At 49.4% G+C, this 53,206-nt stretch carries 58 protein-coding genes (1 of these 58 running past the window's edge); 43 read left to right on the forward strand and 15 right to left on the reverse strand.

Annotated elements, in window-relative coordinates:
- On the reverse strand, nucleotides 1-1,228 hold the 5' portion of the coding sequence (cysG, locus tag FHP88_RS06895; protein ID WP_144358299.1) for a siroheme synthase CysG. Its footprint begins 206 nt before the window's first position; 1,228 of the gene's 1,434 nt are visible here — the first part of the coding sequence; its start codon is at nucleotides 1,226-1,228; its stop codon lies off the left edge, out of view.
- Between the two features lie 173 nt (nucleotides 1,229-1,401).
- Between cysG and FHP88_RS06900 the strand changes: the two genes are divergently transcribed.
- From FHP88_RS06900 to dsrE2, 3 genes are all read left to right on the forward strand, one after another.
- Complete coding sequence (locus FHP88_RS06900) at nucleotides 1,402-1,722, forward strand: rhodanese-like domain-containing protein (RefSeq protein ID WP_144358300.1); 321 nt, start codon at nucleotides 1,402-1,404, stop codon at nucleotides 1,720-1,722.
- Nucleotides 1,723-1,870: 148 nt separating this feature from the next.
- Nucleotides 1,871-2,101 carry a sulfurtransferase TusA family protein gene (locus FHP88_RS06905; protein WP_144358301.1) on the forward strand — a complete coding sequence of 77 codons (231 nt, stop codon included), beginning with the start codon at nucleotides 1,871-1,873 and terminating at the stop codon, nucleotides 2,099-2,101.
- Between the two features lie 45 nt (nucleotides 2,102-2,146).
- Entirely contained in the window at nucleotides 2,147-2,626 is a 480-nt protein-coding gene (gene dsrE2, locus FHP88_RS06910) for a sulfur carrier protein DsrE2 (protein ID WP_144358302.1), read from the forward strand.
- 95 nt (nucleotides 2,627-2,721) lie between these two features.
- On the opposite strand, the gene FHP88_RS06915 is transcribed toward dsrE2, so the two are convergent.
- A complete protein-coding gene (locus FHP88_RS06915) occupies nucleotides 2,722-3,957 on the reverse strand; it encodes an OmpP1/FadL family transporter (protein ID WP_144358303.1) in 1,236 nt (411 codons plus the stop codon).
- Nucleotides 3,958-4,277: 320 nt separating this feature from the next.
- Between FHP88_RS06915 and FHP88_RS06920 the strand changes: the two genes are divergently transcribed.
- From FHP88_RS06920 to FHP88_RS06935, 4 genes are all read left to right on the forward strand, one after another.
- A complete protein-coding gene (locus FHP88_RS06920; RefSeq protein WP_144358304.1) occupies nucleotides 4,278-5,177 on the forward strand; it encodes a hypothetical protein in 900 nt (299 codons plus the stop codon).
- Between the two features lie 151 nt (nucleotides 5,178-5,328).
- On the forward strand, nucleotides 5,329-6,243 hold the full coding sequence (locus FHP88_RS06925) for a selenium metabolism-associated LysR family transcriptional regulator (protein ID WP_144358305.1): 915 nt from the start codon (nucleotides 5,329-5,331) through the stop codon (nucleotides 6,241-6,243).
- An 89-nt stretch (nucleotides 6,244-6,332) separates the two neighbouring features.
- Entirely contained in the window at nucleotides 6,333-6,635 is a 303-nt protein-coding gene (locus FHP88_RS06930) for a hypothetical protein (RefSeq protein ID WP_313957286.1), read from the forward strand.
- Between the two features lie 26 nt (nucleotides 6,636-6,661).
- On the forward strand, nucleotides 6,662-7,714 hold the full coding sequence (locus FHP88_RS06935) for an AI-2E family transporter (RefSeq protein ID WP_144358307.1): 1,053 nt from the start codon (nucleotides 6,662-6,664) through the stop codon (nucleotides 7,712-7,714).
- A gap of 26 nt (nucleotides 7,715-7,740) precedes the next feature.
- Here the strand turns inward: FHP88_RS06935 and FHP88_RS06940 are convergent, their stop codons facing one another.
- From FHP88_RS06940 to FHP88_RS06950, 3 genes are all read right to left on the reverse strand, one after another.
- Nucleotides 7,741-7,929 carry a YgaP family membrane protein gene (locus FHP88_RS06940; protein ID WP_144358308.1) on the reverse strand — a complete coding sequence of 63 codons (189 nt, stop codon included), beginning with the start codon at nucleotides 7,927-7,929 and terminating at the stop codon, nucleotides 7,741-7,743.
- A 142-nt stretch (nucleotides 7,930-8,071) separates the two neighbouring features.
- Complete coding sequence (locus tag FHP88_RS06945) at nucleotides 8,072-8,755, reverse strand: Crp/Fnr family transcriptional regulator (RefSeq protein WP_144358309.1); 684 nt, start codon at nucleotides 8,753-8,755, stop codon at nucleotides 8,072-8,074.
- Nucleotides 8,756-8,770: 15 nt separating this feature from the next.
- On the reverse strand, nucleotides 8,771-11,095 hold the full coding sequence (locus FHP88_RS06950) for a response regulator (protein ID WP_144358310.1): 2,325 nt from the start codon (nucleotides 11,093-11,095) through the stop codon (nucleotides 8,771-8,773).
- Nucleotides 11,096-11,374: 279 nt separating this feature from the next.
- On the opposite strand from FHP88_RS06950, the gene FHP88_RS06955 reads away from it, so the two are divergent.
- The 29 genes from FHP88_RS06955 to mobB all read left to right on the forward strand — a co-directional run bounded on the left by FHP88_RS06955 (nucleotide 11,375) and on the right by mobB (nucleotide 37,775).
- Nucleotides 11,375-14,185 carry an ATP-binding protein gene (locus FHP88_RS06955; RefSeq protein WP_144358311.1) on the forward strand — a complete coding sequence of 937 codons (2,811 nt, stop codon included), beginning with the start codon at nucleotides 11,375-11,377 and terminating at the stop codon, nucleotides 14,183-14,185.
- Nucleotides 14,186-14,207: 22 nt separating this feature from the next.
- Entirely contained in the window at nucleotides 14,208-15,500 is a 1,293-nt protein-coding gene (locus tag FHP88_RS06960) for an MFS transporter (RefSeq protein WP_260843193.1), read from the forward strand.
- Nucleotides 15,501-15,502: 2 nt separating this feature from the next.
- Nucleotides 15,503-16,189: a zinc metallopeptidase gene (locus FHP88_RS06965; RefSeq protein ID WP_144358312.1), complete on the forward strand. Its 687-nt coding sequence runs from the start codon at nucleotides 15,503-15,505 to the stop codon at nucleotides 16,187-16,189.
- Nucleotides 16,190-16,391: 202 nt separating this feature from the next.
- Complete coding sequence (locus FHP88_RS06970; RefSeq protein WP_144358313.1) at nucleotides 16,392-16,913, forward strand: flagellar basal body-associated FliL family protein; 522 nt, start codon at nucleotides 16,392-16,394, stop codon at nucleotides 16,911-16,913.
- A gap of 3 nt (nucleotides 16,914-16,916) precedes the next feature.
- Nucleotides 16,917-17,927 carry a flagellar motor switch protein FliM gene (gene fliM / locus FHP88_RS06975; protein WP_144358314.1) on the forward strand — a complete coding sequence of 337 codons (1,011 nt, stop codon included), beginning with the start codon at nucleotides 16,917-16,919 and terminating at the stop codon, nucleotides 17,925-17,927.
- A gap of 29 nt (nucleotides 17,928-17,956) precedes the next feature.
- Nucleotides 17,957-18,391 carry a flagellar motor switch protein FliN gene (gene fliN / locus FHP88_RS06980; protein ID WP_144358315.1) on the forward strand — a complete coding sequence of 145 codons (435 nt, stop codon included), beginning with the start codon at nucleotides 17,957-17,959 and terminating at the stop codon, nucleotides 18,389-18,391.
- A complete protein-coding gene (gene fliO, locus FHP88_RS06985) occupies nucleotides 18,388-18,813 on the forward strand; it encodes a flagellar biosynthetic protein FliO (protein ID WP_144358316.1) in 426 nt (141 codons plus the stop codon). The genes fliN and fliO overlap by 4 nt, the downstream gene beginning before the upstream one ends.
- Nucleotides 18,810-19,559 (forward strand): flagellar type III secretion system pore protein FliP, encoded by a 750-nt coding sequence (fliP, locus tag FHP88_RS06990; RefSeq protein ID WP_144358317.1) that lies wholly within the window; start codon nucleotides 18,810-18,812, stop codon nucleotides 19,557-19,559. Before fliO ends, fliP begins: the two co-directional genes overlap by 4 nt.
- A 12-nt stretch (nucleotides 19,560-19,571) precedes the next feature.
- On the forward strand, nucleotides 19,572-19,841 hold the full coding sequence (gene fliQ, locus FHP88_RS06995) for a flagellar biosynthesis protein FliQ (protein WP_144358318.1): 270 nt from the start codon (nucleotides 19,572-19,574) through the stop codon (nucleotides 19,839-19,841).
- Nucleotides 19,842-19,856: 15 nt separating this feature from the next.
- The gene (gene fliR / locus FHP88_RS07000; RefSeq protein ID WP_144358319.1) at nucleotides 19,857-20,636 is read left to right on the forward strand and encodes a flagellar biosynthetic protein FliR; all 780 of its coding nucleotides are present in this window, start codon (nucleotides 19,857-19,859) and stop codon (nucleotides 20,634-20,636) included.
- Nucleotides 20,637-20,639: 3 nt separating this feature from the next.
- Nucleotides 20,640-21,776, forward strand: a complete 1,137-nt coding sequence (gene flhB / locus FHP88_RS07005; protein WP_144358320.1) for a flagellar biosynthesis protein FlhB — start codon at nucleotides 20,640-20,642, stop codon at nucleotides 21,774-21,776.
- A 20-nt stretch (nucleotides 21,777-21,796) separates the two neighbouring features.
- Entirely contained in the window at nucleotides 21,797-23,899 is a 2,103-nt protein-coding gene (flhA, locus tag FHP88_RS07010; protein WP_144358321.1) for a flagellar biosynthesis protein FlhA, read from the forward strand.
- Nucleotides 23,900-23,988: 89 nt separating this feature from the next.
- Nucleotides 23,989-25,263: a flagellar biosynthesis protein FlhF gene (gene flhF / locus FHP88_RS07015; RefSeq protein WP_144358322.1), complete on the forward strand. Its 1,275-nt coding sequence runs from the start codon at nucleotides 23,989-23,991 to the stop codon at nucleotides 25,261-25,263.
- A 34-nt stretch (nucleotides 25,264-25,297) separates the two neighbouring features.
- Nucleotides 25,298-26,137: a MinD/ParA family protein gene (locus tag FHP88_RS07020; protein WP_335341593.1), complete on the forward strand. Its 840-nt coding sequence runs from the start codon at nucleotides 25,298-25,300 to the stop codon at nucleotides 26,135-26,137.
- A gap of 32 nt (nucleotides 26,138-26,169) precedes the next feature.
- Complete coding sequence (locus FHP88_RS07025; RefSeq protein ID WP_420492993.1) at nucleotides 26,170-26,874, forward strand: RNA polymerase sigma factor FliA; 705 nt, start codon at nucleotides 26,170-26,172, stop codon at nucleotides 26,872-26,874.
- Nucleotides 26,875-26,918: 44 nt separating this feature from the next.
- Nucleotides 26,919-27,305 carry a chemotaxis response regulator CheY gene (gene cheY, locus FHP88_RS07030; protein ID WP_144358325.1) on the forward strand — a complete coding sequence of 129 codons (387 nt, stop codon included), beginning with the start codon at nucleotides 26,919-26,921 and terminating at the stop codon, nucleotides 27,303-27,305.
- A 34-nt stretch (nucleotides 27,306-27,339) separates the two neighbouring features.
- Complete coding sequence (locus FHP88_RS07035) at nucleotides 27,340-28,053, forward strand: protein phosphatase CheZ (RefSeq protein ID WP_144358326.1); 714 nt, start codon at nucleotides 27,340-27,342, stop codon at nucleotides 28,051-28,053.
- A gap of 12 nt (nucleotides 28,054-28,065) precedes the next feature.
- A complete protein-coding gene (locus FHP88_RS07040) occupies nucleotides 28,066-30,270 on the forward strand; it encodes a chemotaxis protein CheA (RefSeq protein WP_144358327.1) in 2,205 nt (734 codons plus the stop codon).
- Nucleotides 30,271-30,354: 84 nt separating this feature from the next.
- Nucleotides 30,355-31,410 carry a protein-glutamate methylesterase/protein-glutamine glutaminase gene (locus tag FHP88_RS07045; protein WP_144358328.1) on the forward strand — a complete coding sequence of 352 codons (1,056 nt, stop codon included), beginning with the start codon at nucleotides 30,355-30,357 and terminating at the stop codon, nucleotides 31,408-31,410.
- A gap of 1 nt (nucleotide 31,411) precedes the next feature.
- The gene (locus FHP88_RS07050; RefSeq protein ID WP_144358329.1) at nucleotides 31,412-32,152 is read left to right on the forward strand and encodes a flagellar motor protein; all 741 of its coding nucleotides are present in this window, start codon (nucleotides 31,412-31,414) and stop codon (nucleotides 32,150-32,152) included.
- On the forward strand, nucleotides 32,152-32,985 hold the full coding sequence (motD, locus tag FHP88_RS07055) for a flagellar motor protein MotD (protein ID WP_144358330.1): 834 nt from the start codon (nucleotides 32,152-32,154) through the stop codon (nucleotides 32,983-32,985). The genes FHP88_RS07050 and motD overlap by 1 nt, the downstream gene beginning before the upstream one ends.
- Nucleotides 32,982-33,782, forward strand: coding sequence for a ParA family protein (locus FHP88_RS07060; RefSeq protein ID WP_144358331.1), 801 nt, complete (start codon nucleotides 32,982-32,984; stop codon nucleotides 33,780-33,782). Before motD ends, FHP88_RS07060 begins: the two co-directional genes overlap by 4 nt.
- The gene (locus tag FHP88_RS07065; protein WP_144358332.1) at nucleotides 33,779-34,516 is read left to right on the forward strand and encodes a chemotaxis protein CheW; all 738 of its coding nucleotides are present in this window, start codon (nucleotides 33,779-33,781) and stop codon (nucleotides 34,514-34,516) included. Before FHP88_RS07060 ends, FHP88_RS07065 begins: the two co-directional genes overlap by 4 nt.
- 73 nt (nucleotides 34,517-34,589) lie before the next feature.
- On the forward strand, nucleotides 34,590-35,072 hold the full coding sequence (locus FHP88_RS07070) for a chemotaxis protein CheW (RefSeq protein ID WP_144358333.1): 483 nt from the start codon (nucleotides 34,590-34,592) through the stop codon (nucleotides 35,070-35,072).
- A 26-nt stretch (nucleotides 35,073-35,098) separates the two neighbouring features.
- Nucleotides 35,099-35,272 carry a hypothetical protein gene (locus FHP88_RS19115; protein WP_186297642.1) on the forward strand — a complete coding sequence of 58 codons (174 nt, stop codon included), beginning with the start codon at nucleotides 35,099-35,101 and terminating at the stop codon, nucleotides 35,270-35,272.
- A 9-nt stretch (nucleotides 35,273-35,281) separates the two neighbouring features.
- Complete coding sequence (locus tag FHP88_RS07075) at nucleotides 35,282-35,662, forward strand: DUF2802 domain-containing protein (protein ID WP_144358334.1); 381 nt, start codon at nucleotides 35,282-35,284, stop codon at nucleotides 35,660-35,662.
- A 238-nt stretch (nucleotides 35,663-35,900) separates the two neighbouring features.
- The gene (locus tag FHP88_RS07080; RefSeq protein WP_144358335.1) at nucleotides 35,901-36,212 is read left to right on the forward strand and encodes a hypothetical protein; all 312 of its coding nucleotides are present in this window, start codon (nucleotides 35,901-35,903) and stop codon (nucleotides 36,210-36,212) included.
- 262 nt (nucleotides 36,213-36,474) lie between these two features.
- A complete protein-coding gene (locus FHP88_RS07085; RefSeq protein WP_144358336.1) occupies nucleotides 36,475-37,233 on the forward strand; it encodes a DUF4197 domain-containing protein in 759 nt (252 codons plus the stop codon).
- Nucleotides 37,230-37,775, forward strand: a complete 546-nt coding sequence (mobB, locus tag FHP88_RS07090) for a molybdopterin-guanine dinucleotide biosynthesis protein MobB (protein WP_144358337.1) — start codon at nucleotides 37,230-37,232, stop codon at nucleotides 37,773-37,775. The genes FHP88_RS07085 and mobB overlap by 4 nt, the downstream gene beginning before the upstream one ends.
- Here mobB and modC read toward each other — a convergent pair.
- Genes modC through modA form a run of 3 tightly spaced genes read right to left on the reverse strand, consistent with a single transcriptional unit; the run spans nucleotide 37,770 to nucleotide 40,290 of the window.
- Nucleotides 37,770-38,849, reverse strand: a complete 1,080-nt coding sequence (gene modC / locus FHP88_RS07095; protein WP_144358338.1) for a molybdenum ABC transporter ATP-binding protein — start codon at nucleotides 38,847-38,849, stop codon at nucleotides 37,770-37,772. The two genes, mobB and modC, sit on opposite strands and share 6 nt — an antisense overlap.
- Nucleotides 38,846-39,529, reverse strand: a complete 684-nt coding sequence (modB, locus tag FHP88_RS07100) for a molybdate ABC transporter permease subunit (RefSeq protein WP_420492994.1) — start codon at nucleotides 39,527-39,529, stop codon at nucleotides 38,846-38,848. Before modB ends, modC begins: the two co-directional genes overlap by 4 nt.
- Nucleotides 39,529-40,290, reverse strand: a complete 762-nt coding sequence (modA, locus tag FHP88_RS07105) for a molybdate ABC transporter substrate-binding protein (protein ID WP_144358340.1) — start codon at nucleotides 40,288-40,290, stop codon at nucleotides 39,529-39,531. The genes modB and modA overlap by 1 nt, the downstream gene beginning before the upstream one ends.
- 90 nt (nucleotides 40,291-40,380) lie before the next feature.
- On the opposite strand from modA, the gene FHP88_RS07110 reads away from it, so the two are divergent.
- From FHP88_RS07110 to FHP88_RS07125, 4 genes are all read left to right on the forward strand, one after another.
- The gene (locus FHP88_RS07110) at nucleotides 40,381-40,938 is read left to right on the forward strand and encodes a class II aldolase/adducin family protein (protein WP_144358341.1); all 558 of its coding nucleotides are present in this window, start codon (nucleotides 40,381-40,383) and stop codon (nucleotides 40,936-40,938) included.
- Between the two features lie 27 nt (nucleotides 40,939-40,965).
- The gene (locus FHP88_RS07115; RefSeq protein ID WP_144358342.1) at nucleotides 40,966-41,742 is read left to right on the forward strand and encodes a class II glutamine amidotransferase; all 777 of its coding nucleotides are present in this window, start codon (nucleotides 40,966-40,968) and stop codon (nucleotides 41,740-41,742) included.
- Nucleotides 41,743-41,764: 22 nt separating this feature from the next.
- Complete coding sequence (locus FHP88_RS07120) at nucleotides 41,765-42,304, forward strand: DUF2058 domain-containing protein (protein WP_144358343.1); 540 nt, start codon at nucleotides 41,765-41,767, stop codon at nucleotides 42,302-42,304.
- 82 nt (nucleotides 42,305-42,386) lie between these two features.
- On the forward strand, nucleotides 42,387-42,800 hold the full coding sequence (locus tag FHP88_RS07125; RefSeq protein WP_144358344.1) for an acyl-CoA thioesterase: 414 nt from the start codon (nucleotides 42,387-42,389) through the stop codon (nucleotides 42,798-42,800).
- A 68-nt stretch (nucleotides 42,801-42,868) separates the two neighbouring features.
- Here FHP88_RS07125 and phaC read toward each other — a convergent pair whose 3' ends face one another.
- Both phaC and FHP88_RS07135 read right to left on the reverse strand, forming a co-directional pair.
- Entirely contained in the window at nucleotides 42,869-44,938 is a 2,070-nt protein-coding gene (gene phaC / locus FHP88_RS07130) for a class I poly(R)-hydroxyalkanoic acid synthase (protein WP_144358345.1), read from the reverse strand.
- A gap of 63 nt (nucleotides 44,939-45,001) precedes the next feature.
- A complete protein-coding gene (locus FHP88_RS07135) occupies nucleotides 45,002-45,466 on the reverse strand; it encodes a phasin family protein (protein ID WP_144358346.1) in 465 nt (154 codons plus the stop codon).
- Between the two features lie 522 nt (nucleotides 45,467-45,988).
- Between FHP88_RS07135 and FHP88_RS07140 the strand changes: the two genes are divergently transcribed.
- Nucleotides 45,989-46,357: a phasin family protein gene (locus tag FHP88_RS07140; RefSeq protein ID WP_144358347.1), complete on the forward strand. Its 369-nt coding sequence runs from the start codon at nucleotides 45,989-45,991 to the stop codon at nucleotides 46,355-46,357.
- A 36-nt stretch (nucleotides 46,358-46,393) separates the two neighbouring features.
- Nucleotides 46,394-47,143, forward strand: coding sequence for an acetoacetyl-CoA reductase (gene phbB / locus FHP88_RS07145; protein ID WP_144358348.1), 750 nt, complete (start codon nucleotides 46,394-46,396; stop codon nucleotides 47,141-47,143).
- A gap of 151 nt (nucleotides 47,144-47,294) precedes the next feature.
- On the opposite strand, the gene FHP88_RS07150 is transcribed toward phbB, so the two are convergent.
- The 5 genes from FHP88_RS07150 to FHP88_RS07170 form a co-directional block, all read right to left on the reverse strand.
- Complete coding sequence (locus tag FHP88_RS07150; RefSeq protein ID WP_144358349.1) at nucleotides 47,295-49,355, reverse strand: nitrite/sulfite reductase; 2,061 nt, start codon at nucleotides 49,353-49,355, stop codon at nucleotides 47,295-47,297.
- Between the two features lie 26 nt (nucleotides 49,356-49,381).
- Nucleotides 49,382-50,158, reverse strand: coding sequence for a sulfite exporter TauE/SafE family protein (locus FHP88_RS07155; protein ID WP_144358350.1), 777 nt, complete (start codon nucleotides 50,156-50,158; stop codon nucleotides 49,382-49,384).
- A 20-nt stretch (nucleotides 50,159-50,178) separates the two neighbouring features.
- Complete coding sequence (locus tag FHP88_RS07160; protein ID WP_144358351.1) at nucleotides 50,179-50,517, reverse strand: hypothetical protein; 339 nt, start codon at nucleotides 50,515-50,517, stop codon at nucleotides 50,179-50,181.
- Between the two features lie 14 nt (nucleotides 50,518-50,531).
- The gene (locus FHP88_RS07165) at nucleotides 50,532-51,275 is read right to left on the reverse strand and encodes a phosphoadenylyl-sulfate reductase (RefSeq protein ID WP_144358352.1); all 744 of its coding nucleotides are present in this window, start codon (nucleotides 51,273-51,275) and stop codon (nucleotides 50,532-50,534) included.
- 155 nt (nucleotides 51,276-51,430) lie between these two features.
- Entirely contained in the window at nucleotides 51,431-52,267 is an 837-nt protein-coding gene (locus FHP88_RS07170) for a class I SAM-dependent methyltransferase (protein ID WP_144358353.1), read from the reverse strand.
- Nucleotides 52,268-52,482: 215 nt separating this feature from the next.
- Between FHP88_RS07170 and FHP88_RS07175 the strand changes: the two genes are divergently transcribed.
- Entirely contained in the window at nucleotides 52,483-52,953 is a 471-nt protein-coding gene (locus FHP88_RS07175; RefSeq protein ID WP_144358354.1) for an aminoacyl-tRNA deacylase, read from the forward strand.
- The last annotated feature ends 253 nt before the right edge of the window (nucleotides 52,954-53,206 follow it).

Raw genomic sequence — 53,206 nt, forward strand, 5'->3', positions numbered from 1 at the left:
TCAGCGCAATGGGCATCTCAGGAGAGACACCATGCTCAATCAGCTTTTGGGTGATGACCGGCAGGCCAACCAAGCCCATGTAAAAAACAACTGTTTGATGTGGCTGAGCCAATTGAGTCCAGTTCAGATTGATCGAGCCATCTTTCAGGTGGCCAGTTACGAAGGTGACCGATTGTGCATAGTCCCGATGAGTCAGCGGGATTCCCGAGTAGGCCGCGCAACCGGACGCGGCGGTAATAGCCGGAACGACCTGGAAGGGTACGCCTTCTTCGGAGAGGGTATCAATCTCTTCGCCACCCCGTCCGAAGATAAAGGGATCTCCGCCCTTTAGACGGACAACCCGTTTGCCTTGCTTGGCCAAGTCCACCAACAGTTGGTTGATCTCTTCCTGACGCATGGCATGATGATCACGTTCTTTGCCCACATAGATGCGTTCGGCATCACGGCGGGTCATTTCTAGCACAGGTGCGGCAACCAATCGATCATAAACCACTACATCGGCCTGTTGCATGAGACGCAAGGCGCGGAATGTGAGTAGGTCCGGATCACCTGGTCCTCCGCCGACCAGATAGACCTCGCCCATTTGATTGTCTGCATCTGCTTCTTCAAGGGCACGAACCATGCTGGCGTCGGCTTCTTCGATATGTCCTGAGAAAATTCTTTCCGCTACACCACTCTGCAGAATTTTTTCCCAGAAAATCCGTCGATCAGATGGGTTTTCAAAACGTGCCTTTACGCGATCGCGGAAGCGATTGGCCAGTTCTGCCAATCTTCCGTATCCGGCGGGTATGAGTGTCTCCAGCCTGCTGCGTATCATGCGTGCCAAAACGGGAGAGGCTCCGCCTGTTGAGATGGCCGCAACGACAGGGGATCGGTCGATAATTGAGGGCGTGATGAAGGTACAGAGTTCAGGCTGGTCGACCACATTCACAGGAAGATGGCGAGCACGTGCTTCTTCGGATACTTGCTTGTTTATGTCTGCATTATCTGTCGCGGCAATGACTAAATAGGCATCATCCAGATCGCTGGATTGATACGCTCTACAGTCATACTCAATCTGTCCCTGATCAACGGCACTTTGTAGATCAGGGCAGAGCGATGGAGAGACTACCCGAATCTTTCCTTGAGCCTTTAATAGCAAAGTGACCTTTCTCGCGGCGACTTCGCCACCGCCAATTATCAGGCTTGTTCTGTTTTTAATATCGAGGAAAATGGGAAAAAAATCCATCGGCTACCTTCAGTCGCGGTCATTGTGTCTTTGAGCCTGATTGTCATGCTCATAGAATGAGGCGGAACTCTAACATGCGGCTATGAGTGGAACAATAAATAGCATAGCTTGAATATATTAGTAAATCTATAATATACTAAATAACTAGGGTAATCATCGCAAGAGAGTCAATCGTGGTAAAAGAGATCAATTCAAAAGAGCTAGAGAGCAAACTGGCAGCAAACGAAGAACTCTACTTGCTGGATATTCGTAGCGAGGCCGAGGTTGCTGGTGGTGTGCTGCCTCACTCAACCCACCTTCCAATGCATTTAATTCCCTTGAAAATGAATGAGTTTTCAGGTGAAAAAGATATTGTTCTTTACTGCCGCAGTGGAGCACGTTCTTACCATGCTTGTATGTATTTGATGCAGCAGGGTTTTAATAACGTGGTCAACCTGCAAGGTGGCATTATCGACTGGGCCCGTAATGGCTACAGCATTGTGGCCTATGGATGAGTGTTGCACTGAGCAGAGATGGATCTGCAATCTAACGTATCGGGCGAGTGGTCTTGCATGGGTTTGATCGGCTTGCGTTTGCTCGATAATTAGAATATAAGATACGACTGATTTTCTTACAACGAAACGAAAGATTTGGAGGTTTACCATGGCTGATTTTGATGACGAGTTGGATGCGAGCGGTCTGAACTGCCCACTGCCTATTTTGCGCGCGAAGAAGAGCCTGACCGCACTGGAGTCTGGCAAAGTTCTGCACATTATTGCGACCGACCCTGGTTCAGTAAAAGACTTTGAAGCCTTCTCAAAGCAGACCGGCAATGAGCTGATGGAATCGCGTGAAGAGGGCGGTAAATTTCATTTTCTGATCAAAAAGTCATAATCCGACAAATCAGAAATCAATTCTTATCCACTGGAGGATATTCAGATGGAAGCAAAGAAATTAGCCATTATTGCAACCAAAGGATCTTTGGACTGGGCTTACCCGCCATTCATCCTGTCATCCACTGCGGCGGCGCTTGGGTATGAGGTAGAGATATTCTTTACCTTCTATGGTCTCCAATTGCTTCGTAAGAAGCTCGATCTACAGGTCACCCCACTGGGAAATCCCGGTATGCCGATGCCATTGGGTATGGATAAGTGGTTCCCTGTGTTAGGCACGGCACTGCCAGGTATGCAGTCCATGATGACCATGATGATGAAAAAGAAGATGGCAGATAAAGGTGTCGCCGGTCTTGAAGAGCTGCGTGAGCTGTGTCAGGAAGCGGAAGTTAAACTGATCGCCTGCCAGATGACTGTGGATCTATTTGATATGGACACATCCGAGTTCATCGATGGTATCGAATATGCCGGTGCAGCCCGTTTCTTCGAATTTGCCGGTGAAAGTGATATCTGCCTCTATATCTAAGTAGGCTTGTATTGCGATAAAAAGCCGCGCTTCTGATCGAAGCGCGGCTTTTTTATGCCGAATGATAAACCGGGACAAGCCCGGTTTATTTCGAGTTAGAACTTGTACTCAAGCCCAACGGTTAATAGATAAGCCGCAGCATCCTTCACTGTAGCAGTTGAAAATGCGCCACCTGTTCCAGTATTTCCATCAGCAGGAGTTAGAGATAGTTCATCCTTTTTGTCATAGAGAAAAGCGCCGCCAATTGTCATTTTGTCTGAATATTTGTACTTAGCACCCAAGGAGAAGATCTTCGCATCAGTATCTGGTAGCTCGAAACCTAAGTATTTATTGTCAATTGGCGTTTTGTCGTAGGCGAATCCTGCCATTAAATCCCACTTGTTATTTAGTTTATGACTAATACCTATGCGATAGGTATCACTATCAGACCAATTTTTTATACTTGGGTTGTCGAAAGCAGCGAGTCCCGCATGTATGGTTGCAAGATTTACTGAATAGTTGAAATCTAGTTGATCATAAGCTGACCAGTAGGTTCGTTCAAAAACAAGTTCAACGGTGGTATCTGGTGTTACATCATAAGCCGCTGCCAGATTTAGTGCTGCCGGCACTGGAACCAGCACTGATACATCTCCGTTATACATTGTGGTAGGCCCTGCGGTGAAACCGATGCGGGCATCACCGGAAACAGTTAGGTCTATTTTTGATCTATAAGTGGCCGCCAGTGAGAGCACGTCCGTTGGCTTGAACAGCAGTGCTAGGTTGTAACCGAAGTCAAATGAATCACCATCCATATCTCGAAAACCAGCAGCTGGAAGTCCGCTTTTTACAACGCCCATGCTATAGATAACTCGAGCACCTGCTGCAACTGAAAACTGGTCGTTAATCTTATAAGCAGCGGTAGGGTTGATTTCAACAGTTTTGAGGGTAAATTCTTCCGCTGTTGAAGCTCCAAGGCCAGACCATCTTTTAGTTAATCCAGCAGGAGTTACTACGGACAACCCAAATCGGGCATTACCCATTTCAGGGCTCACATAGTGAAAAGATGGGATTAAGAAATTCTCTTTCTTTGATGAATCGCTGCCACCAGCACCTGAATAGTCCATACTTGTAAGGTGAATGGCTGTCAGATTTGCCTCAAGTGATGCACCGCTTTCGTTAAACACCATTGCAGCAGGATTATAATAGGCGGCATCTGCTCCATGGGCATTGGCGACATAGGCTGCTGAAAGCGCCGTCCCATTTATTGAGTTCTCTGGAAGTTTGTAGCCCGCAGCAATTACTTGGCCCGATGCCGCCAGTGAGATTGCAGAGACAAGTGCAAGTTTTTTCATTTTGTGGATTCCCCGGTAAGTTTCATGAGCCAATGGCGGCCAGTTAATAGTAAGGTCATTTTGACCCGTTGGTCGTTATTAAGGGGGGCGCACGTCGACCATTTATATAATTATTCGGCAGAATCTAGCATCTTGTTTTTATTTGCACAACCGTTTGAAACAGGGTGCGAATTGTTTATTGTTTTTTTGTGCATTGATATTTATCAGTTTGATGTACTGCACAATTTAGACCGACGCTCTTTTGATTTCATTGGAATGGTTCGTTTTTCCGACCAGAACGGTGCATTATAGGTGCACGCATTGATCACGATGGTACTGGAATGGATCTCCCTATTACATATAAACAGTTATATGTTTTATTACTTTTCCTTGGCAGCTCTTGGATGGCCTTTGCAGACGCCCCCTTGCTGCGTCCTTATATCCTCTCGTCTAATGTGCAAGGCGATATGAGCAAATCATCAATTGAGGTGAAAGAGGCGCTGGTAAGAGGTGGTTTTGAATTGATCGGCGAATATGAGCCGGATGCAGAGAGTCACGTGCTGGTTGTTACCAATGACTATCTTAAAAATATTGCGAGAACTGACCTTGGGGCGGTGTTTGCGGTTGCACAAAGCGTCAGCTTGACACGCGTAAGTGGCAAGATCCAGATTGCCTATACTAATCCACAGTATTATCAATACGCCTTTCAGATAAAGGCTGACTTAAGCGTGGTGAATCAACAACTCAAGGAGGTGCTTGGCGCTCAAGAGTCTTTCGGTGCGAGGGGAATTTCTCAGGAGAAACTCTCTACCTACAAATATTCCTACGGAATGGAGTCTTTCGAGGATTTCTTGCAGTTAGGCCAATATAATAATCAATCGCAGGCACTGAAGCATGTCGAGCAGAATCTATCTGCTTACTCTGAAAGGCTTGGTAAGGTTTTTAAAATTGATATTCCCGGTATAGCGACGACTATTTTTGGTGTGTCGATACACCAGGGGCAAGGGAGTGATAGGGCAATTTCAGCAGCCGTGGATTCGGCGATACTCAAACACACACCTCGATTGCCGTATAGCGTAGTGGTTCGAAGGGGTAAGGTATTTGCATTACATCCACGGTTTAAACTTCCGTTGGATTTCCCCGATATTAAGCGGACGGGCGATCATAGCTTCACGCGGATTATTAGGGCGCCTGGAGCCATTGAGGCGACGCTGCGATTGCTCACGCAGAAGCCAGAGTAACGGGGCTTAGCGTCATACCTCGATTGATGCTGGGATGCTGTGATGAAGTGATATGATATTAATACTTTATAATTTTCTAAAATCGTTGGCTATTTCAAGTACAGGTATGCTATAAAAAGATTTTATTAGAATACTTTCTGTGGGGAATCATATGGCCGATCGCAGACTCCAGGTGTTTCATACCGTTGCACGGTTGCTCAGTTTCACCAAGGCAGCAGAATCTCTTCATATGACGCAGCCGGCAGTGACTTTTCAGGTCAGGCAGCTTGAAGATTATTTCAATACCCGACTATTTGATCGAACGCACAACCGCATTAGCCTTACTGATGCGGGCGCCCATGTTTACGAATATGCGGCAAAAATTTTCGAACTCTATGCTGAGATGGAAAATTCAGTACGCGCGATGACAGGCGAGATCAGCGGATCACTCACTATCGGTGCCAGTACCACGATTGCTGAATATATGCTTCCAGCGTTGTTGGGTGACTTCAAGGTTAAGTATCCCGATGTAAATATTCATCTCAAGGTCTCCAATACCGAAGGCATTGTTCATATGGTGGAGAACAATGCGATCGACCTGGGTGTTGTTGAGGCGCCGGTGGCCAACAAAAATCTGGTTGTTGAGATGTGCAAGGCTGATCAGCTGGTGGCTATTGTTCCTCCAGGACATCCAGAAGCAGGGCGTTCAACGCTCACTTATGAAGATCTGGTTAAGTATCCGTTCATTTGCCGAGAAGAGGGCTCTGGAACCCGTGAAGTGATTAATGAGTACCTTGCTCAGATCAAGGAAAATGTCGATGAACTGAATATTTCCATGGAGTTGGGCAGCCCTGAGGCGGTGAAGGGTGCTGTTGAAGCGGGTATGGGTATTTCTGTTGTCTCCAGAGCAACAATCCAGAAAGAGTTGAAATTAGGCACGCTGGTGGCGATCAATCTCGCCCCTTCACTTGAAAGGCCGTTTTCTTTTGTACATCAGAAGCAAAAATTCAGGGCGCGTGTGATGGAAGAGTTGCTGGAATTTGCACAGAAGTATTGCGAAGAACATAAGAACGACTGTATTGACTGAATATGTTGCTGCCTAAGCAGAAGCTTTCAGAGGATACTCGAAAGCTAGTCAAACTGTATTCAGCATTGTGTGAACAGGATAAACTCAGCATGCTGGCCTTTGCTGAGTTTCTTGTTGAGCGTGCGGGTGAATCAGGTCAATCTGCTCAAGTAGAAATATCCCTTGAGCCTGTGCCGTTGCCCCGTCCAGAGAGTGAAAGCGTTGTGGCAGCGATCAAGCGACTCTCGGCCAGTTACCATATGCTGGAAAAATCAGATTTATTGACCGAGACATCCTCTCTGATGACCGCGCATATTATGCAGGGGCGTGTCGCTACAGCGGTAATTGATGATCTGGAAGCCCTGTTCAGTCGTCATCACAGGGAGTTTGTTTCAAAGCAGCGTGAAGAGTAAGTAAAGATTAATTCATAGGCCACCGGATGCAGCTACTGACAGATTGGTTTAAACGTCATTTTTCAGATCCTGAGGTCATCTTTCTTGCGCTGTTTTTGCTCGCCAGTTTTGCCATTATCATTACGATGGGGGAGATGCTTACGCCTGTGCTTGCCAGCGCGGTCATAGCCTATCTTCTGGAAGGACTGGTTAGCAAAATCCAACGCATGGGCGTCCCTCGATTTACGGCAGTGCTGATTGTTTTCATTGCATTTCTGTTATTCGTTACACTGATTTTGTTTGTTTTGATGCCCGAACTCTCAAGACAGGCAACGCAACTGTTCCAACAAATTCCCGCAATGATTACCGAAGGTCAGCGCCTACTATTATTGCTACCTGAGCGTTATCCCGAGGCGCTGTCAGTTGAGCAGGTACAGGAGATAATAACCATTATTCGACGTGAGATAGCGGCAGTCGGACAGCAGGTGCTCTCCGTGTCGCTCTCATCAGTTGTCGGTTTGATTACCATTCTCGTCTATCTGATTCTGATGCCGCTACTGGTGTTTTTCTTCCTGAAAGATAAAAAGATTATCATTGATTGGGCGCTCGGCTTCTTGCCTAGCAGCCGGAAATTTGCTGATACCGTCTGGCATGATATGGATGGACAGATCGCCAACTATGTGCGGGGAAAATTCTGGGAGATTATCATTGTCGGCTCCGCCAGTTTTGTGGTTTTCACATTTATGGGACTGCAATATGCGATGCTACTGGGTGTACTCGTTGGGCTCTCAGTTATTATTCCCTACATTGGTGCTGCGGTTGTTACTTTTCCTGTAATACTGATTGCCTGGTTTCAGTGGGGTTGGGGAAATGATTTCATCTGGCTGAGTGTGGCCTATTTTGTGATCCAGGCGCTGGATGGGAATGTGCTCGTTCCTTTACTGTTTTCTGAGGTAGTAAATCTGCACCCGGTGGCGATTATTGTAGCAATACTTGTTTTTGGCGGGTTGTGGGGGTTTTGGGGGGTATTCTTTGCAATTCCTCTGGCTACACTCGTTCAAGCGGTGATCAGTGCTTGGCCAAATAGGGTGCCGTCATAAAATTAATAGACAGCACCCCTGCGTTGTTATTTTTTGGTTTTGCAGGTACTCAAGCCGAACGGCAAGTAGGCTGGGCACCAGCTTATGGCTGCAGTAAAAAGGGGAATGATACCAACGGCGCCCCACCAATTCTGTGTGGCAAGTCCCCAGGCAATTAATGCAATGCCTGCGACGGCGCGTAGTCCTCGATCGAGGCCACCCATATTCTTTTTCATTGTCTGCTCCTATGTAAACAAGTTGCCAGTGAGGCGATGCCTCATAGATCAACGGCTACAATAGTCTGTAAAGTTCAGGATGTCTGTGACAATGTCACACAAGGCAATGTGGCATCAATCGGTGGATGATTAACGTTATCCATTACTGTTCATGTTGTTTGGATTTGAGTGTGTCGAGATCGATCAGCTGTATGGCTCCTCGGGTCACTTTAATAAGATCTTCATGTTCAAAATCCTTAAGAATTCTACTCACTACCTCCCTTGAAGTACCGAGTTCTGAAGCGATTTCCTGATGAGTGACCCTGATGGCAGTACTTTCGCTCGCTGCCCTGTTGCAAAGATAAGTCGCGATTCGGCGATCCATTTTTCTGAATACCACATCCTCAACCACGTGGATTATATTGGATAAACGGGTAGCGACTAGGCTGAAGATGTAATCTCTCCATACGGCTGATTCTGAGAGCCAGGTCTGTACCGTATTGGCAGGAATGATGGCTGCCTCAACGTCTGTATCGCAAATGGCAAAGGCAGGAAACGGGATTTCGCTGAGAATGCAGGAGGCGGTGAGAATGCAGCTCTCTCCTTGGCTGATTCGGTAGAGTGTTATCTCTTTCCCATTCTCACCCAATTTATAGATTCGGGCTGTACCTTCCAGCACAATGGACAGATGGCTGCAATGATTCCCTTCATGACAGATTGGTTGTCCTTTCTGCAACTTGATTATTGAGGCTTGTGAATAGAAGCGTTGCTTGAGCTGGTCATCCTGCTGGTTAAGAAAGGGTATATGCCCAGCGAGCCTGGCGATTTGTTCATTTGGGATGCTCACACTACTTGCTCTGCCTCAGTGCCTGGTTGTGCCTGAAATTATTGGGACAAGGTCTGCCGAATCACGCCAAAGGGGTGTAATTGAAGCGGGCTCAGATCGGGCGGGTAGAATGATTTTGGCGTTGCTTTGATGTATCTGCTCAATAATTTCTGATACCTCTTTGTCAGCGGCTTCCAGTACTGGGCCCGCAATGTGTACGTAATCGGCGTGCAGATATTGGAGTACTTTGATTGCGGCGTTACTAGCCCCATAGCGTGATAGAGCAATCTTAATACCCATATCCCGGAGTTCAGAAAAGTGCTGTTTTGATACCTTTAGGTTGGCGCTTAGATCGGCTATTCGGTATTCGAATATCAGGCCGAATCCGACCATTTGACGCGCCCGAAGTTGCTTTTTCAGCCACTCGGTGATGGTGTTTTGGAAAATAGTGCTGCTGGCAAGCTCAACTAACAAGCTGATCTGTTTTCCCTCAACTCTCTTCTCTTCCAGCGTTATCAGGGCGCGTTCAACCAGCCATTGACTGACCTGAGTGGCCAGGCCTTCTTCATTGGCAAGGGATATAATCTCAGCGTTGCCCAGTTGCTTGCCATCCGGAAGTCGAAGCCGCAACTTCAGTTCATAGACCTCTGGCTCTGCTTTGTGGGGGTGGCCAAGCGCCCGGAATAGCAGTTGAAAACCATTTTCCTGTAATGCCTGCTTTAACAAGGTAGGTAGGGTGGCCTGCTTGGATGGGGCGGTTAAGCCGTCGCCTGTCTCGTAAATTTTCATCATCTGGGTGCTATGCTGAATCTCCGCGCAGGCGGCAGAGGCATTGGCCATGAGTTCTGAGGCATTGATTCCCTCCTTATGGATGAACGCAATGCCGATATGGGGCGTGTGCTTGTTTCCGTTTTTTAGTTCTTGAATTCGGGCGGAGATTTTTTCACCCAATGCGATTATGTTCTTCTGATGTGGACGCAGGACAACGATGGCTATGCTGGTTTCATCAATGCGTGAAGCGATATCCTGCTCTTCCAAAACCTCCATGATATGGTTGCCTAGGGTTGCCATAAACCGATCAAATTCAACAGGTTTATTACCCTCGGAGCCTTCATGAAGGGTGATGTACAAAACGCCGCCCAGAGTATTGCGCTGCTCTGTGTCTGTAGTCAGGGCATCCAGTTTTTCATAAAAATGGCGTCGATTATAGAGCCCTGTAACTGGATCTCTGGCGCTTGGGTAGTGTCTTTTTTTCTCCAGAATTCGCGCCCGCTCCACTCGATTGCTGATGGTACTGATCAGATGACGCGGGCGAATAGGCTTGCTGAGAAAATCATCACCACCCACACTGAGTGCCTGCAGTTGTTTATCGGTATCTTGTTCTCCGGAAAGAAAGACAATCGGGGTCATGATGAAATCGGGGTGTTCACGAATAATGGTGGTCAACTCTGTGCCGCTGGCATTAGGCATATAGAGGTCCATAAGAATGAGATCTGGGCGAAACTTATCAAGCGCATCAATTACCTTCATGGGATCTGTTATGGCCAGTGTCTTCATGCCGCTCTTTTTCAGGATAGAGGCTGCAAAGTCGGCTTGGGATTGGTCATCCTCAACCACCAGAATGCGATAGCTTTCATGTTTTGGAGAGGCCAGTTCAATGATGTTGTCAACAAGTTCCTGGGTATTAATCGGGGTCAGATAGTAGGCATCAACGCCACTTCTGAGTGCCAATAAGCGTTGTTCAAGATCTCTGGATTGGCTGAGGCAAACGATATCCACTTGGGTTTTATGACGCTCTTGTTGGATCGCCAGTTCACGATTTAAAAGGCCAATATGAGGGAGGAATTCAGCGTCGAGGATAAGTACATTAGGTAACCGTCGTTGTACCTCACCCTCAACATCGTCGGGGTGATTAAAGCTTAAGACGGTGCAATCGTGCTCTTCCAGCACATCAGTCAGGCCGGGTGCAATCTCTCTGTTTGAATGGAGAAGGTAAATGAGTCGCTCCTCCGGTTGATCAATTCCAGACTTGCTTCGGATCAGGTCCACCTCATGTTTCATCGCATTGATCAAGGTACTGCCTGTCTCTTCCTGATCTGTTGAGAGTGGGTTGTCAATGCCGATGAGGGTATTGAGGTAGACCTCCAGAGAGAAGCTGCTTTCGCTGAGACTGATTAAGCCATATTGACCGCTTGCGCCAGTTAGGCCCTGTACTTTCTGATAAAGGCTTTTGAGTCGTGAATGATCCCATTCACTGCTATTGAGTCGGCTCCAATCGCCTTTGATGCTGGCTATCCGCTCTGGGAGATGTTGGACAAACGCTGCCTTGAGTTCGCGTTCTTTTTCTTCTTTTTCAGGCATTTATACTTTTCCTAAGTATGCAGTCAAAAAATTGCTGATCCAGTACAGGGATTATCTGATCCGATGCGATAAGCGTATGCAATAAATTATAGTCTGCTATGGATCGGGTCAGTAATTTGCCTACTATTCTGAGTCTGTGGCATAACGAAGATCAGTGGTCGGCCCCTTTGCATTACTTGCCATTTTAACCGGAATGACAAGTAATGGTAGTCATCCGTAAAAGGTCGTGACAGACTGTTTTCCAAACCTGTGTTCAATTACAAAGATCATGGACTAATCATGCAAGATAGCAGGATCACCCGAGAATTGTTAATTACAATGGAGCGGGTAAGGCTCTTTTATACGGGTCTTGGCTTTGCTGGTCTAGCGACACTTTTATTGGCGGCAGCTGTATTTGGTCTAAATACTAAGGGCGAGATTAGCCAGATCAGTATGTTATCCATGGGGTTGCTGGTTGTTGGTCTTGCGCAAGTTGCTCTCTGGTATATGTGGAATCTTAATCAGCCGGATATGGTTACCGCTCGGCGGTGGGAATATTATCCTCTCCCCATCGCTGTAGTATCCGGTCTTTTATGGGGTGCAATTACAGCTTTTGCCTTACCAGGCTACCTTACTGATGCGGGCTTGCTAATACTGCTCTCTACAGCCGCCAGCGCATTGCTATCGATCATGTTTTTATCAGCGATCGATTTAATGGTACTGCTCTTCATTGCGGCTTTTCTGGCTTCGCTTTTAATCGTGATTAAGGTGTTAGAAGCCTGGCCGTCAAGCGCCATGGTAGTGTTGGTGCTTGCGCTTGTTATAGGTCTATGCCTGATAACTGCGGCATTTTCTGTACTTTTCAGTATTATCGCGAGGCTTCGTGCGGGTAAGCAAAACGTCAGTGGTAAGCTCAATCTGGCGCGTGTGGAGATGGTTGATTTGCACTCCAAGCTCAGTGACGAAGATGAGCGCCGCAGGGATGTGGAACAAGAACTTTATCTGGCAAAGGAGGCTGCAGAGACGGCTAACATGGTTAAAAGCGAGTTTCTGGCAACCATGAGTCATGAGATAAGAACGCCTTTGAATGGGATTGTCCCTCTGTTGGAGATTTTGCGGGAGTCACGGCTGGATAGGGAGCAGCGTCAGTTTGTAAATACGGCACTGAACTCCTCGTATCATCTGATGAGCATCATCAATGACATTCTGGATTTTTCCAAGATAGAGGCCGGGAAGCTCGACCTGGAGTCAATAGAGGTTAATCTACGAGACTTGGTCGAGTCTGTTGTTGCCATGATGGCAAAGAGTTCTGAGCGGCGGGGTTTGGATCTGGATTATAAGATTGCCACTGATGTGCCTGCTGTTGTGCAGGGTGATCCAATCCGACTTCGACAAGTTTTGACCAACTTGGTGAGCAATGCCATCAAGTTTACCAACAAGGGTGGCGTCATGGTGGAGGTGGCCTGTCGTGGCAATAGCCGTAAAACCATAGAAGTGGTGTTCGCTGTGAAAGATACCGGTGATGGTATCAGTCAGGAGATTCAAGCGCGTCTGTTCAGGTCATTTAATCAGGCGGATGCCTCTACCACCCGCAAGCATGGCGGGACCGGGTTAGGGTTGGTTATTTCCCAACGGTTGGTGGCGTTGATGGATGGTAAGATCGGTGTCAGGTCTGAGCAGGGAAAAGGTTCGGTTTTCTGGTTTGTGGTTCCCCTGCGTAAATCAGTGAGTGATATTCCGGCTGACCGAATAAGCCTTGAAGGGCTACGTGTCATGATCGTCGCTAGCCGTGACCGCCAGATAGACAAAATGGAGCAGTATTTAAATGCATGGAAAATTCTGCATCAACGTGAAGAACAACCGGCGCGTGCGCTGTCCAATCTGCTATCAAGTGCAACTCTGGGAGAGAGTTGGGCCTACGAATTGGTAGTTGTGGATACCAAATCTCTTGGGGGGCGATTAAATGCCTTCCTGCAGGAGATAAAAAGCACGCCAACTCTGGGCGGTTTGAAACTGCTTTTAGTAGGAGAGTCAACTCACTCAGCCAGCAAGTTGGGTGTGGATGCGATCCTGCCTCGCAACGTGAAACAGGGTGAGCTACAACGAGTATTGGAGCGCATGATGGATGTGCAAACCCCGCTGCGTGGTAGATTGATGGACGACACTGACGAGATTTCAAATCAGTTTCTTATCTCGGATAGTCAGGCGGACGCTTGGGATGAGACGGTTCCTCTGAGTAGCCTCTCGTTACCGCAGGAAGCCCCTGGTAGCCAGGTTCAGTTAATGGGGCACGTGCTGATTGTTGAGGATAATCTGGTTAATCTGAATGTGGCGAAAAAAATGTTGCTGCGCTTAGGGCTTGAGTGTGATGTGGCGCAAGATGGATTGGATGCCTTGCGGGCTATCGATCATCACCAATATGACCTGGTACTGATGGATTGTCAGATGCCACGTATGGATGGCTATGAGGCGACTCGGGCGATTCGTTTGAGGGAAGCGACCAAAGGGTTCTCCAGGCTGCCAGTGATAGCGATGACCGCTAATGCAATGGATGGGGACCGGGAAAAATGCCTTGATTCAGGTATGGATGACTATCTGGCGAAGCCGATTATGCCAGCAACCTTGAGGCTGATGCTGTGCCAGTGGCTACCCATAAATGAACAGGAGAAGGGTGAGCCAAAAGATAATCTTGAAATGCTTGAGCGCCAGAAGGTCTCTGATCAGTTAACAGCAGCACAAGCAAAAACGCATGGTAAGCAAGTTGATTCAGCTATTGATCCGTCTGTTATAGAAGAGCTTTACGAGATCATGGAGGAGGATTTCGTTGGTCTGATACTCAGTTTCCTGGATGCGGCACCTGGCCTGATCAGGGAGATTGAAGCGGGTATTTTAGACGGGGATACTCATCAGATGATCCTTCCGGCTCACTCATTAAAATCCAGCAGTGCCAATGTCGGTGCCATGTTGCTCTCAGAAATTGCAAAGCAGATTGAGCTTTCAGCACGCGAACAAGCTATTACCCATATTCCTGAACTGTTTGAGATTCTGAATGAGCGCTTTAATGTCGCCAATAAAGCGCTGCGTAAACTGTGTGAGCAGGGCCTTTCCTGACAATGAGTGAATAGGAGTTAGCGTGCCATATAAACCCTTCAAACTCTGGAGAGACAAAAAGGTCATTTCGTGGAGTTTCTATGATTGGGCTAATTCGGCTTTCTCTACAACCGTGATGGCCGGTTTTTTCCCGCTCTTTTTTAAACAGTACTGGGCGACTACCCTGGATAGCAGCGAGAGTACCTTCATGCTGGGAAGTGCAAATGCATTCGCTAGTTTGGTGGTTGTGGTGTTGGCCCCACTGCTAGGTGCCATAGCGGATAAGGGGGGCGCACGAAAGCGCTTTCTGATCTATTTTGCGATGATGGGCATTGTGATGACCGGCTGCCTCTATCTGGTGGCATCGGGCGGTTGGGGGTTGGCGTTGGTGCTTTATGTGCTGGCTGTCATCGGCTTCTCTGGGGGTAATATTTTTTATGATGCCTTGCTGGTTGAAGTGTCTGATGAAAGCTCCGTGGATCAGATTTCAGTCCTCGGCTTTGCGTTTGGTTATCTCGGGGGTGGGATATTATTTGCGGTGAATGTCCTGATGACAATCAATCCGGAGTGGTTTGGGTTGGCGGATACCGCTGCCGCAGTTAGAGCCTCCTTTCTCATGGTTGCTGGCTGGTGGGCGCTCTTTACGCTCCCAGTGCTGCTATTTGTGACGGAGCCTGTCGTACATACGTCAATGGGTCTTCGGGATAGTATTCGGGCAGGATTTGGCGAATTACGTCAGACGCTTTCACGATTGAAGCTATTGAAGCAGGCTTGGATTTTTCTGTTGGCTTATTGGCTCTATATTGATGGTGTGGATACGATTGTCAGAATGGCCGTTGATTATGGGCTTTCGCTTGGTTTCGATTCCAATGGATTGATCGTTGCTTTACTGATCACCCAGTTTGTTGGATTTCCTGCGGCAATTATCTTTGGTAGTTTGGCTGAGCGTTGGGGTGCCAGAGAGGGGATCTATCTGGCGATAGGTGTTTACCTGGCTATTATTCTTTGGGCCTATCAGATGAGTCAGGTGTGGGAGTTTTACATGCTGGCCATTGCAATCGGATTGGTTCAGGGTGGCATTCAGGCCTTGAGCCGGTCCTATTATACGCGCTTGATACCCAAGAATAAGCCGGCTGAATTTTTTGGTTTTTATAACATGTTGGGTAAATTTGCAGCCGTATTTGGTCCACTTTTAATGGGTGGGGTGAGTCTGGCAACTGGTAGTCCACGTCTCGCTATCCTTTCAGTCGCAATCTTGTTTGTGGCTGGCGCACTACTGCTCAAGTGTGTCGATGAAGAGGCGGGGAGGGCCGATGCCCTTCGTCTTGAGGGGTAACAATGCAGTTTGTACTTCTACTCATTCTGTTAGTGGTATTGATTCTTGGTCCTCAGTGGTGGGTGAAATCTGTCCTCTCACGCTACAGCAAGGAAGATCAGGGCTTTCCGGGTACAGGTGGTGAATTGGCACGGCATCTACTGAAGCGGCTCTCCTTGGAGCATGTCAAGGTTGAGTCAGCCCATGATGGCCAGGGTGACCACTATGATCCCGTATCGGTATGTGTCCGGCTTTCGCCACAGAATCTGGACGGTCGTTCTCTGACAGCGATTGTAACGGCGACTCATGAAGTGGGACATGCCATACAAGATGCGGCTGGCTATCCACCCTTTCTATGGCGCGGGCGTTTAGTCCGTATTGCTCAAGTGACCGAGCGATTGGGTTCGTTTCTGCTGTTCGCCGTTCCAGTTTTAACGCTGATTGCTCGGGCGCCAAGTGCTGGAGTGATTATGTTTTTAGCGGCAGTAAGTACGCTGGGTATTGGCCTGATTGTGCAGATGACGACCCTGCCTGTTGAATGGGATGCTAGCTTTAGACGCGCCATGCCGCTCTTAGAAGCTGGATATCTTGAACCGAGTCAATTGCCTGCAGCAAGGCGTATATTGCGGGCCTGCGCATTGACCTATCTGGCGTCTTCACTGGCCAGCTTACTCAATTTCTGGCGCTGGATGCGCCTTGTCAAACATTGACGGCCAGTACAGCTCTTTAAAGCCTGCGAATTGATCTTAGAGACGCCATTTTTTTGCCCTTTATGTTTTTTACTGGCCGTCAATTCTTTGGCGAAGGTTGTTAATGTAAGTATAAGTAATTGTATTTAAATATTAAATATGGATTATTATAGGTGGTATGCCTATTGCATAGTCTGCTGTAATCATGTGAGAGGAATAGCTCATGGCAAAAGAAAAAGAAGATGAGGATCTCGATCTGGGTGCTGAAAATGGCGGCGGATCGAAAAAGAAGCTGATCATTATTATAGCGGGGGTGATCCTGCTCCTGGTTATCGGGGGGGGTGCTGCCTGGTTTCTGTTGGGTGGAGAGGATGAGAGTGCTGAAGGCGAGGGTGTTGAGTCGGAGGAGGTTGTGCAGGAACAGCTGCCTGCGATCTATTATCCGCTCAATCCAGTTTTTGTCGTTAACTTACCGCCCGGAGGAAAGGCGCGGATGTTACAGATCGGGGTGCAGGTTATGGCAAGAGACCCTGACTTGATTGCGTTTGTAAAAAACAATGATCCTATGCTGCGACACAATCTTTTGTCCCTGTTTGGTAATCAGAAAGATTCAGCATTACGCGATAGAAAAGGAAAGGAAAAACTTCAATCTGAGGTTTTTAAAACGATTAATCAGATTCTTAAAGAACAGAAGGGGCCTGGAGAGATTGAGGCCGTGTTTTTTACCTCTTTCGTGATGCAATAAACCATGTCTGCCAGCGACCTACTTTCACAAGACGAAATCGATGCGCTATTACACGGCGTCGATGACGGAGACATTGCCACAGAGGTGGAAGATCTTGCGGATGGCTCGGCACGATCTTATGACTTTGCCAGCCAAGACCGCATTGTTCGCGGACGTCTGCCTACGCTGGAGATGGTAAACGAGCGGTTTGCCCGCTATTTTCGCACCAGTCTGTTCAACATGTTACGTCGGTCAGCAGATATCTCTGTCTCTGGCGTTCAGATGCTCAAGTTCTCCGAGTTTGTGCATAGCCTGTTTGTTCCAACCAGTCTCAACTTAGTAAGAGTACCGCCACTGAAGGGGAAGGGGCTCTGCGTGCTGGACCCAAAACTGGTATTCAGTGTCGTCGATAACTTCTTTGGAGGCAGTGGTCGTTTCCACACTAAGATCGAAGGTCGTGATTTTACCCCTACCGAGCTCAGAGTAGTACAGATGCTGCTGAATCTCGCATTTGCCGATCTTCACGAGGCTTGGAAGCCGGTATTACCGTTGACTTTTGAGTGTGTTGGATCGGAAGTTAATCCGCAGTTTGCAAACATTGTGAGCCCGTCTGAGGTTGTAGTGGTGACGTCATTCCACATAGATCTGGAGGCCGGGGGAGGGGATATGCATATCTGTCTGCCGTATTCCATGATTGAGCCCATACGTGATCTGCTGGATGCTGGCGTCCAGTCTGATCGGGGTGACAAGGATGAGCGCTGGGTGATCGCATTGAAGGACGAGATTATGAGTGTGAAGGTGGAACTTTCAAGTGTTCTGTGTGAAACCTCCATCACCATGAAAGAGCTTTCCGAGTTGAAAAAGGGTGATGTTATTCCGGTGGATATTCCACAGATCGTGGGCGTTTCTGCGGCAGATGTACCGGTCTTTTCAGGGCGGATTGGGGTATCGGATGGAAGCTATGCCATCAAGGTCGAGAAATGGATTGAACCACCTAAACATATAGGGTTACAGGACCTCCTAAACGGATCCTGATCTGTGGGTATTTGAGCTAGGGCATAATCATGAGTGATACAGATAAAGACGCAAATCAAGCATTGGCCGATGAGTGGGCCGCCGCTATGGAGGAGCAGGATGTAGTGGAAGAGAGCGTGATCCCTGCATCGACAATCGGTGGAGCGGAGTCTGCTCAGTTTCAAGAGCTGACGTCTGAATCCGGGAAAAGTGGATCAGGTGAGGTACAGTTGGACGCCATTCTAGATGTTCCGGTAACCATCTCAATGGAGATTGGCCGTACCCAAATTTCGATACGCAACTTGCTGCAGTTGAACCAAGGTTCAGTCGTGGAGTTGGATCGTCTGGCAGGTGAACCCATGGATGTGCTGGTCAATGGCACATTGATCGCCAAAGGCGAAGTCGTGGTGGTTAATGAAAAGTTTGGAATTCGCCTTACCGATATCATTAGCCCGGCTGACCGAGTCAGGAGACTGGGTAAGTGAGATCTACACAAATCCTAACGGGCTTGTTTTTTCTCCCTCTGCAAGGCATCTGTTTTGCTGAGACTGAAAAGTCGGCCGCACCTGTATTGGGTGCCTCTCCATTGAGCGGTGGGGTGTTGCTGGAAACAGCCGGTGGCTTGTTACTGATACTGTTACTTATATTTGGCCTCAGTTGGTTGGTGCGTCGTTTTGGACGACTCCCAATGGCGGCAAAAGCGGATCTGAATATTCTTGGCGGTGTCTCTTTGGGGCCTCGCGAACGAGCCGTTCTTCTGCAAGTAGGAGGCACCAAGTTATTGGTTGGCGTGGCTCCCGGCAGAGTGCAGACTCTCTATGTGCTGGGGGATGGTGAGATGACCAAGCAGGAGAGCACGCCCTTTTCTGGACAGCTTGAAACAGAACTGGCTGAGCATCAAAAATGAAAGCCCGACTCTTCCCTCTCTCGCTATTGTTAATCTGCATCTTGTTGCCGGCAGTCAGTAGTGCCGCACCAGGATTAAATGCATTGACGACGACCCCCAATGCGGATGGTAGTCAGACCTACAGCCTGAGTATACAGATCCTGTTCTTGATGACAGCATTGACTCTGCTACCGGGTGCTTTGCTGATGATGACCTCCTTTGCCCGTATCGTGATCGTGCTGGCAATTCTTAGGCAGGCTTTGGGTACTCAGAATACCCCATCGAATCAGATCATGGTGGGGCTCGCATTATTTCTTACCCTGTTCATCATGATGCCGGTATTTCAGCAGGTTTATGATCAGGGTGTTCAGCCTTACATGGAGGAGCAGATCACGGCCTCCCAGGCGCTGGAACAGGCGTCCGTTCCCATGCGTGAATTTATGCTAGGTCAGACCCGTGAGAGTGACCTCGCGTTGTTTGCACGCATTGGAAGATTTGAGGAATTTGAAACACCTGAAAATGTTCCCTTCACCGTTTTATTACCCGCCTTTGCAACCTCCGAACTGAAGACGGGATTTCAGATTGGCTTTCTGATCTTTATTCCCTTTCTGGTTATCGACCTGGTTGTTGCCAGTGTGTTGATGTCCATGGGTATGATGATGCTCTCACCACTTATTATTTCTCTACCCTTCAAAATCATGCTGTTTGTCTTGATCGATGGCTGGGCATTGTTGTTCGGCACCTTGGCCTCCAGTTTTCTGGTATAGCGAGGTAATAGTGTGACACCTGACAGCGTACTGGATATTGGACAAAGGGCATTGGAAGTGACAGTGGCGTTAGGTGCTGTGCTGTTAATTCCAGCATTGATTGTCGGTTTGATTGTGGCAATGTTTCAAGCGGCTACACAAATCAACGAAATGACGCTGACCTTTATACCCAAGTTAATCATTGTGGTTATAGTGCTGATGATGACAGGGCCATGGATGCTTCAAGTAATAATGAACTTCACCTTGAATCTGTACGAGAGCGTGCCGGAAATAATCGGCTAGCGGAGTGTTAAAGCGATGTCATTCAGTGATGCACAGATGAACGCTTGGTTGGCCGCATTTTTCTGGCCTTTCGTGCGTGTTAGTGCATTGGTTTTAGCGGCACCCATTTTCAGCTCACGGCAGACCCCTGTCATGTTTCGTATCGGCTTTGTCCTGGTACTGACATGGGTGTTGATTCCGGTTGTACCCATTTCTCCCGTTGTTGATGCTTTCAGTCATGAATCTTTTGTAATTCTGCTGCAGCAGATTCTAATCGGGATTGTAATGGGCTTTATTCTGCAGATGGTGTTTGCGGCGCTGATTTTTGGCGGGCAAGTAATTGCTTACAGCATGGGGCTTGGTTTTGCTTCCATGATGGATCCTCAAAACGGGGTGCAAGTGCCGGTTGTTTCACAGTTTTACCTGATTCTCGCTACGCTGCTCTTTTTGGTCCTGAATGGCCATTTGGTGTTGATCGAAATATTGGCAGACAGCTTCCATACCTTTCCAGTATCGATGAGTGGAATCAGTCAAAATAGCCTGTCAGAGATTGTCGGATGGGCAAGTCGAATGTTCAGTGCTGGATTATTGATGGCACTACCGGTAATGGCGGCGTTACTGCTAGTCAATTTGGGTATGGGTATTGTGGGTCGCGCCGCACCCCAGCTCAATATTTTTGCGGTTGGTTTCCCCATATCGATCCTGATCGGTTTTGTTTTGATCTGGATTACGCTGCCGGATGTTATGGGCAACTTTACAGAACTGCTGGAGGAGGGGATGGCCCTCATGCAGCGTATTCTCCTGATCGAGAGGTGATGAATGGCTGAGAATGACGACGGTCAGGAGAAGACAGAAGAGCCGACAGCGAAACGACTTGAAGACTCGAAGAAAAAGGGTCAGATAGCCCGTTCCAAAGAATTGAATACCATGGCGATTACGTTGATTGGTGGTATGGCTTTGGTGAGCATGAGTGGCAGTATGAGTGAGGATCTGTCGAATATAATGAGCAGCAGCTTCACTATTCCTCGTGTTGATATGTTTGATCCAATGGCCATGACCCGTCGGCTGGTGAGCAGTATTCAAGATGCCCTGATTATGCTCACGCCGTTCTTTGTCGTGGTGGTGGTGATTGCCATACTCAGTTCAATCGCTTTAGGCGGAATGGCCTTCAGCGGGGAGGCGATGACGCCCAAACTCAGCAAAATGAACCCATTGAAAGGGATGAAACGTCTGTTCTCTGTTAAGGGGTTGGTTGAGTTGGTCAAGGCGATGGCCAAGTTTTTCCTGGTTGGTGGTGCCACGGCATTAGTAATTTGGTTATCGATTGATTCGTTTGTCGGCTTAAGTGGAATGGCTTTGATGCCCGCTGTTAAGGAGTTGGTAAACCTGATTGGCTGGGCCTTTGTATTGATCTCTTCGACGTTGATTTTGGTCGCTGCCGTGGATATACCATTCCAGTTGTGGGACCACCGACGTCAGTTGAAGATGACGCGTCAAGAAGTCCGAGAAGAGATGAAAGATACAGAAGGGCGACCCGAAGTTCGCGGGCGTATCCGCCAGCTTCAGCGTGAAATGGCGACTCGTCGCATGATGGAGGAGGTTCCGAAGGCTGATGTCATTGTTACCAACCCAACCCACTATGCCGTAGCACTGCGTTATAACCAGGCGACTATGATGGCGCCAGTAGTGGTTGCCAAGGGCGTGGAACTGGTGGCTGCCAATATACGACGCATCGGAAGCGAGCACGAAGTGCCCATCATTGAATCGCCGGCTCTTGCCCGAGCGATCTATTTCCATACAGAGTTAGGCGAGGCCATTCCAGCAGGTTTGTACCTTTCGGTAGCCAAGATTCTTGCCTATGTGTTTCAGCTTAAGGCGCATATTCCAGGGAAAAGTAAGAAACCGACTACACCGGATGATCTCCCCATCCCTGATGAACTGAAGGTGCCGGAATAGATGTCACTGGAGATTAAATAATGGATTCAGCAGCAATCCTCAACAGTATGAAAGCCTCCGGTATGCGTGGGCTGGGTGCGCCAATCGTATTGGTGATGCTGTTGGTGATGGTAGTGATCCCGCTGCCTCCACTGGCATTGGATATCTTCTTTACCTTCAATATCGCACTGTCTCTGATTGTGGTTATGGTGGTGGTGTACACCATGCGGCCATTAGAATTCAGCGTGTTTCCGAGTTTGTTGCTGGTTGCCACACTGCTTAGGCTGGCGCTCAATGTAGCCTCGACCCGTGTCGTCTTGCTGGAAGGTCATCAAGGCGGAGATGCGGCGGGTAAGGTGATTGAGGCGTTTGGTGCCTTTGTTATTGGGGGTAACTACGCTGTTGGTCTGGTGGTGTTTGCCATTCTGGTGATTATCAACTTTGTGGTTGTCACCAAAGGCGCTGGACGTGTATCCGAGGTGAGTGCGCGGTTTACCCTGGATGCTATGCCCGGTAAACAGATGGCGATTGATGCGGATCTTAACGCTGGGTTGATTGATCAAGATGAGGCTCGGGCTAGACGAGAAGAGGTTGCGCGTGAGGCTGACTTTTATGGTTCTATGGATGGTGCGAGCAAATTTGTTCGTGGTGATGCGGTAGCCGGTATCCTTATTCTGTTTATCAATATATTGGGTGGCCTTGCCATCGGTATGCTGCAACATGATTTGGACCTCTCAACAGCGTTGCGGTTTTATGCGCTACTCACTATAGGTGATGGTCTGGTAGCCCAGATCCCCTCGCTGCTACTCTCCACCTCAGCCGCAATTATTGTTACCCGTGTGACTTCTTCAGATGAAGATATGGGTAGCCAGATTCTCAGTCAGTTATTCACCAATCCCAAGGCGCTGATAATCACGGCCAGCGTATTGGCCATGATGGGTGTCATCCCGGGTATGCCCAATTTTGCCTTTCTGACGTTGGCTGCATTGGCCGGTGCAGGCGCTTGGTGGATTATGCAGAAACAGACTCTTCAACAGGTGACGGCGACAGTCGAACCAATGCCAGAACCACCGCCTCCACCCGAGCAGAAAGAGCTTACTTGGGACGATGTGCAACCAGTAGATATTATCGGCCTTGAGGTGGGTTATCGCCTCATTCCTTTGGTGGACAAGAATCAGGGCGGGCAGTTGATGAACCGGATCAAGGGGGTTCGGAAAAAGCTTTCCAAGGAGTTGGGATTCCTCATTCAACCAGTGCATATTCGGGATAATCTCGATCTCAGTCCAGGGGGCTATCGTATCTCACTGAATGGTGTGGCGATTGGTGATGCTGAGATCTACCCTGACCGGGAGTTGGCCATCAACCCAGGGCGGGTATTCGGAACGCTTCAAGGTATCGAAACGACTGATCCCGCCTTTGGTCTGGAAGCGGTCTGGATTGAGTCGTCCCAGAGAGATCAGGCGCAGACGTTTGGCTATACCGTTGTTGATGCCAGTACTGTGGTGGCAACCCATTTGAGTGAGATATTGCAATCTCATGCCCATGAACTGATTGGCCACGAAGAAGTCCAGCAGTTGATGGATGTGTTGAGCCGAAGTGCCCCTAAGCTGGTGGAAGATCTAGTGCCGGAGGTGTTGACCTTGGGGCAACTGCTGAAAGTCCTTCAGAACCTCCTTGCTGAGGGTGTGGCAATCCGCGATATCCGCACGATTGCCGAAACATTGGCGGAGTTTGGGACCCAGAGTCAAGACCTCGGCGCTTTAACCGCCAAGACAAGGGTTGCGCTATCCCGATCGATTGTTCAGCAACTCGTTGGCCCTGTTGAAGAAATTCCTGTTGTTGTGCTGGATCCTGGATTGGAACAAATATTGCAGCAGACTATCCAGCCTGGCCAGGATGGCGGTGTTGGTTTTGAACCAGGGTTAGCGGAACAGCTACAGAAAGCACTTGCTGAAACGGCTAACCAGCAAGAAACGGCAGGGCAGGAGAGCATTCTTCTCGTGGCGGCGCCCATCAGGACGTGGATGGCACGCTTCGTGAAGCACAGCATACCGGGTATGAGTGTGCTCTCTTATAACGAGATACCGGACAACCGCAAGATCAAGGTGGTTGCCACGGTGGGCAGGCCAAGTGGAGAAACATGAGGCAGCCGATGCGTAACGATCAGTAGAGATACGCCAACATTTAATTCAATGGCGTTTGATCGAAGTGCCGGCTGCAGGGAATGCAAGGTATGAAGATTAAACGTTTTTTTGCATCTGATATCAGACAAGCGCTGCGACAAGTTCGTGAAGCGCTCGGCTCTGATGCGGTCATCCTTTCTAACAAGAAGGTTGATGGCGGCATTGAACTGGTTGCGGCGATTGATTATGACGCTACAGCCTTTATGCCACAGGCGGAGCCAACACCAGAAACGTCCTATACACCCGCTCAAATAACGCCTAAGTCTTCTCGTACTGAAAGTCCAAGTCATCCAGAAAAGCTGGCTAAGGCATCGGTCTCCTTGTTAAAAGAGCCTGGGATGGTTGAGGCTCCGGTTAAAAAAATCCCTCCGAAAGTTGAGTGGTCACAGGACCCTGTCCTGGTTGAGATGCGTCAAGAGATGAAAGCACTCCGCCGTATGCTGGAAAACGATCTTTCTGGTTTGAGTTGGCGTGAGATGGGTGATCACCGACCTGAGACTCAGGATCTGTTTCGCCGACTGATGTCACTTTCCATCACGCCTGATATCTGTAGCCAATTGGTTGAGAGTGTGACGAATGTTGAGACAGCCGATCAGGCATGGCGAAAGGCTCTTTATTACTTGGCAGCAAAATTGGAAACAGTGAGTGATGATCTTCTCGATCAGGGCGGTATATTTGCTTTAATCGGCCCCACGGGTGTAGGTAAGACCACTACCATTGCCAAACTTGCTGCTCGATTTTCATTGCGCCATGGTAATCGCCAAGTAGCGCTTATCTCTACCGATAATTATCGAATTGGTGCGCAAGAACAGCTCAATACCTATGCGCGAATATTAGATGTCCCGGTTCGTTCAGCCGGCACTCGAGAAGAGTTGGCCGTAGCGCTCAATGCACTGAAAGGAAAACGGTTGATACTGATTGATACGGCGGGCATGAGTCAACGTGATGTCAGGCTGAGTGAACAGCTTTCCTTATTGGATGTCGCTGGTCAGGGCGTTCAGAGTTTCCTGACACTTTCTGCAGCAACGGATTACTCCTCAATGGAACAGGCAATCGCTGCGTTTGGGGCGGCCAAACCGGCTGCTTGCATACTTACCAAGATTGATGAAGCCGGTTCGCTGGGTGGTGCCTTGTCTGCATTGATACATAAATCATTGCCACTGGCCTTCATGACGGACGGACAAAAGGTGCCAGAGGACCTCCATCTTGCACGCTCACATACATTAGTCAGTAAGGCCGTGGCGTGCAGTACCGGAGGAGGGGAGTATTCGGATGAATACTTGGCATTAGCATTGGGAGGGGCGAGGGCAAATGCTCATGGTTGATGCAATAACAGATCAGGCCGCAGGATTGAGACGAATGGTACAACCTACGCCCGTACGAGTAATCGCAGTTACCGGTGGTAAAGGTGGTGTCGGAAAGACCAACGTCTCAGTCAACCTGGCTGTTTCTTTGGCAGATATGGGCCGGCGCGTGATGTTGCTGGATGCCGATTTAGGGCTTGCCAATATCGACGTGGTATTGGGCCTGCACCCCAAATACGATCTCTCTCATGTGCTCAGTGGTGAGCGGACCCTCGAAGAGGTCGTCTTGGAAGGACCCTCTGGTATTCGTGTCGTGCCGGGTGCCTCAGGTGTACAGCAGATGGCTGAGCTGAGTGAGGCTGAACATGCAGGCCTGATACGGGCCTTCAGTGATGTAGGGGGTGACCTGGATTTTCTGATAATCGATACGGCTGCGGGAATCTCTGATACCGTGGTGAGCTTTAGTCGAGCGGCCCAGGAGTTGATTGTTGTGGTTTGTGATGAACCTGCGTCTATTACCGATGCCTACGCAATGATTAAGCTACTTAACCGAGAGTATGGTTTGGATCGTTTTCGTATTCTGGCGAATATGACGCGCACGGTAGAAGAGGGCCGAAACCTTTATAACAAGATGTGTCGGGTCACAGATCAGTATCTGGATGTTATGCTTACTTACATGGGCAGTATCCCTTATGACGAGAATCTGAGAAAGGCTGTAAAAATGCAAAAACCTGTGGTTCAGGCCAATCCGCGCAGCCATATTGCAAAAATATTCAAGAATCTTGCACAGAAGGCCGATAACTGGCCTATACCAGAGGGTGCTAGCGGACACCTGCAATTCTTCGTAGAGCGGCTGATTCAATATACGAGCCACAACGGGGAGATAGGACGGTGAACGGACTGGCTACCTATAATGCGATTCAGGAGATGGACTCCGATACCTTGGTTAATCGGCATGCACCGCTGGTTAAACGTATCGCCTACCATCTTATGAATCGCCTGCCGCCCAATGTACAGGCGGATGATCTAATACAAGCAGGGATGATTGGCCTGCTTGAGGCGAGTCGAAACTATGATCCCAGTCAGGGTGCGAGTTTTGAGACTTATGCCGGGATTCGTATACGCGGCGCGATGCTGGATGAGATCCGTCGCAGTGATTGGACGCCTCGATCAGTGCACAGGAAGGCACGCATGGTGGCAGATGCCATGCGCTCGATTGAGAACGAGCAAGGGCGTGATGCGCGGGATGTGGAAGTGGCAGAGGTCCTGGATATGAGTTTGGTCCAGTATCATCGCATCTTGCAAGATGCATCCGGTTGCCGGATTTTTAGTATAGAGGAGTTGCAGTCAGTTGGAGAGCTTCCCTATGAAGGCGGTAACAGTGACATCAGCGGACCGTTTGATGGAATGCAGAAGGATGCCTTCAAAAAGGCATTAGCTGAAGCCATAGCAGGTTTGCCAGAGAGGGAACGTTTGGTTATTGCTCTCTACTATGACGAAGAGATGAATTTGAGGGAGATAGGTCAGGTGCTCGGGGTGAGTGAGTCGAGAGTCTGTCAGATACACAGCCAGGCAACATTGCGATTGCGCTCCCGCCTGGCAGATTGGTTGTCCGATACAGATCCAGTCTGATCGGTTTATGTGTGTGAGTAACGGCATCGAGTTTGGAGGTTGCCTTGAATAAAAACATGAAGATTCTCGTTGTGGACGATTTTTCCACGATGCGGAGGATTATTAAAAATCTACTTCGGGATCTCGGGTTTACCAATACGCATGAAGCAGATGATGGTAATACCGCGCTGCCGATGCTGCAGTCTGGTAATTATGATTTCCTGGTGACGGACTGGAATATGCCCGGTATGACGGGGATTGATTTGCTAAAAGCAGTTAGGGCCGATGCTAATCTGGTGAAGCTGCCGGTGTTGATGGTAACTGCCGAATCCAAACGCGAGCAGATCATCGAAGCAGCCCAGGCTGGCGTCAATGGATATGTGGTCAAGCCGTTTACCGCGGTTACCCTTGAAGAGAAGATCAATAAGATATTTGAACGTGTTGGGGGCTAACTGTCAGCATGAACAATCCAGCAGGAGATTGAGCATGGATAGTGATGAGCGGTTAGCCTTGGCCGAAGAGTTGGTTACTCAACTTAAGGCAGGTAACGAAGCAGAATCATCGTCTATTATCTCGAAGCTTTCAGATTGCATAGAGAGTGAACTCTTTGTCGAAGTAGGTAGACTGACGCGAGAGTTACACGAGGCGATTAATGAATTCTTGATTGATCCACGAATCAACGAGATGGCGCAAGTCGATATTCCGGATGCCAGTGAGCGACTCTCTTATGTCATCACCATGACGGAGAAATCGGCAAATACAACGCTTGGCGCTGTTGAGGCTGGATTGCCATTAGCCGATGATCTGGGTGAAAAAGCCAGAGATATCTCAGCAAAATGGGAGCAGTTCTGTAACCGGGAGCTCTCAGTCGATGATTTCAGAGTACTCAGTAAAGAGTTGGCGAACTTTCTCGCTTTAACGACGGAGCGATCCAAACAGCTTCATAGCCATATGACGGATGTCCTGATGGCACAGGATTTTCAGGATTTGACCGGGCAGATTATTCGCCAAGTCATCACGCTAGTACATGATGTCGAAGATAAGTTAGTGCAGCTGGTCAGGATATCCGGCTCAAAATTGCCAGAAAAACAAAAAGATGCGCATAAATTGGAAGGCCCAATCATCCCTGGGATTGACCAAGGTAACACGGTCAGTGGACAGGATGATGTGGACGATTTGCTTTCCAGTCTGGGCTTTTAGAGGTGTCAGTACATGGCCATTGATTTAGATGACGAGATCCTTCAGGACTTCCTGGTAGAAGCAGGAGAAATTCTGGAGCAGCTGAGCGAACAGCTTGTTGATCTAGAGCAGCGCCCGGATGATTTTGATCTGCTAAACGCGGTGTTTCGAGGATTTCATACGATCAAGGGAGGCGCCGGTTTCCTAAGTATCGATCCGCTGGTCAATGTGTGCCATGTCTCTGAAGATGTGTTTAATGTACTGCGACAGGGGCAGCGCAACGTCGATGCTGTTCTAATGGATGCGGTTCTGCAAGTGCTGGATGTTGTGAATGAGATGTTCGCCCTGGTGCAGTCGGGTGAAGAGCCCGAAGAGGCCAGTCCCGAATTGCTCGAAACCCTTGCGCGGTTGGCGATTCCCGAGAGCGAGAGTGTAGGGGAAGAGGCCCCTGACACTGAGGTCGCTGAAGTGGAAGAGGTGATGGCTGAAACAGAGCAGGCCGCATCCACTCAAGCGATTCAGGATCCTGCGCTCGGCGGTGGTGACGAGATCACGGAAGACGAGTTTGAGGCGTTACTTGATCAACTCCATGGAACCGGTAAACATGCCGGTGTTCCCGCGGAGCCGGCTGTAACTCCTGCGGCAGCCCAGACGAAACCCGCTCCTTCAGCCAGTGATGAAATTACCGAAGACGAGTTTGAGAATCTGCTTGATCAGCTACATGGAAAGGGGCAATTTGGTGGTGCTCCTGCTCTAGGTGATGCACCGTCTTCTAAAGAAACGGTCAAAGCCGCTTCGAAGCCGCCTGCTAAAAAACCTTCGTCGGATGAAATTACCGAAGAAGAGTTTGATGCACTCCTTGATGAATTACACGGTAAAGGTCAGTTTGGTGTAGTCAATAATGGGGCATCCGCTCCATCCCAGACTGCTGAGAAAAAACCTGTCGCCGCTCCCAAGAAGGCCGCACCTGCTGCGGCAAAAGCAAAGCCCGAAGCAACTATTAAGCGCCCAGCGCCGGCAAAAGAGGAAGACGACAAAAAACAGGCCCTAGCCCGTAAAGCCGCACCCCAGGCAGAAACCACCATTCGGGTCGATACGGCTCGGTTGGATGAGATCATGAACATGGTGGGTGAATTGGTGCTGGTCAGGAATCGTCTCGAAACCCTCAAGGCAAAATTGGGTGACGAAGAGGTAGCGACAGCGGTAGCCAACCTGGATGTGGTGACATCGGATCTGCAAAATTCTGTTATGAAGACCCGCATGCAGCCGGTGAAAAAGGTGTTCGGGCGATTCCCTCGTGTTGTTCGAGACCTGGCAAGGAGCTTGAAGAAAGAGATTGATTTGGAACTGCACGGAGAGGATACCGATCTGGATAAGAACCTGGTCGAAGCGTTATCTGATCCGATGGTGCATTTAGTCCGTAATGCAGTTGATCATGGTATTGAGAGTCCCGATGAACGAGAAGCCGCTGGAAAGCCTCGCAAGGGTACGGTTGTACTCTCTGCGGCGCAGGCGGGTGACCATATACTCTTAACCATCGCGGACGATGGTAAGGGGATGGACCCGGACGTATTGCGCCGCAAGGCCGTAGAAAAAGGCATGATGGACGAAGAGGCCGCCGCCCGTCTGGATGATAAAGATTGCTATAACCTGATTTTTGCGGCTGGTTTTTCGACCAAGACTGAAATTTCCGATGTCTCCGGACGTGGTGTCGGTATGGATGTGGTCAAGACCCGTATTGCCCAGATGAATGGTCAGGTGGAAATTGATTCTGAATATGGTAAAGGCAGTCTGATTACCATCAAACTCCCTCTGACGCTGGCGATTCTACCGACATTGATGGTTGTTTTGGGTTCCCAGCCGTTTGCACTGCCTTTAGCGAGTGTGGTGGAAATATTCAATCTCGACCTTCGGCGTACCCATATAGTTGATGGTCAACTCACGATCATGGTTCGTGAGCGTGCATTACCACTCTTTTACCTGCATAAATGGTTGGTTCCAAAAGCAACACGGGAAAATAGAGAAGCCGTCGGTCATGTGGTAGTGGTGACTGTTGGTAATGCCCAGGTAGGCTTGGTTGTCGATCATCTGATTGGGCAGGAAGAGGTGGTGATTAAACCATTAGGTGCCCTGCTTCAGGGGCTCGACGGCATGGCAGGGGCGACGATCACGGGCGATGGTAATATCGCTTTGATTCTGGATATCCCGGGGCTAATGCGAAAATATGCGCGTCGCTAAGCTGACAACTATTGGTGCCAAGAAAACAGCAGGTATTCTGGAAGCAATTCGATCCTGTCATGGTCCCTGTTGGATTACGCTCTGATGGTTGCTTCTAAGGTTCGTGTACTGGTTGTTGATGACTCATCTTTCTTTCGAAGAAGGATTGCTGAGGCTCTGGGTAAGGATCCGGGGATTGAAGTCGTTGGTTTTGCTGGCGATGGCCAGAGTGCAATAACTGAAGCGCGCCGGTTGAAGCCGGATGTTATTACCATGGATGTGGAGATGCCAGTGTTGGATGGCATTAGCGCGGTGAAGCGTATCGTGATGGAAAATCCCATACCCATTCTTATGTTCTCCTCCCTGACTCATGAAGGGGCACGCGCAACACTGGATGCCTTGGAGGCCGGTGCGGTTGATTTTCTACCCAAGCAGTTTGATGAAGGGCGCGGCCGTGATGCGGCTAGCCAACTCGCGCGTAGAGTGCTGGCAATTGGTTCACGCGGGGTTATGCGTCGACTGGGAACCATTATCAGACCACAGCCTGCGGTAAGAGATCTTCCGCGAAACGTAGCACCCGTATCCAGAAAGGGTACTCATAAACTGGTAGCGATTGGTGCCTCTACAGGGGGGCCGGTTGCTATACAGACGTTATTGACAGGACTGCCTGAAAATTTCCCTTTACCCATCATTCTCGTGGTGCACATGCCGGCCAGTTTTACCCCAGCCTATGCAGAGCGCCTCGATTCACAGTGCGCCATTCATGTAAAAGAGGCGGCCGATGGTGATCTGCTGCAAGCCGGTAGTGCCTATCTTGCTCCAGGAGGGAAACAGATGGTGTTTGAACAGCGCGGTGATGGGCTTGTTGTGCGAATTAGGGAGAGTACTTCCGATCAGACATATAGGCCCTGCGTCGACGTCAGCTTTGGATCATTAGCTCGACTAGTACCGGGAAGAATCCTGGCGATTATTCTTACTGGCATGGGTGCTGATGGAAAACAGGCGGCCCGTGCACTCAAGGAAGGGGGATCAACCGTGTGGTCGCAGAGTGAAGAGAGCTGCGTGGTCTTTGGTATGCCTCAAGCCGTCGAGAAGGCCGGACTGTCTGATCGGGTGATATCGCTCAGCGATATGGGTCCCTGTTTAATCAAGGCGGTGTAGTGTGGACTATTTAAGCCTTGTTGGTGTCATTATCGCTTTAGGTGCCATTCTTGGCGGTAACGCGTTGGAAGGCGGTGATATCGGTGCGCTGGCGAATGGTCCGGCGCTGGTGATTGTCTTTGGCGGCACTGTAGGTGCCATCATGTTACAGACACCGATGTCTGTTTTTGTCCACTCTCTGCGTTCAGCGGGAAGTGTCTTTAGGCCCTCGCGGCAGGTGTTGCAGCCGACGATTAAGAAATTGATCGACTGGAGTAACATTGCCAGGAAAGAGGGCCTGCTTGGTCTGGAAGAGATCGCAGAAAAAGAACCTGATCTGTTTATCCGCAAAGGGATGCAGTTGCTGGTGGATGGTAGTGAGCCTGAGGTCATACGTAACATCTTGGAAGTTGAGATAGAGACGCGTGAACACCATGATTTGCAGGCGGCTAAGGTATTTGAAGGTATGGGTGGCTATTCGCCTACTATCGGTATTATTGGTGCTGTCATGGGGTTAATTCACGTCATGCAGAATCTGGCTGATCCGAGCAAATTGGGCAGCGGTATTGCCACTGCCTTTGTGGCGACGATCTATGGTGTTGGCCTGGCTAATCTTTTTCTGTTGCCATTTGGCAATAAACTAAAAGCTCTCGCACTGAGCCGTTCCCAATACAGGGAGATGGTGATTGAAGGCATAGTCTCAATTGCAGAAGGTGAAAATCCCCGTAATATTGAATCGAAACTGCAAGGATATCTGACCTGATGGCACGCAGAAGGCGCAGAGTTGAAGAGCATGATAACCACGAACGGTGGTTGGTCTCTTATGCTGACTTCATTACGCTGTTATTTGCCTTCTTTGTTGTCATGTATTCCATATCATCTGTTAATGATGGGAAGTACCGTGTGCTTTCCAATACCCTGACGGAAGCCTTTGTTACCACTGCCCGCAGCCTTGAACCGATACAAATTGGTGAAGAGGTACGCTCTATTGAGCCGCAGGTAGGTGACCTCATAATTTCTGATTCATCTAAGCCGGAATTGCTACCCAATGACCCCTTGGCTGATGAGAGTGAGGGCAACTCAGTCGTCGACACAAAGACGCTGGATGCAGTAAAAAGTGATCTTGCAACATCACTTTCAGAATACTCTGATCAGGGATTGGTGAATGTCACACGCACAGATCGTGGTATAGAAGTTGAGATGAAGAGCAGTATGCTCTTTGAAAGCGGCAGTGCCCGACTTTCAAGAGATGCACTGAAGGCTTTGCGAAAGGTAATACTGATCGTTAAACCTTTAGCCAACCTGATCAATGTAGAGGGGCATACTGATAATGTCCCGATCAGTACCATCAGCTTTCCATCAAACTGGGAACTTTCTGCAGCACGTTCCGCCAGCGTGGTTCACTACTTCGCCAAACTGGGCGTTGATTCAGGTCGTATGGCTGCAATTGGATATGGTGAACATCGACCACTCTCCAGCAATGATACGGTTGACGGACGCAAGAATAACCGTCGGGTCAACTTGCTGATTATGGCGCAGCAGACAAACGTAGGATCAGATTCTTCAAGCGAATTCCAACCCGGCGGTTCACAATGAAGGTCTGGACGATCGCCAATCAGAAAGGCGGGGTCGGCAAGACCACAACAGCCGTCAGTTTGGGGGGATTGCTGGCCGTATGGGGATTCCGTACTCTGCTCGTTGATATTGATCCGCATGGCTCACTGACCAGTTACTTTCGCTATGACCCGGACGCGATTGAGGAGAGTACCTACAGCCTGTTTAAGGCGGTCGCCGACAAAAAACCGATTGATCCATCGACATTACTTTATAAGACCGGTACCGAAGGGTTAGTGCTACTGCCTGCTTCGGTCGCACTCGCGACGCTGGATCGTCAGGCTGGGCGAATGGACGGCATGGGCTTGGTGCTCAAGCGTGCCTTTGACCGATTGGCTGATCAGTTTGATTATGTCTTGATTGATTGCCCACCTATGTTGGGTGTGTTAATGGTCAATGCGCTGGCGGCATGTGAAAGGCTAATTATTCCCGTACAGACTGAATTTCTCGCTCTTAAAGGGCTTGAACGGATGTTGCACACGTTAAAAATGGTACTCAAGGCAAGAACAACACCCCTTCCCTATACCATTGTCCCTACCATGTATGATCGTCGTACCCGAGCTTCAGTGGATAGCCTTCGTGTGCTTAGGGAGACCTATCGAGAACAGGTTTGGAGTGGAGTCATACCGATTGATACAGAGTTCAGGGAGGCCAGTAAGGTTGGCTTACCCCCGGCAATAGCCGACCCGCGCGGGAAAGGGGTTGCGGCTTATACCGCGCTCCTGGAGTCTTTGCAGAGTGATCAGAATGCCCTGCCAATCACAGGGATCGCGCGATGACCCATGATCCGAAAAAGCCCAAAGAGGTTCTGCATGCGCCAGAACAAGCCATAGACAGCTACCTGGCTGCTCTTCTGAGTGAGGTTGATGAGTATTGTGAGGTGGCGCAGCCAGTTGCCGTTGCGCCTGTAGCCACAAAGCCCAGGTTGGCTGAGGTGGTGGAGCTTCGGCGAGGTATTCAGGCTGAACCGGCTGTTGAGGTGTCGACAGTCACTATAGAAATAACGCAAACGGCCGATAAGCCTTTAGAACAGCCTCAGGAGGCGCTGGATACACCAACGGAGATTGTCCCTGAGTGGGCTGGACAACCGTTTCAGACGCTACCATTTAAGGTTAGGGGCATGAATCTGGTGGTACCGTTGACAGCCCTCAGTAGTATCACTGAATGGAATCAGGATCTTACTCAGATGCCCGGGCAGCCCGATTGGTATTTGGGAATCTTGATGCATCGGAATCAGCGTGTAGTGGTGGTGGATACCGCCCAGTTGATCATGCCAGAACGGCTCGAGCGTGCCTCGGAAAAGCGTCAACGGGGCAGTCATATCCTGATTATTGGGGATGGCCGCTTCGGATTGGCCTGTGACAGCTTGCAAAGTCCGTTGCTGTTGAACAGAGACCAGGTACGCTGGCGAAGAGGTGAAGGTTACCGGCCGTGGATGGCAGGTACAGTAATTGACCATCTCAGCGTCCTGCTCAATGTGGATGCTATGCTGGAGATGATTGGGCATAAATAGTGCCTTGGATACGATCCTCCCCGGTCAGAGATGGAAAATAGACATATAATTCAGGTAAAACAGAGGTAGTGCTATGACGACTCGCGTTGCCGAGGGTTCAGCAAATGATCCAGTATATCAACTGGTCACATTCCGACTGGAAGATGAGACCTATGGTATTAATGTGATGCATGTGCAGGAGGTATTACGGGTTACTGAGATTGCCCCTGTACCGGGTGCACCTCCCTATGTGTTGGGTATTATCAACTTGCGTGGTAATGTGGTTACAGTTATCGACACGCGTAGTCGCTTCGGCCTTCCGCCCGGAGATATCGACGAAGCCAGTAGGGTCGTCATTATCGAGTCAGAGATGCAGGTGGTTGGTATTCTGGTTGATAGTGTGGCCGAGGTGGTTGAGCTTAAAGGCTCCGAAATCGATTCAGCGCCGAATGTAGGCAATGAAGAGAGTTCTAAGTTTATCCAGGGCGTTGCTACCAGTGATAATAATCTGCTGATTGTCGTAGATCTGAATAAGCTGTTGAGTGAAGAGGAGTGGGATCAGGTCGGAATGTTCTGATCTGCTCTAAGACCAGGAGGTCGAATATGCCCGAAATCAGTCAGCCAACACCGATAAAGCCAACATGGCCGGTAAGGCGAGATGATCCTAAGCGTAAGCGCCCTGAGTCGGAACAAGACAAGAAAAAGAAAAAGGTGGAGTCACCGAAGCCGGAGCGCGATGGCGATGACAATCACCCTCGAATAGACGATTACGCCTAATATAACTTTATGGAAAATGTATTGCTGGTTTCTCTCTTTGTGGCAGCTGTAGCTATCGTGGGGCTAATTGGCATTGCACTACGCTTAAAAAGCTATTCCAAAAGGTTATCCGATGCTGAACTTCAAATCCATTCCCTTACTGAAAACCTGAATGCGCTTTGCTCCGGTGCTGTAGGTGTTGATCAGCGGGTCAGCACTCTGGAAAGGACCGGCCGAGATTTAGCGCATCGTCAAGAATCCATTGAATCACAGCAACAAGATCGCCCTTATGGTGAGGCCATTCAGCTTGTCCAGCAGGGGGCCACTGCATCGCGTTTGGTGGAAGAGTTGGGGTTGAGTCGTAGTGAAGCCGATCTTGTCGTTATGCTGCATGGCACAAAATCACTTTGAAGTGCTGACTGGAAGAGAGAGAATACGTACGATTTTTTTTCTCTGTGAACCAGTCGTACTACTAAATGCCAAGGCGTTCCCGAAGGATTGGGAGGTCATCGAGAGTTGTTTTGGGATTGCTGTATCGGTTTGATAATAAAGCGCCTTTTCTCCCCGTTTACCCCTTGTTTCCTCATCTCTTTATGTCCAGACTTTCAATCGAGAGGGCGAATACCGGGATGATTGAAGAGGTGACGTCATGGGCAGATTAAACAGATTAAATCACATTGGTTCACAGACTTTGGCCGGCTTGGTGTTGCTGGCAACGGCATCGACAACTACCATGGGTACGACGCAAAACTTTGAATCGATCACGGCTGGATATGGATACCCTGCCACAACCTCATATCTGCAAGAGCGTGCAGTCGCTGAGAGCAACCCGAAGATTGCGAAGCTACCAAAGTGCACACCTGGATTCAGTTGCAAAGCACCCAAAAATGAAGCTGCACGCGTCAGCAGACGGGAAGCATTGCAATTTGCGTTATTGCTAGGTGCTGGTAATTCACGCTGATCCCGACTACGCAAACTGCTCCCTGCCTCTTTACCAGGGTTTGTCGCTTACTTAGCGCATAAACCCTGGTGATCACACTGACCAAAGATAAATTCAGGTAACATTCCTCTGAATCCCTACCAACTACCACAAAACTGAAGTGGCTTATAACTGCCGCTGAATCCTCTTCTTCTGATAGACTTAGTGCCAGTCACCATCAATTCTCGGTGTCAGGTGTTGTTGCATCCAATGGGCAGAATAGCAGCAGGGAAGGAGTATTCTCATGTTTCAAAAATACACGTTACGTCTACTGACTATAAGTGCACTGGTTGCACTAAGTGGTCTAGTGCAAGCGGATTGGAAGGATTGGTTGAAGTCGGCCAAAGAGGCGGTTGAGAAGTCCGACACCCCGGCTGTCTCACAGGTGCTGACCAATGATCAGGTCATAAAGGGACTAAAAGAGGCGCTGAGTGTGGGCACTGAGAAGGCGATAGAGATCCTCGGTCGTGACGGCGGTTACTTGAATGATGCCCAGGTAAAAATCCCCCTGCCTGATGGATTAAAGAGTGTTTCAAAAGGACTTCGTGCAATTGGTCAGGATGAGTTGGTCGATGAATTTGTTACAACCATCAATAGGGCGGCTGAGCAAGCGGTACCTGAGACGCTCTCTATCTTTGGAGATACCATCCGCGAGATGAGTCTGGAAGATGCCAAGGGTATTCTGAATGGCACCGATACTGCGGCCACGGATTATTTCAAGAGCAAGGGCAGTAACAGGATCAGTGCGGCTATTCTGCCTATTGTACAGCGGGCGACAAAACAGGTTGGTGTGACGTCATCCTATAAAGAGATGGTGGGCAAAGTTGGTTTCCTGGGCTCTTATGTGGATATGGATTCACTGGATCTGGATAAGTATGTCACCGCCAAAGCGATGGACGGTTTGTTCCTGAAACTGGCTGAGCAAGAGCAACTGATTCGCAAAGACCCCGTGGCCCGTACTACAGAAATACTTAAAACGGTGTTTGGTAGCGTGAGCCGATGATTGATGCCCGGATACCTGTACTTGGATTTGCCGCCTTCAGTGGTACCGGGAAGACGACACTGCTAAAACAGCTGCTGCCTTTATTGCGCCAGCAGGGACTGCGTATCGGTATGATTAAACACACCCACCATGATTTTGATATCGATCAGCCGGGAAAAGATAGTTATGAATTGCGCAAGGCGGGCGCCAGCGAGATGTTGGTCGCTTCTGGCCGTCGATGGGCATTAATGGTGGAGACGGAAGGGAGCGGTGACCCGATACTTCAGGATATGTTGAAACGATTGGATCAATCCAAGCTTGATCTGATTTTAGTCGAAGGCTTTAAACATGAGCGATTCCCAAAGATTGAACTGCATCGCTCAAATCTGAATAAGCCCCGGCTCTATCCTGATGACGCCTCAATAATCGCGTTTGCAACGGATAATCAGTCCGAACTGCAGACAGTAATACCGCAATTGGATCTGAATGATTGTTCTGCAATTGCCGGATTTATACTGGATTGGTTAAAACAGAGTAACTTCGCTGCTGAGCATCGATTATAGAGAGAGCGCTACACTCTTGATCTGGGCATAGACTTGCATGCCGGGCTTGAGGTCGAGGTTGGCTTGTGATTTTTGCGTAATACGGGCCAGCAGTGGAACGCCACCCAAATCCAGTTTTACGATCATGCGTCCCCGGCCATGGGCGGACATTTCAATCACGGTAACCGGTAGTACATTGAGGATGCTGGTAGGGCCCGGTGGATCAAGCGTCAGACTCACATCTTTGGCATGGATACGGATTCGTACACGCTCACCCACAGGCAGATCAATCCAGCTAACAGTCAGCTCATTTCCAGCAAATCCTACCCGGGTTAGGTGATAGGTCTCATCGTGCTGAAGAATCTGGGTATCGAAAAGTGCACCGGCTTCTTCATTTCGTGCAATAGGTAGATCGACGCGTGCCAGCATCTCCGATAGCGGGCCAGCCGCGAGTACTTCTCCATGCTCAATCAGCAACAGGTGATCGGCAATGCGAGCCACTTCATCAAGGTCGTGGGAGACGTAGATGATCGGAATATTTGATTCGGTATGCAGACGTTCCAGATAGGGCAGGATCTCTTTTTTATGTCCACGATCCAAAGCCGCCATGGGTTCATCCATCAGCAGCAGGCGGGGATGATTCAGTAACGCCCGACCGATCGCGACACGCTGCTTCTCGCCGCCAGAGAGTTGAGCAGGGTAACGATCCAGTAATGGAATAATATCCAATAACTTGACTACCTGATCAAAATCACCATGGCGCTGCTCGACGGGTGTTCGTTTAAAACCGAAAAGGAGATTGCCGGATACTTTCAGATGGGGAAACAGTTGGCCTTCCTGAAAGACATAGCCAATGTCTCGCTTATGGGGGGGTAGGTAAAAGCCCCGCTCGCTGTCATGCCAGCACTCTCCGGCCAGTGAAAGATAGGCCTCGCCGGCCTGCTCCAAGCCTGCAATACAGCGCAGTAGTGAAGTTTTGCCACATCCAGAACGACCAAACAGGGCCGTTACCCCTGCAATCGGTATCTCACCACAGGTATTGAGTGTGAAAGTGCCTAGCGACATCTTGAAGCGAAAATCGAGTGCGTTGTTCATCGCTGCTCCCGATGCAGGAAGTGCGTACCGTTCATTCGATAGACGAGATAGAGGATCAGGAATGAAAACAGCAACAATCCCGCAGAGAGCAAATGGGCCTGTCCGTAGGCGAGCGATTCGACATGATCATAAATGGCTATTGAGAGTACCTGAGTCTCTCCTGGAATATTGCCGCCGATCATCAGTACCACACCAAATTCCCCCAGTGTATGAGCAAAACCGAGGGTAGAGGCGGTGATGAGTCCGGGGCGAGCCAGTGGCAATACCACCGTAAAAAAACAGTTCAGTGGTGAAGCCCGCAATGTGGCAGCGGCCTCAAGCGTACGACGGTCAATCGCTGCAAAGGCGTTTTGTAGCGGTTGGACTACAAACGGCATGGAGTAGAGTACAGAGCCGATCACCAGTCCGGTGAAGGTGAACGCCAGACCCTTACCGCCCATTGCCTGCCAAAAGCCTCCAATAAACCCACTTGGAGAGAGTGCAATCAGCAAATAGAAACCGAGTACCGTAGGGGGTAGGACAAGCGGCAGTGCAATCAGGGTCTCGACGAGGGTGCGAATGCGGGATTTTGAACGGGCCAGCCACCAGGCCAGTGGAATGCCAACCATCAGCAGTAATAGTGTCGAGATCATGGCGAGTCGCAACGTCACCCAGAGTGCTGACAGATCATCCGGCCCCATCATTCTTTGGCCGCTTCCAGCAGATAGCCACTCTCCCGCAAGATCTGTTCAGCAGCAGGTCCTTTGATAAAATCAAAAAATCTCTCTGCAGCCTTCTTATTGGCCGAGCGCTTCAGAATAATACCCTGTTGCAGGATCGGTTGATGATGTTGCGCTGGTATAACCCAGTACTGTGCCGGATCGATCTTTGCCTGGATGAGTTGGGAGAGCGCAACGAAGCCGATATCTGCATTGCCCGTGGCGACAAACTGAAAGGTCTGCCCAATATTTTCGCCTCGCGCGGCGTCGTTCACGAGCGCATCCCAGAGGCCTAATTGTTTCAATGTCTCCATGGCGGCTATGCCATAGGGCGCCGTCTTGGGGTTGCCAATCGCCAGGCGTCTGAACTGATGATTCTCAAGACGTTTTTGTGCCAAGCCGTGGTTGGCCGGGTCTGGAGCCCAGAGTGCCAATTGGCCAACAGCGTAGGTAAAACGGCTGCCGGGTAAATTGAGGCCTTCTTGCTCCAGCGCAATAGGCCGTGCCGCATCAGCGGAGAGAAACAGGTCGTAAGGCGCGCCGTGGCGGATCTGCGCATAGAGCTTACCGCTGGAAGCGGCACTGATGCGCAAATGATGTCCTGTTGCTTTTTCGAATGCGGGTGCAATCCGTTTTAAGGTGTCACTGAAATTGCTTGCCGTGGCCACACTGAGGGTTGCTGCAAAGGCGAGATGGCCGGTAAGCAGCAGAAATAGTCCAGAGAAAAAAGAGGTGAATCGCATAGCTGATCCGTCTTAGGTTTCCGTTATTGTACTGAAGAAGGGATAATTCGCCTATCATAGCCCCTAAAGGGTACTCAAATTGGAGGTTGAATGGATTTACGCGAGCAGCTGGTTCAGTACTACCAGTGGTTAAGGCAGTACGGTAACAACGATTCACACAGCGGTAACGCCTCAGTCAGAGCGGGTGATCGGTTCTGGGTGACACCTACGGGTTCCTGTGCAGATACCCTGACTGTCGATGATCTGGTTGCCTGTTCCGTACAAGATGGATGCGGCGTAGGGGCCTCTTTGGATGGACCGCTACACCAGCAGATCTATCAGCAAAATCCGGCGGCCACTGCAGTTTTACACAGTCATGGACCTTACAGTGTGGCCGCAACGCTCAATGGAGAGTCTTTCATGCCGCTGGATTTCGAAGGCCAGCTCTACTTTCCTGAGGTTCCTGTGATCACCATACCCTATGCTGACTATGTGGCGCAGGCTCCGGCAGCGGTTGCTACCATGCTGAGGAATCACCGCATCACAGTCGTACGCGGACATGGTGTCTATGCGGTTGGAGAGACGCTGAATCTGGCCTACAAATGGACCTGTTCATTGGAGCTTTCTGCTAAAACAGCCTTTATTGCCCGCCAGATGGGAACCGTCTAAATCAGGACTAAGTGTCGGGATTGAGTTATGTGCCAGCTATTGGGAATGAACTGCAATGTACCAACGGATATCTGCTTCTCTTTTGAAGGTTTTGCCAAAAGAGGGGGAGAGACCGACGAGCACAAAGATGGTTGGGGTATCTCTTTCTTTGAGGGAAAGGGGTGCCGTACGTTTATGGATGTTCAACCTTCGGCCCATTCAGTAGTATCCGATCTGGTTAAACGCTATCCAATCCATTCGATGAATGTGATTGCCCATATTCGTAAAGCGAGTGTGGGTGCGGTAAAGCTGGAAAACACCCATCCCTTCAATCGAGAGCTCTGGGGTGAGTATTGGGTGTTTGCCCATAATGGCGATCTGTTTGGCTATGATCCGATATTAACGGGCTGTTATAGGCCTGTAGGTACAACCGATAGCGAACGGGCCTTCTGTGTCATTCTGGAGCATCTGAGGGCACGTTTTACAGAACGGCCTCCTATAGAAAAGATCTGCAGTGCTATACGAGAGAAAGCGCAAGAGATCGCACAAGAGGGTACATTTAATTTCCTGCTGTCAAATGGCGAAATAATGATCGCACACTGTAGTACAGAGTTGCATTATCTGATTAGACAACATCCTTTTGACACGGCCGTACTAAAAGATCTGGATGTTACTGTTGATTTTCAACAGGTCACCACGCCGAGCGATTGTGTTGCAGTGATTGCAACGGAGCCACTGACCGAGAATGAAACATGGATAAAGATCGAACCCGGTCAATGCATGGTATTTCGTAATGGAAGTGTGGCGGAATGTTATAAAGACTAGAGTCAAGTAAGAGGAGTGATTGATGGGTATCTCACTACAGGACCAGCTACTCAAGGCCGGCCTGGTGGACAAGAAAAAGGCCAACCAGGTTCGCAAAGAGAAGAAGAAGCAGACCAAGCAGGAACAAAAGGGGCATGGTAAATCTGCCGATGAGGTAAAACGTTCTGCTAAAGAGGCGCAGAAGGCTCAGGCAGAGCGGGATCGGCAACTCAATCTTCAGCGTAAAGCAGAGGCCGATAAGCGCGCACTACAGGCACAGATAAGACAACTGATCGAAATGAACCAGATCAACACTGACGAGGGTGAGATCGCTTATAGCTTTACTGACGGAAATAAAATCAAAAAACTCTATGTAACAGAAAAAATCCAGTCACAGCTTAGCAAAGGACAAGTTGCCATTGCGCGGTTTGGCGATGGCTATGCCCTGGTACCCAATGGTGTAGCAGAAAAGATCAAGCAACGAGATCAGCATGTGATTATCTTTATCAGTGATACCCCCCAGGTCTCGGAAGAAGATGATCCCTATGCTGATTTTCAGGTGCCAGATGATTTGATGTGGTAGAGGGTTGTTAATCTGCAGCGTATTGTGAAGTGATCCATGTTAAATGCTCTGCGAAGATTTTTAATTGAAAAATTATTACACAATGAATATAGAAACAGTTCATCATAAATTTGAACTGGATATCACCATCCAGCCAGGCGATATCGATCAACTCGGACATGTGAATAACATAGTCTACCTGCGATGGGTTCAAGAGGCCGCAATTGCCCATTGGTCAGTGCTGGCAACAGAGCGTGAAAAGCAACGGTATTTATGGGTGGTTGCCAAGCACGAGATCGAGTATAAGCGTCCCGCTTTTACAAAGGATGAGGTGATAGCGGTTACCTGGGTGGGCAAGGCTGTTCACCGTACTTTTGAGAGGCATACAGAGTTACTCAGGAAGAGTGACGGAAAAGTACTCGCCAAGGCATTAACGCTGTGGTGTCCAATAGACGCCAAAACAATGCAGCCGACGGATGTTGATGAAGCTATCCATGCAAGGTTCTCAACCCAATAGTTTTTAAAAGGCATTAAAAAGCCAAACCATCGCTGGTTTGGCTTTTTCGCTTACTGGTTATTAATGCATTATGACATCAGCGTTTTAGCCTGTTCAGGCCAGGTGGATGTGTCATAGCGATTGTAACGCTCATCAATACCAACCAGAAGCCGTTTAAGACCTTCGGCACCCAGTGCTACCAGTTGCTCGTAGCGGGTGATTCCTGACAAGTTCAGAACTTTCGCAATTTTTGGGCCTATGCCTTTGATGGCTGTTAGATCATCCTGTGCATCATTGGCTGCGGTCTGAGCTGGTTTAGCCGTTTCAGCTTGTGCTGTTTCTACTGCAACCGGTTGAGCAGGCGCTACATCATTGAGCGTGCGTTTTACATAGCTTCCAGGTGCGTTTTCAATAATGGTCATTCCGCGGTCGCCAGGATTGCGCGCCGCAACTTCTTCAGAATCGAATACTTTCACCCAACGATCCCACTCAGGCCACCATGAGCCTTCATTGACTGCTGCCTCTGCGGCCCAAATTTCTGGATCTGCTGGTAACTCATCCGTCACGCGATAACCATATTTGCCTGCAGCAGGTGGGTTGATAATGCCGGCAATATGGCCAGAGCCACCCAAAATGAAGCGTACATCACCAGAGAAGAGTTTGGCGCCAGAGTAGGTCGATTTCCAAGGTGCGATATGGTCTTCTATAGCTGAAACAAAGCAGACCGGGATGTCGACCTTAGAGATGTCGATAGAGACGCCATCAATGGTGACACCACCGGGCTTACACAGATTATTCTCAAGATAGAGATTGCGCAGATACCAAGCGTGCATCTTGGCAGGCATGCGGGTGGAATCCGAGTTCCAGTAGAGTAAATCAAACGGACGCGGATCATTGCCCAGAAGATAGTTATTGATATAGAAAGACCAGATCAGATCATTGGCACGCATCAGGTTGAAGGTGCCTGCCATCTGGCTCCCATCAAGATAGCCACTTTCGCCCATCTTTTTCTCTAGACCACAGATCTGCTCTTCATCAATAAAGACGCCCAGCTCACCCGGATCAGAGAAGTCCAACATGGTGGTGAAGAAGGTAGCACTCTTGACGCGTGTATCCCCCTTGGCCTTCATATAGGCCAATGAGGTAGCAAGCAGAGAGCCACCAATACAGTAACCGATCATGTTGATATCAGATTCGCCGGTGGCACGTTCCACCGCATCAACGGCCTCGAGTACACCTTCGGTGACATAGTCGGAAAACTCAGTATCGGCATAAGACGCATCTGGATTGACCCATGAGACCACAAATACCGTATGCCCCTGATCGACCAGCCACTTCAAGAGTGAATTCTTTGGTTGCAGGTCCATGATGTAGTACTTGTTGATCCAGGGTGGAATCACAAGCAGTGGCCGTTTTAATGCCTTTTCTGTTGCAGGTGTGTACTGAATCAGTTGGAACATGCGATTCTGGAATACAACCTTACCCGGTGTGGTGGCTACATTTACACCCAGCTCGAAAGCGGAGGTGTCTGTCATGCGAATGCGCAGCTCACCCTTGCCCGCTTCCAGATCCTCCAGCATATTTTTCAGACCGTGTACCAGATTGGCACCTTTGGTCTCGATCACCTTTTCAATCACAGCTGGATTAGTGGCCGCAAAGTTGGTGGGAGAGAGTGCATCAAGGTAGCGTTCGGTAAAGAACTCAACCTTCTCTGCCGTATGCTCATCCAGTCCCTCAACACCCTGAACCTGATCGCGCAGCCACTTGGAAGTCAACAGATAGGACTGTTTGATCGCGTTGAATGCGGGTTGATCAGCCCAGCCCTCATGTTTGAAACGACGGTCGCTCCGATCCTCTTGGATAACAGGATCGGAGGCAACTGTTCCGCCCAGCATATTGGTCAGAGACTGCTGATAAAGCTCCATAGATTTCTGCATGAAGGAGAGATTGGCATTGATCGCTTTCTGTGGATCTTTTGCGAGGGCAGCGTACCACTCGGCAGAAGATTTCATCAGGTTGAAGGGGTCAAGATCCATGTGTTCATAGGATTTGGCAAAATTGGCCATGATCTCTTCGACTTGTTTGAAATTCTTCTTTAGCTCCATGGTTGTCGATGCAAAGCCCAACGTATTGACCTCAGATTGGTCAGTTTTCGACATGTTTCTCTCCTGTGACTCTGATTCAGAACTAGTATCTAGTATATGGATGCTGGGTAATTTGGACTACTTTACTTTTGATATGGTTTCTTTCAGCTCTTGAAGACTTTCGGCGATTCGGCTGTTGACTTTGTTGGCCACAGAATCTTGCGTGTCACGAATCATGTTGCTGATTTCGTTAGAGTTCGAAAGTGCCTTTTCAAATGCCGCTTGCAACAGTTCAACCTGTTTGGCAGAGACTTCACTTGGGTTGCCAGAAGTGGTCAGGGTTTTCGCTGCATTGGTCACCTCAGCAATAGCTTCCTGCAACATGCCTGCCTGACGCTGGATCAGTGCTTGTGAACCCGCCAGCATGGCTTGATTGGTGGTCATCAATAATTCCATATTCTTACGCTGCGTCTCTACCAAGCTGCTGGTGTCGATGCCAGGCACCGCCGCGCCACTGAAGCCATCCTGTAACTGCTTTGCAATAGCCTGTGGATCAAAGCTAGCGAAGAGGGCAGACATATCAAACGGGTTTTGTGTAGCCATGGGTATTGCCTCAAAAGGTTATGAATTAAGTGAATCGTTTTTGCTCAAACTAAGAATCTGCTCCTGCACGATGTGCGGGATATGATCTTGAGCTTCCTTGCTAAACATGGCTCAAGCACTCCGATAATCGCTACAGATTTTCGCTCTTGTATTGTAAGATAGCATAAATTGTTGCACTGCACAATAACGATCTTCCGGGTTAGTTAACGCAAGCATAGTCAAGAAAAAATAGTGGGGAATGATTTTTCCTGTATAGGGATGCCGCGCATCTTGATGATGCCCTTATTATTGTCATTAGTATGATTAACTTATTGTTACATAACTATTAATTCTGAATATTTGCGGTGCTCGAGATGGATTTATTTGCGTTATATGCGGTTATTTTTAGTCTAATTTAATTATTGCGATTGAAAATAGAGCAGGAATTTGTGCGCCGCACAAAAAAAGCTTGACACTGGAGTTTCGGAGGGGATATGCTGCATCGCAACAAATGTGTTGTGACAACTACGAGGAATTCTACACATGAAAACAACGGCTGTTAATCTTGATGCAATGAAAGAGATTGGCGTTGCTGGATTTGAGGCTGCCCGCAGTCTGGGTGAATTGAATCTTCGCACTTGGGAAAAACTTATTGAAAAGCAGACTGAGGCTTTTGGCCTGTTTGTTGATGCTGGGATTGAACTTGTAAAGGTAACCTCCGAGCAGAAAGATATTAAAGAGCTGGTCAATGCTGAGATGAATGTTGCCAAACAGTTTGGTGAAAATCTGGTTGTAAAGGGTCGCGAGACGCTTCAGGTTGCCAACGATGCACGTGACGATTATCGCTCATGGGCAGAGCAGGGTGTGGATACCTTCACCAAGCAGGTCAATAGCTCTGTAAAAGCGGCTTAATCAGTCAATCATCAAAGCAATAAAGAGAGATCAGTTATGAGTGAGAATAAACGTCTGGCCATCGTTACCGGTGGTGTTGGTGGAATCGGTACAGCTATTTGTGAGCGTCTGGCGAAAGACGGTATTCAGGTTGTTGCGACTTACCATCCTGCTGAGGAAGATAAGTTGATCGATTGGAGTAAGGCACGTGCTGAAGCGGGTATTGAAGTAGGTCTTGCTGTATGTGACGTCTCATCTCCAGAAGACAGCGCCCGTATGGTTGCTGAAGTCGAAAAAGAGTTCGGCCCTGTCGACATCATTGTTAACTGTGCCGGTATCACTCGTGACAAAACCATGAAGCGTATGGATGCAGAGAGCTGGGATGCCGTTATTAACACTAATCTGAACAGCGCTTTCTATGTCACCAAGCCTGCTTGGGAAGGGATGCTGAACCGTGGTTTTGGCCGCATCATCAATATCTCTTCTGTCAACGGCCAGCGTGGACAGTTCGGGCAGACCAACTACTCTGCAGCTAAGGCCGGTATCCACGGCTTCACCATGGCTCTTGCACATGAAGGTGCCGCCAAGGGTGTAACCGCGAATACGGTCTCTCCTGGCTATATCGAAACCGCTATGACCGCAGCGATGCGTGATGACGTGCGTGAATCCATCATTTCGGGTATCCCAATGGGTCGTATGGGTAACCCAGAAGAGATCGCCTCAGCAGTTGCCTTCTTGGCCGCTGACGAGCAAGCCTATATCACCGGTGCTAACCTGCCGGTCAATGGTGCTCTCTTCGTACATTAATTAATCCTCCTCCTCTCTGGCTTTATTAGAGAGTTTTTGCCCGACTCCCCGTCGGGCATTTTTTTGTCTTTTTTTCAGTGTCAATTGCTCAGCACAAAAAAACCTCTCCCAATTATCGGGAGAGGTTATTAACGCTGACTCAATGCAGTGATTAGCCGTCAGTGCCAGAGCGTGGCTCCTCTGTACTATGTGGACGTTTGTTGAATTCCGTTACCAGTGTTTCAGCCCAAGCGGTAATTGCTTTGGCTGCTGTAATCAACTCAGGCAATTGAAGTTCATCCAAGGTATTTTGGAAATCGCGCAGGTCGGTAAAGAGCTGTTCAAGCTGGTGTAACTCGGCTGTGTTAGCTGGATAAGCGGTTCTCAGTGCGGGCAACAGTAACGCTTCACCCGTTAACTTACCATCGAGTCCGGCAATCTCCAGTAGCGCCTGCGCTGAGTAGGTAATCTGATTATCCAGACTCTCTCCTGCATCGGCTTGTTTATTTTTGGCACCAAAGGAAACGCTCAAATCAGATTCATAACGCGCATCCAAAAGGAGTTTGTCTGCAGGGGCGGCTTGTGCGCCTGCACACTCGCCAACGCCCAGTGATTCGACTTTGAATACGCTGCTGTCACCGTGATCCCGGGTAAGAAACGCCAGTTCCATAGCGCCGACGGTACTTAGATGAGAGAGCAGTTCATCAAAGTATTCACGCCCTTCACGTTTAACCCAATCGCGGAAGCTTTCACCCTCTTGCCTGTCAGCAAAATAGCTGTCGTGCAGTAAAGACACAGCAGAGGGCACGCGCACGGCTGGTATATCCGGCCCGTTAATCCCGATACTTCCGCCTTCACTGCCATCCCCACCAAGTTGCAGGGTATAACTGGGAACCAAACGCCCGTGGTGACGGCGGCCTTTACCATACAGACCGATATCTGAAATGGTGGCATTGGCACAACCATTCTGACAGCCATTGACCCGCACGCTCAGATCACCTACACCACCACTCAGGCGTGGCGCCATCTGACGGGATGCGGTGATGCCCAGTGGGCAGGTAGCCGTTCCAGGGCAAGAGACCACTTGATCACCGCAGCGCGGCAGTTTCAGGCCCAGTGTTTTCAGCGCCACAGTGAGACTGCCGAGTCGATCGGTAGGCACATTGAAGATGCTCAGATTCTGATCCAGCGTGGTACGAATATCATGCAGCCCTTCTGCGTACAGCAGATCAGCAAGATCCCTCAAGGTCTGAATAGTCAAACGGCCATCAGGAATGCTGACGGGTAAGATATTCAGGTCTTCCTGGTGCTGGGCCGTTGGCGCACGCAGGGTGGTTTTTATCTGCGTGCCATCAACGGTGCGTTCACGCCATGTGGTAATCGGCTGACTATTCGCACTGTACGCGTTCGAAGTCCTGGCATATTCAATACGGTACTTTTCAATAAACCCATCGACGCCAAATTTATCTAACAGGAACTTGATCCGTGAACGCATCTTGCGTTTTCTGTCAGAGTATTTGTCGTGTACCGAGAGAACCGCTTCGATAGCCGGAATCAATTGATCTTCCTCGATGAATGACTCCAGCAGAATGGCCTCTTTGGGTTTGCCGCCGAGTCCACCACCGGCCAGCAGACGGAAGCCGGGCCGACCCGCTTTGCGGGTGGCAATCACTCCCAGGTCATGTACCAGGCCATTGGCGCAATCGGATTCACAGCCGGAGAAGCTGATCTTGAACTTACGTGGCATGGAGGCCGTCAGCGGATGGCGAATGAAATAGTTTGCCGTCTGGTCAATGTAGGCGTTGATATCCACATGTTCAGCCGGGCAGGCGCCTGAAAGAGAGCAGCCGGTAATGTTTCGAACCGTGTTGCCGCCGGCTTCCCGGGTGGCAATACCGTACTTGCCCAGGGTGCGCTGCAGCTCAGGTGTCTTTTCCAGAGGCACAAAGTGGAACTGGATATCCTGACGTGTGGTGATATGCACGCTGTCAGTGCCCGAGTGTTTCTCAGCCGCTTCTGCAAAGCCAAGCAGCTGATTGGGGGTCATGCGTCCACCCGGCAGTTTGGCTCTGACCATACACATGCCGTCCTGGCGCTGGGCGTAGATACCGAGATTGAGGCGAATGGCCACAAACCGGTGGGGGTCCAGGCTGCCCTGCAAGAAGTTTTGCAGGTGCTGGTCGTAGTCATCGAAATCCTTCGAATCGATCAGCGGGTTCAGTGCATTGGTCATGATTGACTCCAATGGTCAGTTAAAGACTAAAAAGCAAACTTCAGGCCGGTAACAAAGAGAATTCCGGCCAGCCCCCGGCGCAACATCGCTTCCGGTAGGTGTATACCCAGTTGACTGCCAAGGGCAGTACCGGGAATCGAGCCCAGCAGCAGACTGCCAAGCAGGGTGAAATCGACGTTACCCAGTTGCAGGTGCCCCAGTCCCGCCAGTGTGGCGAGTGGCACAGCATGGGCCAGATCGGTACCCACTACTGCAATGGCTGGCATCCTCGGGTAGAGCAGAAAAAGGATCGCTGCTGTTAAGGCGCCAGCTCCCACGGATGAAAGCGTCACGAGTACACCGAGGATTGCGCCCAGGGTCACCAGCAGGCGGGTACGATGGAGCCTGATCCATGCGGCCATCCTGGAATTACCCGATGCCATGCTTTTTGCGATGCGCTCTTTTAGCAACAGTACCAGTGAGGTAATGATCAAGGTGACACCCAGCGCAACAGTAATCACCCGCTCGTGGTGACCACTGGGCTGTAGTGAATCCAGTAAAACCACCGTAATCAGCGTTGCAGGCAGGCTGCCCAGTGCCAGATAGCCCACCAGTCGCCACTGTATTGAGCCTTTACGACCATGAAACCAGACACCACTGGCCTTGGTGATGGCGGCATAGACCAGATCAGTGCCTACGGCTAATGCAGTTGGGATACCGAAGCCCATCACTAGGATGGGTGTCATCAAAGCACCGCCGCCAACGCCCGTAAGACCGACACAGATGCCGACAACAAAGCCCGCGAGTGTAAACAAGGGGTCCATGCGCTCAGTTCTCCCGCTGTTTAGGCGAAATCAGGTGTCGGGTTAGCTGTGAGCAGATCAGAGAGTGCCGGTTTTGGGGTTTTAACGGGTTTCAGTACATCACGCAGTAGCTTGAAGTAGACGGTATAGACCTGTACTTCACCACTGGCGTCAGCAACCAGAAAAAACGGCGCTCTGTCGACCTTGTAGATTTCTGACAGACGCATGCCTTCACTACTCAGGTCTCCCTCCTGTGCGATTACCACGCGGTCGATCTGATCAAACAGACCCTCGCGGCGCATACGGGCTTCAACGTCCCTGCATTTTGCGCAGGGCTGACCGTCTCGTGAGAGTTTTTTTACCATTGTAATGAAGGCCATGATCGTCTCCTTGTTTAGCGTGCTGCAGCCTTGGCTGCGACATTACCGGCGTGTAGGCCGCACTCTTTGTCAGCGGCATCTTCCCACCACCAGCGACCTTCACGTTCGTGCTGGTTGGGTAAAACGGCGCGGGTGCAGGGTTCACAACCAATACTGGTGAAGCCCTGAATGTGCAGTGGGTTATAGGGGACTTCATGGGTGCGGATGTATTCCCACACCTGGGCCGACGACCAGTTAGCCAGCGGATTGAATTTCAGCAGCTTACTCTCTTCAGTAGAGAAGGAGGGGTCTTCCTGTATGACAGGCACTTCGGTACGGGTGCCGATACTTTGATCTTTGCGCTGACCCGTGATCCAGCCGTTGAGTGTTGCCAGCTTGCGGCGCAGAGGGGCTACCTTGCGAACCGTGCAGCACTCTTTATGACCGTCTTTGAAGAAGCTGTAGAGCCCTTTTTCGCGGACCAGTTTCTCCACATCTGCACCGATTGGATTGACCAGATCGAGCTCAATGCCATAGTGATTTCGAACTTCTTCCAGGTAACGGTAGGTTTCCGGGTGCAAACGACCGGTATCGAGCGAGAATACTTTGACGTGGGGATTGATCTGGACGGCCATGTCTACCAGCACTACATCTTCTGCGCCGCTGAAAGAGATCGCGATATTTTCGACAGTTTCCAGCGCCAGGCTGATGATCTCTTCAGGAGAGCGGTCATCGTAGGTGGTAGCCAGGCGTTGGACATCCAGAATGGAAATGCTCATGGGTTGTTCCTCAGTAGATTTAAAAAGCGCCTTAGGATCTGTTGGCGTTAATATGCTGAGGACAACCTTAGTCTTACTTGTATATATATAAAAATATCAAATAGGCATATAAGAATAATTATGAGTTATATGGGGCAATCAACGGTTTGAGCGGGCTATTTTTCTGCCGAGATATAACAGATCCAGCCAGCATCGGCCTCACCCGTAGTTGAAGGGACAAAGATCCCGTCAGGTTCACCGTCTTCATCCCAGCCTTGCCAATAAATAGTGACTTTACTGAATCCGACTTCTTCCAGCAGATCGCGAATTTCAGGCAGGGTCCAGAGTCGCCAGTCATAACTGAAGGCACGCTTGATACAGGACTTGTCCGGGAAGGCAAAGTGGATGTGGCAAATTAAACCCCCGGTTACCGGATCATAGCGTTCCTGTTCCCATATATAGGTGAACTCTCCCTCGTTGATCTCGCGCTCTTCTTCCAATTCCCGAAAGGAGTCGTAGCCGCCATAGGCATCCAGAAAAAAGATTCCCCCCTCGGCCAGGGCTTCTTTAACGCGGGAAAAGTAATGCTTTAGCGCCGTTCTCTCTTTGAAAAGCCAATAGCTGAAGTTCATCGCCGAGATGATGTCTGGCGATTCGGTGGTTACCTGTAGGACATCCGCCTCAACCAAAGTAACGCGTTTGCGTTGCCCCATACTGAGTTCAGTGATCTTATGATCCTGCCCCCAGGTAAGCACCTCATTGTCGAGATCTACACCAATCGCACGATTACTCTTGCGCTGTCTCACCCATTCGCAGCAGACGTTGGCTGTACCGCAGAAGTCTTCTCTAAGCAGGCTCGCCTTTCGCCCTCTTATTGTTTTGTAGGTCTCATCGACAAACTCAATTTCTGAGGCGGCATACTGTACTGAAAGCTCGTAAAGCTGATGACGATCTGCAGAATCGGCTAGGCGTGATTTCTTATTCTTTTTCTTCTCTTTTTTCTTATCGCTCATAGTTATTATTTTTCCAAATTACAAGACGGTTTTGCGACAGAGACTATACTTTAAAATAGGCATGGGGAGTGTGTAGATAGTGCCTTATCTGGTGTATTTATCAACCAGACCGATCTGTGAGTGTTGTTTGTATACCTAATCAGTAACTCATTTGATTGGTTAAAAAGTGATGTCGGTATTCGTATAGAGGGGATTATATCGGCAGAGGAGGCGTTATGGGAATTGCAATTACATTACAAGAGTATCTGATTGATCATCAATCCAAGTATGAGGTGATAGAACATACTCGCACATCTTCCGCATTGGAAACATCAGCGGTTGCCCATGTGCCGGGAGATCAATTGGTAAAGAGTATTTTACTGGGTGATGAAGACAGATACTTGCTTGCCGTTATACCGGCCACTCATCGTCTGGAAATTAATAAGTTGAGTGATGTGGTGAAGCACAAGTTACAACTTATCTCTGAGAGTGAGATGGCCGGAGCATTTTCTGATTGTGAGGTGGGCGCGATGCCCCCAATTGGCGAGGCCTATGGCATTGATACCTGGGTCGATCCTGTGATCTTTACACAACCAGAGGTCTATTTTGAGAGTGGTGATCATCATTCGCTTATTCGGATGTCTGGCGAAGATTTTCGTGAGCTATTAAAAGATACACGGCAGCTACCCATAAGCCACCACCTGTAGCCCCCGATTGGCATTGCGCCGAAAGGCGTTCTGTTATACCCTTGCGCCTCCAAAATTTCGAGGCCTGGGTAGATAGATACACGCCTTGATTTTGACCTGAAATAAAGTACTTGAGTTGCTACCGAGAGAACGTCGCGTGCTTGCACCTGAATCAGAAAAGAGATTCAAGGTAGAAAGACAATTTACTGGAGAGCTGTCCGAGTGGCTGACTCGAGGAGTTCCGAGAGAACGTCGCCTTTGGCGACGGCCCCGA

It is taken from the genome of Sedimenticola selenatireducens (assembly GCF_007625115.1).
GTDB classification, from domain to species: Bacteria; Pseudomonadota; Gammaproteobacteria; order Chromatiales; family Chromatiaceae; genus Sedimenticola; species Sedimenticola selenatireducens_A.

Bases quoted from the DNA above. Each gene is read 5' to 3' on its own strand.
- FHP88_RS06950 (WP_144358310.1), bottom strand. From the start codon at position 11,095: ATGCCTGAAAAAGAAGAAAAAGAACGCGAACTCAAGGCAGCGTTTGTC.
- FHP88_RS07065 (WP_144358332.1), top strand. From the start codon at position 33,779: ATGACCCATGATCCGAAAAAGCCCAAAGAGGTTCTGCATGCGCCAGAA.
- FHP88_RS07150 (WP_144358349.1), bottom strand. From the start codon at position 49,355: ATGACCAATGCACTGAACCCGCTGATCGATTCGAAGGATTTCGATGAC.
- fliN (WP_144358315.1), top strand. From the start codon at position 17,957: ATGAGTGATACAGATAAAGACGCAAATCAAGCATTGGCCGATGAGTGG.
- fliM (WP_144358314.1), top strand. From the start codon at position 16,917: ATGTCTGCCAGCGACCTACTTTCACAAGACGAAATCGATGCGCTATTA.
- FHP88_RS07160 (WP_144358351.1), bottom strand. From the start codon at position 50,517: ATGGCCTTCATTACAATGGTAAAAAAACTCTCACGAGACGGTCAGCCC.
- FHP88_RS06955 (WP_144358311.1), top strand. From the start codon at position 11,375: ATGCAAGATAGCAGGATCACCCGAGAATTGTTAATTACAATGGAGCGG.
- flhF (WP_144358322.1), top strand. From the start codon at position 23,989: ATGAAGATTAAACGTTTTTTTGCATCTGATATCAGACAAGCGCTGCGA.
- dsrE2 (WP_144358302.1), top strand. From the start codon at position 2,147: ATGGAAGCAAAGAAATTAGCCATTATTGCAACCAAAGGATCTTTGGAC.
- FHP88_RS07070 (WP_144358333.1), top strand. From the start codon at position 34,590: ATGACGACTCGCGTTGCCGAGGGTTCAGCAAATGATCCAGTATATCAA.
- FHP88_RS07115 (WP_144358342.1), top strand. From the start codon at position 40,966: ATGTGCCAGCTATTGGGAATGAACTGCAATGTACCAACGGATATCTGC.
- FHP88_RS07085 (WP_144358336.1), top strand. From the start codon at position 36,475: ATGTTTCAAAAATACACGTTACGTCTACTGACTATAAGTGCACTGGTT.
- FHP88_RS07045 (WP_144358328.1), top strand. From the start codon at position 30,355: ATGGTTGCTTCTAAGGTTCGTGTACTGGTTGTTGATGACTCATCTTTC.
- modA (WP_144358340.1), bottom strand. From the start codon at position 40,290: ATGCGATTCACCTCTTTTTTCTCTGGACTATTTCTGCTGCTTACCGGC.
- FHP88_RS06965 (WP_144358312.1), top strand. From the start codon at position 15,503: ATGCAGTTTGTACTTCTACTCATTCTGTTAGTGGTATTGATTCTTGGT.
- FHP88_RS06970 (WP_144358313.1), top strand. From the start codon at position 16,392: ATGGCAAAAGAAAAAGAAGATGAGGATCTCGATCTGGGTGCTGAAAAT.
- FHP88_RS19115 (WP_186297642.1), top strand. From the start codon at position 35,099: ATGCCCGAAATCAGTCAGCCAACACCGATAAAGCCAACATGGCCGGTA.
- modB (WP_420492994.1), bottom strand. From the start codon at position 39,529: ATGGGGCCGGATGATCTGTCAGCACTCTGGGTGACGTTGCGACTCGCC.
- phaC (WP_144358345.1), bottom strand. From the start codon at position 44,938: ATGTCGAAAACTGACCAATCTGAGGTCAATACGTTGGGCTTTGCATCG.
- FHP88_RS07060 (WP_144358331.1), top strand. From the start codon at position 32,982: ATGAAGGTCTGGACGATCGCCAATCAGAAAGGCGGGGTCGGCAAGACC.
- FHP88_RS07025 (WP_420492993.1), top strand. From the start codon at position 26,170: ATGGACTCCGATACCTTGGTTAATCGGCATGCACCGCTGGTTAAACGT.
- FHP88_RS07080 (WP_144358335.1), top strand. From the start codon at position 35,901: ATGGGCAGATTAAACAGATTAAATCACATTGGTTCACAGACTTTGGCC.
- FHP88_RS06905 (WP_144358301.1), top strand. From the start codon at position 1,871: ATGGCTGATTTTGATGACGAGTTGGATGCGAGCGGTCTGAACTGCCCA.
- FHP88_RS07040 (WP_144358327.1), top strand. From the start codon at position 28,066: ATGGCCATTGATTTAGATGACGAGATCCTTCAGGACTTCCTGGTAGAA.
- FHP88_RS07110 (WP_144358341.1), top strand. From the start codon at position 40,381: ATGGATTTACGCGAGCAGCTGGTTCAGTACTACCAGTGGTTAAGGCAG.
- mobB (WP_144358337.1), top strand. From the start codon at position 37,230: ATGATTGATGCCCGGATACCTGTACTTGGATTTGCCGCCTTCAGTGGT.
- FHP88_RS06925 (WP_144358305.1), top strand. From the start codon at position 5,329: ATGGCCGATCGCAGACTCCAGGTGTTTCATACCGTTGCACGGTTGCTC.
- FHP88_RS07120 (WP_144358343.1), top strand. From the start codon at position 41,765: ATGGGTATCTCACTACAGGACCAGCTACTCAAGGCCGGCCTGGTGGAC.
- FHP88_RS07175 (WP_144358354.1), top strand. From the start codon at position 52,483: ATGGGAATTGCAATTACATTACAAGAGTATCTGATTGATCATCAATCC.
- motD (WP_144358330.1), top strand. From the start codon at position 32,152: ATGGCACGCAGAAGGCGCAGAGTTGAAGAGCATGATAACCACGAACGG.
- fliP (WP_144358317.1), top strand. From the start codon at position 18,810: ATGAAAGCCCGACTCTTCCCTCTCTCGCTATTGTTAATCTGCATCTTG.
- FHP88_RS07170 (WP_144358353.1), bottom strand. From the start codon at position 52,267: ATGAGCGATAAGAAAAAAGAGAAGAAAAAGAATAAGAAATCACGCCTA.
- FHP88_RS06935 (WP_144358307.1), top strand. From the start codon at position 6,662: ATGCAGCTACTGACAGATTGGTTTAAACGTCATTTTTCAGATCCTGAG.
- fliR (WP_144358319.1), top strand. From the start codon at position 19,857: ATGTCATTCAGTGATGCACAGATGAACGCTTGGTTGGCCGCATTTTTC.
- FHP88_RS06940 (WP_144358308.1), bottom strand. From the start codon at position 7,929: ATGAAAAAGAATATGGGTGGCCTCGATCGAGGACTACGCGCCGTCGCA.
- FHP88_RS06930 (WP_313957286.1), top strand. From the start codon at position 6,333: ATGCTGGCCTTTGCTGAGTTTCTTGTTGAGCGTGCGGGTGAATCAGGT.
- FHP88_RS07075 (WP_144358334.1), top strand. From the start codon at position 35,282: ATGGAAAATGTATTGCTGGTTTCTCTCTTTGTGGCAGCTGTAGCTATC.
- FHP88_RS07135 (WP_144358346.1), bottom strand. From the start codon at position 45,466: ATGGCTACACAAAACCCGTTTGATATGTCTGCCCTCTTCGCTAGCTTT.
- FHP88_RS07140 (WP_144358347.1), top strand. From the start codon at position 45,989: ATGAAAACAACGGCTGTTAATCTTGATGCAATGAAAGAGATTGGCGTT.
- FHP88_RS06915 (WP_144358303.1), bottom strand. From the start codon at position 3,957: ATGAAAAAACTTGCACTTGTCTCTGCAATCTCACTGGCGGCATCGGGC.
- FHP88_RS07035 (WP_144358326.1), top strand. From the start codon at position 27,340: ATGGATAGTGATGAGCGGTTAGCCTTGGCCGAAGAGTTGGTTACTCAA.
- FHP88_RS07020 (WP_335341593.1), top strand. From the start codon at position 25,298: ATGGTACAACCTACGCCCGTACGAGTAATCGCAGTTACCGGTGGTAAA.
- modC (WP_144358338.1), bottom strand. From the start codon at position 38,849: ATGAACAACGCACTCGATTTTCGCTTCAAGATGTCGCTAGGCACTTTC.
- FHP88_RS06920 (WP_144358304.1), top strand. From the start codon at position 4,278: ATGGATCTCCCTATTACATATAAACAGTTATATGTTTTATTACTTTTC.
- flhB (WP_144358320.1), top strand. From the start codon at position 20,640: ATGGCTGAGAATGACGACGGTCAGGAGAAGACAGAAGAGCCGACAGCG.
- flhA (WP_144358321.1), top strand. From the start codon at position 21,797: ATGGATTCAGCAGCAATCCTCAACAGTATGAAAGCCTCCGGTATGCGT.
- FHP88_RS07165 (WP_144358352.1), bottom strand. From the start codon at position 51,275: ATGAGCATTTCCATTCTGGATGTCCAACGCCTGGCTACCACCTACGAT.
- FHP88_RS07155 (WP_144358350.1), bottom strand. From the start codon at position 50,158: ATGGACCCCTTGTTTACACTCGCGGGCTTTGTTGTCGGCATCTGTGTC.
- FHP88_RS07125 (WP_144358344.1), top strand. From the start codon at position 42,387: ATGAATATAGAAACAGTTCATCATAAATTTGAACTGGATATCACCATC.
- phbB (WP_144358348.1), top strand. From the start codon at position 46,394: ATGAGTGAGAATAAACGTCTGGCCATCGTTACCGGTGGTGTTGGTGGA.